This window comes from Myxococcus sp. AB036A, from assembly GCF_006547355.1.
GTDB classification, from domain to species: domain Bacteria; phylum Myxococcota; class Myxococcia; order Myxococcales; family Myxococcaceae; genus Myxococcus; species Myxococcus virescens.
In genome coordinates this window covers 1-43,381 of sequence record NZ_VHLC01000077.1, presented here as the reverse complement: position 1 = coordinate 43,381, position 43,381 = coordinate 1, and the positions used below count along the sequence as shown (strand labels likewise).

Sequence of the window (43,381 nt, the reverse complement as noted above, 5' to 3'; positions counted from 1 at the left end):
GCGTCCGCCACCACCTGTGGAGCCGGGAACCGCACCCCCGGCTCCGCCATGGCCTTGGCCATTGCGCGCCCGGCGAGGAGGCCCCGGTGGTGGCGGAGGCCTCCGACGCGTCGCGCAGGGGTGAAGATGCGAGCCACGCCCCCACCGCGCCACTGCGGGAATGCGACACCCCGGGTGTCCCCCGGTCGAACCCAGCGGAGCCATGAGGCGCACGTCCTCCCGTCCGGTCTATGCTCCGTGCGCCGAAAAGAGGGTGGATGAGCAACGGGTCGTTGTTTGCGACGGACCAGGTGACCACGCAGGCGCGGTACCAGTGGCACCTGTGGGTGGCGGATGTGCTGGACCTGGGGACGTCCGTCCTCGTGGGCTGGGGCGCGTTACGCGCGCTGGAGCAGGACCGCACCCCACTATCGATGCCCCTGGCCATGGCCCTGGCGTGGCTCACCGCGTCCGCCGTGGGCGGGTTGACGGGCCGGACCTTCTGGCGACAGGTGGCCGGGGTGAAGCTGGTGCACGCGGAGCACACGCCCGGGTTGCTCCGCGGCCTGGCCCGCGCCTTCACCACGCCGCTGGACCTGCTGCTGAACGGGGTGCTGTTGCGCCGTCCCCTGGACACGCTGCTCGGGCTCCACGCGGAGCCCGTCGTTCCCGGCGCGGGCCCTCGCCTCAAGGGCGTGGCGCTCCAGCTGCCCTGGCTGGCGGTGCTGGCGGGCGCGGTGTGGCTGCTCGTCACCCCCACCAAGGCGGAGATGCTCCAGTACCTGGGCCGCACGCTGACGGGCTGGCACTGCTGCCACGGCACGCGCGAGGTGACGTGGCAGTGCCGCACGTCCCTGGACCGCGCGGTGCGCAACGCCCGGAGTGGGGACGCCGAGGTGAAGGCGCTCGTCGCCGACTGCCCCGTCGCCGGCGCGCGGCTGGGGCCGTGAGCCTTCCGCGTCCGTCACGGCGCGGAGCGACTCAGCGCGCCTTCACCCGCAGCTCGCCTTCCTTGCAGATGACGCCCAGGTAGCCGGAGCCCACGTCGAAGTTCGGGTTGTGGCGGAAACGGCTGGCCGTCTTCCGCTCCCCGGCCTTCACGACGCCCAGCCACGCCGCTTTGCGGATGTCCTTCACCACGTAGCAGTCCGTCCAGTCGATGGACTCGTGGTTCTGGACCTCCACACCCGGGTCCAGGAAGCCGCCCACCCCGCCCTGCTCGCTCGCGTGGCCGCGCAGCGTGCGCTTCGCGGGGGCCGCGGCCACGACGGCCTCCACCTCGCCCGTGTCGGGCTCGGCGGCCTGCGCCTGGGACTCCTCGGTCGCCGACGCGTCGGCGGGGGCGTCATCCCGTCCAGGCGCCGCCACGAAGAGGTCCTCCGAAGCCGCCAGGGCACGGTCATCCAGTTCGATGAACGCACGCGTGGCTCGCATCACGACGCCGCGTCCCGGCCGCACCACCCGGGCCCGCCCCAGCACCTCGCGCTTGCCGTTCTTCAACGGCCCCAGCACGTCCATCTCCACACCCGGGAGGAAGCCCCGCCCGATGATGCTCCGGTCGACATAGTAGCGCCCGTTCGCGCTCTGAATCGGGAGCACCTTCGCCGGCGTGGCATAGACGACGGCGGGCTCGGCGGGGACCGCAGGCTTCTTCGCGGACGTCTTCACCGACGCGGGGCGGGGCGTCCGAGCCCGCTCGGGCTCCGCCTTGTCCTCCTCGGCGCGCACCGAGGACGGCGCGGACGCCACCTCTGCGGCACCCGGCCCGCTCGCGACCACCACCACCGCACCGGCGTCAGCGCCCGTGCCCGCGTCGGACGAGGGCGCGGCTTCCGTGCTCGCCCCCTGCCGCGCGGCGGCGACGGGCGGCTCCCCCCCCTCGTCCGAAGCCGGGGGCGACGCGACCTGCCCTGCAGCACCGGCCACGGTCCCGGGGGCCACCGGTGCCACGCCCGACGACTGGACGACGAGCGCGGTGACGGCGGAGGTGGCAATCACCAGCAACACGGCGATGGCGGCATAGAGCCCCACCGGCCGCTTCCGGCCCGCCCGTTCCTCCAGCGCCGGCGCGGACACGACGGTGGGCGCGACGACGGACTGGGACGCGGCGGGCTCGCCACCCGGAGCCACCACGACGTCGGAAGGCGGCCGCACCGTGGTGCTCCCGGTGCCCAGGTCATCGCCGTCCGCATAGATGGCGCCGGGACGGGCCACGCCTCCCGAGCCGAACCCGGGCTGCGCCGCCGGGCCGCGCATCAGCGTGGGCTCGAAGCCCACGGCCGGCTGCGGCCCGGTGCCATAATCCGGCGCGGGCGTGCGGCGGTGGTTGGAGGACGAAGACACCTTGGAGATGAGCTTGCGCTGGGCGTCGAACGCCTCCGGGCACAGCGCGCGCACGAAGTGGCCCACCTCCTCGGCGCCCATCGCGGTCCCCGAGCGCACCAACTCCGTGTTGAGCGCGCGCGCCAGCTCGTCCGAACGCATGTAGCGGTCGTCCGGGCGGGTCGCCAGCGCGCGGCGCACGACGGCGTCCAGCGCGGCGTCCACGTCCGGCCGCAGCTCGCTCAGCGACGGCACCACCGGCTGCGACATGGCCGCCATCATCTCGCCCACCGTCCCGTGGGGGATGAGCGAGCGGCCGGCCAGCATCTCCCACACCACGACGCCACACGAATAGATGTCGCTGCGGTGGTCCAGGGGCTCGGCGCGCACCTGCTCGGGGGACATGTACCCCAGCTTCCCCATCACCGTGGACGGCAGCGTGTACTTGCTGCGCGCCGCGGACTTGGCGAGGCCGAAGTCGATGACCTTCACCTCGCCCTCGTAGGACACCATGACGTTGTGCGGGGACACGTCGCGGTGGACGATGCCCAGCGGCGAGCCGTCCGGCCCCGTCTTGCGGTGCGCGTAGCCCAGGCCCTCCGCGATGCGCTGGCCGAGGAACAACGCCACCGGCACCGGCACCGCCACGCCCTGCGAGCGCGCCTGCTCCAACAGGTAGGCCAGGTCCACGCCGGCCACGTACTCCAACGCCATGAAGTACGTGCCGTCCGCCTCCCCCATGTCGTAGACCTGGGCAATGGACGAGTGCACCAGGTGCACCAGCACCTTGGCCTCGTGGTGGAACCGGTCCAGGAACTGACGGTCCTTCAGCAGCGCCGGCAGAATCGTCTTCACGATGCACGGCTTCTCGAAGCCAGCCGCGCCGCTGATTTTCGCCAGGTACACCTCCCCCATGCCCCCCTGGCCCAGGGGGTGGACGAGCTCATAGCGCCCGAGGAAGCGGGAGGACTCTGTAGGGACGGTACTCATGGCGTCTGGCGGCAGCGAAGCACCCGAAAGCGGACGGAATCAAGAAGCGGGCAACTTCCTTCCCTCTGACACCGCCAGGGCCTTGGACGGAAACTCGCCCTCCGACAGTGCGCCCGCCGCGTACCCGTCGGGCGGGGTGGGTGTTCAGGAGCGCGGCGAATGCCGGGTGCGCGCGTGAAGGCAACCCTGATGTGGGGTCCCCATCCGCCGCTCAACACATGCGGTGTGAACCGCCGCACCTCAGGCAGGGGGGCGCCCCCCAGTCCGTTGCCACGCTTTCGCGAAATGCGCTCCCTGGGGAATGCGCGCCCGGTGTCTCCGCCGGGTGCCGTTCGAGAAGGAGCGGCTCATGAAGCGGTGGGGACTCATGGGGCTGTTGGCACTCGCGGCATGTGGGCCGGACGACTCCTCAGACAAGGGAGCCCAGAGCCAGGTCTGCCCGAACATCATCGCGGGCTCCCTGTCCGAACCCGTGGAGACACGGCACGTCCGGGCCCCCCTGACGGATGACGACGGCCGGCAGCGGGTCATCATCCGTTATCGGAATCAGGGGGTGATGGCCACCGCCCGCGTGCATCAAGTGGGTGGACAGGTGACAGCCACCTTCCGCTCCACGCCCGCGGTGGCGGCGCGCATGTCGCTCCAGGAGCAGCGCGCGCTCCTGGCCGAAGACCCGACAGTGGAGAGCATCGAGCAGGACCAGGAGTGGCGCGCCCTGGCCCCCGCCACCGCGCCGATTCATCCCGTCCTGGCCTCGGTGGCGCGGGGCGCCACGTCGCGCGAGTTCACCCCCGGGCTGCGCAAGGTCCAGGCGCACGAGGTGTGGGACGTGGATGGGGACGGACTGCCGGACCCGGACCGGCCCACGGGCGCGGGCGTGCGGCTGTGTGTCATCGACAGCGGCTTGGATTTGGAGCACCCGGAGCTGCGCGACGCGGTGGTCGCCGGCCGCGACCTGCTGGAGGACGATGACGACCCGTCCGACTTCAGCAGCGGCCACGGCTGGGGCACCGGCCACGGCACGCACGTGGCGGGCATCATCGCGGCGCGGCCAGGCAACGGCGGGCGCGGCTCGCCCCAGCTTTCGGACACCGGGGTGATGGGCGTGGCACCGGGCGTGGAGCTGATCATCACCCGGGTGCTGGACATCCACGGCCGCACGCACATGAGCTTCGTCCTGGCGGCGGTGGAGTACTGCGCGGAGCAGGGCGCCAAGGTCATCTCCCTGTCGCTGGGCGGCGGCGTGCCCACCAAGACGACGTTCGAGGTCTTCGCGGCGGCCCACGCGCAGGGCATCCTGGTGGTGGCCGCGTCGGGTAACAGCAACGCCCAGCGGGTGGACTACCCCGCGTCGGACCCGCACGTGCTGGCGGTGGGCGCGGTGGACTCCCTGGACCAGCGGGCCGCCTTCTCCTCCGGCGGAAGCCAGCTGGCGCTGGTGGCCCCGGGCGTGGACGTGCTGTCCACCTTCCCGCGCGGACAGGGCGCGTTCTCCACGGTGGACGTGCGGGATACCCGGCCGCTGTCGCGCTCACTGCTGTATGCCCCCATCGAGAACAAGTGGGGCAAGCTGGTGGATTGCGGGGGCGGCGCGACGCTGGATTCGTGCAAGGGCAGCACGTGCAGCGGCTTCGTCGCGTACGTGCGGCACGGCGAGGTGCCCACCGACATGGCCATGGTCAACGTGATGAAGCAGGGCGCGCGCGCCGTCATCTTCGGCAACTCGAGCTGGGAGGGCGGCGTGGACATCCTCGCCATGCCTCGGCGAGGGCAGTGGGTGCCCGCCGTCACCATCACCCAGGCGGGTGGCACCGTGCTGCACCGGATGCTGGGAGAGCTGGCCCGCATCAGCATGAGCCCGGCGGACTACGCCTATATGTCCGGCACCTCCATGGCCGCGCCCTACGTGAGCGGCGTGGCCGCGCTGCTCTTCAGCGCCCGTCCCTCCGCCACGCCGGACCAGGTCAAACACGCCCTGTTGTCCTCGGCGAAGGACCTGGGGCCTTCCGGCCATGACGAGGACTTTGGCCATGGGCTGGTGCAGGCCCGCGGCGCGCTGGAGGTCCTCACCCAGCTGCCCTGAGGGGTAGGAAGGACAGCCGCACCAGGTGCCCCACGGCCCGCGTGGGCCTGATTGCCAGGCCCTTCCGCGCGGACCACGTTGCCTTTCGGACGCGAACCAAGGAGTCCGTCATGAAGGCATTCGTACGTGGCGCGCTGTGCGCGGCGGCGCTCTGGAGCGGCGCCGCGCTGGCCCAGGCGGAGGACCGCCCCATCGCGGAGCCGCGCATGCGGTCCGCGGAGGCGGTGGAGTTCAACGACAGGGGGCGGAAGCGGGCCGACACCGGCATCTATGCCCAGTTGGGCGGCGGCCTGGAGGGCTACACCGGTCAGCTCGCCCCGGAGGTCACGCCGGGCTTCTCCTATGGCGCCGCGCTGGGCTACCGGCCGCACGCCTTCTTTGCCGTCGAGCTGGGCTACAGCGGCGGCCTGAGCGACATCGACAGCCGCATGGGGCTGCTCGACGACGGCGAGGGCGGACCGGACATCGTCCGCAACGCCGGCCAGGCCGTCATCGTGGGCAGCTTCACCGACACCCGGCTCCAGCCCTACGTCCTGACGGGCATCGGCCTGGACCGCTACAACGTCCGCAACGACGCCCGGGGCGCCATCCGCGGCTTCTCCGATGACACCAGCGGCTACGTGCCCGCCGGCGCGGGCCTGCGCTACCAGATGGGCAACCTCATCACCGCCGACGCCCGGGTGAACTACAACTTCCTGTTCGACCAGGACTTCGCCCCGGGCGGCCGGGCTCCCGGCGCGCTGGACGGCCGCTACTCGGCGATGCTCTCGCTGGGCGGAACCTACTGACGGCGGCGGCGGAAGCGTCCGGGGCCTTCTCCCCCGGGTGCCCCGCCCCTTGCACGGCCTCAGTAAGGCCGGTCGACATGCATCCGCGCGGCGGCCCACGTCCCCTGGAGCCAGGCGGGGAGCTGCTGCTCCAACTTCTTCGCCTCCCCTTCGGTGATTTGGGCGTGGAGCGCGGAGAACACGCCGTGGAGCACCAGCCGCACATTCTCCGGTTCCGCGTTCAGGTGGTTCGCTACCATCAAGTAGAAGTCGTCACGGTCCAGCTTCGCGGGCGCCTCGCCGCGGTGCCTGTGACACCCGTGCAACAGCTCGCGCACGTCCGACGAGAGCTGCTCGCGCAGGTGCGCCACCCACGAACCGGACAGGCGCTCCGACAACGCACAGAACACCGCCTCGGCGGCCTTGTCCGCCTCGTAGTCCGGAATCTGGGAGGATATTGCGTCCAGAAACGATTTGCGGTCCGTCCCCACGCCCAGTCCCGTCCACGAAGGCGTGCGCTCCTGCTTTTGTATCGACATGGTGTCGTCTCCTCTCCCTGCCCTTCACCGTGGGGGTGCGAAGGAGCGCTGACAGCAGACCGCGCGGCGAAGGCTGGGCCGCCCGTCACGTGGGAAGAACCTCCGCGCGCCAAGACCAGACATGCCCGGATTCGGGACTTGCGTGTCCGTCTTTGGGACCGAGGTGACAGCCAAACGCGTCAAGCGTTTGTGTTTGATTCGACCGATGATTCCATCTGATGGAGCGTCACGCGGCGTGCTCCGCCGGAAACACCTGGCGTTCAAAACCACCCGGAAGTCCTGGGGAATTGTTCAAATCCCGGCCCCGGGAAGAATGCGAGGGGTGGCTGGAATGAATTCCCATCGCAATTGTCTTGAGCGCGCATCGTAGACCGCTTGCACGGCGACCTTGCCGCCATCTCAACCATCAAGAATTGAGGATTTCATGTATCGCATTGCCGTAGCCGCCCTGGTCCTTGCCGCATCCGGTTGCGCCACCACGGGCGGTGGCGGTGGCCGTGAGGGCAACGCCACCATCGCCGGCGTCATCCGCCTGCCGGAGAGCGGGCTGCGTGCCGATGACGCTTGCGGGCAGCTCCAGGTCATCGTGGCCTCGCCGGACGCGCCCACCAACGGGCTGGGCCGGACGATGGTGAAGCCGAGCCGCGGCAACCGCTGCTCCTTCACGGTGTCGGGCGTGCCCAGCAACACCGACCTCCAGGTCGGGCTCGCGGCGGGCGGCGGCCTGAAGTGCGAGACGGGCGCCACGCCGACCATCACCCCGGAGCCTTCCACGGTGAAGGTGGGCGACTACGGCACCGCCACGCGCGACTTCGCCCTGAGCTGCGGCGCCTGAAGTTCTGAAGCACGCCTGTGACGCCGCCCGTCCCGCCCTCCCCAGGGGGCAGGCGTAGCGGCGTCACGCCATCAGCACGAACTCGTCCGGCGGGCAAGGGGCCCTTGTGGATTGATTCGCGTCGAAGGGGACGCGAAGCTTCCCGGGTCCTTCGCAGAAAGACGAGTTGGGTGATGAATCCGTTCCGCTTGCGCGCCGTGACGCTCGCCCTGGCCCTGGGCGGGTCGGGCATGGCGTGTGAATCCGAAGAGCCGTTCCCCAACCTCGACGAGCTGGACCAGCTCCGCAGCCTCCACAGCCTGGGGCGGCAGCCGCCGAAGGACAGCACCAACCGGATGGACGGGGTCGCGCGCGCCGAGGCGCTGGGCGACGTGCTGTTCCACGACGGCGGCCTGTCACGCTGCGGCACGGTGTCCTGCGCGAGCTGCCATGGCGGCGAGGGCCTGACGGTGCCCACCGCCAAGGCGAAGGGCTGCGACGGGCACCTGTCCGAGCGCAACCCGCCCACCCTGCTGAATGTGGCCTACAGCCGCTGGTTCATGTGGGACGGACGGGCGGACCGGCTGTGGAGCCAGGCCATCCTGCCGCTGCTCAACCCGGTGGAGATGAACGCGGACGCCCAGGTGGTGCGCGCCCGGCTCACCGCGGTGGAGTCGTACACCACGGAGTACCAGGCCCTCTTCGGCAAGGCGCCCGCGGACGAGACGGACTCGGCGCTGCTGGCCAACGTGGGCAAGGTGATGGCGGCCTACCAGCGGACGCTCGTGCGCATCGACGCGCCCTTCGACACGGACGTGCGGCGCTTCATCACGGCGGCCGAGGCCGGCCAGGCGGAGGCGGACCCGGCGTACCTGGGGCTGAAGACGTTCCTGCGCAAGGGCCAGTGCATCGTCTGCCACAAGGGGCCGGCGCTCACCGACGACCTGTTCCACAACATCGGCGTGCAGGACAGCAGCCCGGGCGCGAGCGGGCAGTGGAGCGCGCTGACGCCGCTGCTGGACTGGGAGTTCAACGCCGCCAGCCGCTACAGCGACGCACCCACCGGCACCATCGCGGCGCGGCTCCAGACGCTGCGTACCCAGGCGGACCCGGCGACGCTGGAAGGCGCGTTCCGCACGCCTTCGCTGCGCAACGTGGCCCTGACAGCGCCGTACATGCACACCGGCGCCCAGGCCACGCTGGAGGAGGTCGTCGACTTCTACAACGAGGGCGGCGATGCGGCCGGCAGCTTCGTGGGTCAGAAGACGGTGACCATCGTTCCGCTGGAGCTGACGAACGAGGAGAAGCGCGCGCTGGTGACGCTGCTCCAGTCCATGACGGGGGCGACGCCCCCCTGATGCAGGCGGGGTGGCCCCTGAGGCCCCGGCACCTTTTCGCACGGGGAATGTCCCAGTTGTCCCGGCCCCCGTGTCCAAGGTGGCGAAGATGCCGCCAGGGTTGAGCGCTCAGGAACTCCAGGACCTGTACGACCGGTATGCCCCTGGCATGTACCGGAGGGCCTTCGCCTTGCTTCAACGCGAGGCAGACGCCTGGGACGCGGTGCAGGAGTCCTGCATCCGCGTCCTCCAATCCGCCGCTGACTTCCGGCGGGAGGCCCGGCCGATGACGTTCATCTACCGGGTGACGACCAACGTCAGCCTCAACATGCTCCGCGCCCGGGCCCTGCGGGACGTCGCTCCGGAGGGTGCCGGCCACGAGGGCGCCGTCGATGCGCTCGCCGCCACCGAGTGCCGGGACTTCCTGATGAAGCTGGCGCGCGAGCTGGACGAGCGCGCCCTCACGGTGGCGACGCTGCACTACCTGGACGGGATGTCCCAGGAGGAGATTGCCCAGGTCCTGGGGCTCTCGAGGAAGACCATTGTCCGCGACGTCCAGCGCATCAGCGCTCTGGCCCGCGCGCTGGGGGAGCCCGAGGGGATTCGAAGAGGTGCCGGATGAGTGAACACCTGTCGGACCTCGTCTTGGACGAGGTGGTCGCTGGCGGGATGAGACCGCCACACCTGGAGTCCTGTGCCGCCTGCCGTGAGCGGCTGGCGCTGCTGGAATCGCACGCAGAGAAGGTCCGTGCCGGGCCCCACTTCGCCCGCGTCCGGGCTCGCGTCCTGTCGGAGCGGGCGGCCCCGCCACGGAAGCCCGGCCTCCCCTGGCTCACCCGGTGGCTGCTCGTCCCCGCCCTGGCCACGTTGGCCACCGTGGTGCTGGTCCGCGGAGCACGGGCGGTGGACCCGGGGACCGCTACCGAGGCCCCCTTCGTCCGTCCGGGGACGCTGGAGCCGCTCCTGGGCATGCGGGTCAAGGGGCCTCCCCAGGTGGAGCTGCTCCGGCTGAAAGACGGCGAAATCAATCCCCTGCTCCAGGAAGGAGACGAGGTGGCGCTCCGGCTGAGGAGTGGCGGGCACCGCTACGCGCTGGTCGTCGCCATGGACAGCGGGAAACAGGTGGAGGCACTGTGGCCCCCCGAAGGACGCCAGAGCGGCGAGCTGGCCGCCGCGCAGCCCGCCCCACTGTTCCAGGTCACCCAAGGAGACTTCGTGGTGCACGCGCTCTACTCGGAGACGCCGCTGCGGCTCGACACCGTCCGGGATTGGTTGAGCACGCTGAAGCCGGAGTGCCGCGCCGCGCCGATGTCGGCCGCGTGTCTGTCGCTCGCCGGCGTCCCACCGGGCGTGGCGCACGCGGCCGTGGCGCTCCAGGTCGAGGCCCGTCCATGACGCTCGCCCTGCTCCTGGCGACGATGGTGGCCGCGCAGCCGGCGGCAGCGGTCGCGGACGGCAGCCCGCGCCGGTTCGCCCTGGCGGTGGGCAACAACCGGGGCTCCAGCGCGGACGCGGTGCTGCGTTACGCGGAGCGTGACGCGCGCACCCTGATGGACGTGCTGTACGAAGTGGGCGGCGTGCAGCGCGAGGATGCCGTGCTCGTCCTGGGAAATGACGCGGACACGGTGCGACAGGCGGTGTCCCGCTTCGAGCGCCACCTCCAGGCGCAGGCGCGGAAGGGAGACCAGCTCTTCGTCTACGTCTCCAGCCATGCGGACGCGGGCGAGCTGCACCTGTCCGGCACAAACCTGCCCCTGCATGAGCTGGTGCGGTTCATCGAGCGCGCGCCAGTGAGCGTCGCGCTGCTGGTGGTGGACTCGTGCCAGTCAGGCGAGGCGGTGCGGCTCAAGGGGCTGAAGCCCATTCCCGGCGTCCTGGTGAGCGTGGAGCGGCCGGAGTTGGCGGGACGGGTCATCATCACCGCCTCCGCCGCGGATGAAGCCGCGCAGGAGTCGGACGCGCTCGGGGGCTCCGTCTTCACGCACCACCTGGTCGCCGCGCTGCGCGGGGCGGCGGACGTGTCCGGGGATGGCCGCGTCACGCTCGCGGAGGCCTACACCTATTCCTACGCGCGAACGGTGGAGTCCTCGCTGATGTCCCGCGCGGGCGCGCAGCATCCCAGCTTCCACTTCGACCTCGAGGGGAAGGGGGACCTCGTCCTCTCCTCTCCCGCACAGGCCACGTCGCTGCTGACGCTCGCCATCGACGAGCCCGGGGACTGGACCGTGTTCACGCTGGCGGGAGAACCCTTCCTGGGCAACCTGCGCAAGGGCGCGGGCACGGCCACGCTCGCCCTTCCCGCGGGTGGATACATCGTCACCACTCGCGGCGAGCACACCGCGATGACGGCACGCGTGCAGGTGCCCGACGCCGGGCGCGCGCAGCTCACGCGGGCCCAGCTCCGCCCCCAGCGGCTGGAGGTCAACTCGCTCAAGGGCGAGCAGGCGTCAACGTTGCGGATACACGTGGGGCCCAGCGTCGGCAGGCCGCTCGTGCCGTCCTTCGGAGCGATGATGGGTGGCACCGCCGCGCTCCAGTACACGTGGGCGGCGGCCTGGGCGAACGTCATGACCGCAGGCGTGGACGTGCGGCATGGACGGCATCCTTCCGGGAACCTCCGACAGAATGACCACACGCTGCGGCTGGGCGTGGGCCATGACGCACGCGTCTGGCGGAGCCTGAGGCTCCACGGCGCGGTGGAGGTGGGCGCCACCCTGTCCCAGCAATGGCAGCCCAGCAATGGAGAGAAGGCGCTCGCCCTGCAACCCATGGTGGGCGCGGTGGGCGGCGCATGGCTGCCCGTGCACGGGCCCTTCGGAGTGTCGCTGCTCGTGAACGCGGGACATACCTGGGTCCGTGAGGAGGCGGGCACCGCGTCCGCGCTGTCGCTCGGGGGCAGTCTGGGAATCAGCTTCGCGCGCTGAGTCCCAACTTCGCGGGTTCGCGTGTCCAAGGCACGACACGCGAAACGCCATCCGAGAGGCTCCTCATGACTCCCCGCCGCACCCGTGCCCGCTGGGCGCTCCCGTTGCTCTATGTGGCACTGGGAACCACCGCTTGTGACAACCTGAAATCAGAGCCTGTCCCGCCGCCTCCTCCCGGCAAAGAGGAACCCCCTCCCGAGCTGCACGTCACCGTGCGGACCGAAGGTCCCGAGTACTGCCGGGAAGGACAGTGGACGCTCTTCGTCTCCGTGGAAGGTGGCACGCCGGAGCGCGTGGAGCTCCTCACGAACGCGCAGGAGCCCATGACGCTGGAGGCGCCGTACCAACACGTCATCGACTGCGCCACGCATGCCGAGGGCCGCTTCTCGTTCGTGGCCCGAGCCGTGGGTGAAGACCGGAACTTCGAGGCGGAGAGCGCCTCCGTAGAGGTGGACCGCACGCCTCCCACCATCACCTCCCGGCGCCCGAGCCTCAGCCACCCGGCGATGACGTCGCCGCTGGCGTTCGTCTTCTCCGAGCCGCTGCTGCCGGGCTCACTCCAGTCCACGCCCACCCAACTGCGCGACCCGGACGGGTTCTCCGTCGCCCATCGAGCGGTCCTCAGTGAGGACGGAACGGTCCTCGAGTTGATGCCGACATCGCCGATCCGCCCTCCCACCACGCTCCATGCGGTGTTGCTCCAGCGAACGCTGACCGACCGGGCCGGCAACCTGCTCGACCCGCGCCTGACGGCCTTTTCCCTCACCCACAACGCCACCTACTGGCCTTTCGCCCGCGCCACGGAGCCCCTGGACCCGACGAACTCCTCCGTCCTCCCCATGTCGCTCGTGCTGGGAAGCGGCGTTAGCGGAACAATGCCCGTCGTCGGCTTCACCGACAGCGCATTGGAGACGGAGGAACCGGCCGTCGCGCAGTGGGATGGTCATGCATGGCAGCAGCTCCCTCCACTCCGGGCGGAGGATGCACGCTCCCGGCGCGCCCTGGACCTCCAGATTGCCGCGACGAGGGAGACCCTCGTCGCCACTTGGCGCGAAGAGGTTGAAGAAACCGGGTTCGACCAGATTCACGTGGTGAGCTACGACGGAACAGCCTGGCGACGCCTAGGGGCGCCCTACGACACACAATCCGAGTACACCCAGGTCAAGCTGGCATTGAACTGGAGGGGACGTCCCGTCATCGCGTTGGAACAGATGCCTGAGCTGAACGAAACCGAAGTGCGCGTCATCGAGTGGAACGGCACGAAATGGATCGCCCTGGGAGAGCCGCTCAGTGCCAACCCTGCGCCTCGCACCCCTTCGTGGCGGGCAGCCATCGCCGCCGACAGCGTGGTCTTCGTGAGCTGGCTGGAGACCTCCGCTGATACCGGCTCCCTCCACCTTCACGTCAGCATGTTCGAGAACGGAAGATGGTTTCCCGTGGGCTCGTCCATCCCCATCCCGGCGGACACATCCGTGGATCGAGTGGAGCTTGCGTTTCAGCCCAACAACCGCGCCGCCCTCGCATGGAGCGAGATCAACCCCACGACCAATGTCAGCACCATCCGATTCTCATCCGCGGCGCTGCGCTCCTGGTCATCCAACTGGTCCACGCCCGAATCAATCGAAGTCCTGAACCAGACCAGCACGCATGCATCGCTCAGGCTCGTCGTGGACCGCGACAACGAGCCTTGGTTGGCCTGGACCGAGTATCCGTTTTCCCCGGACAACAAGACTTATTACCGCAGGCGCCGCGCCGGAGCTTGGGAGCCCAAGCAACTCATTTCCGGGGAGACGTTGTCGACGTTCCTCCTCGACGGAAACGCGTTCCCCTGGGTCTTGTCGGGCTTCACCGTCGTGCGGCCCCAGTAGGGTTTTCCGCGAGCGACCTCGGAGTGAGGCCGCTCACCCTGCATCCCTGCGCCGTGCTCAGCGCACCAGGTGGAAGTCCGTCTGGCGCTTCCAGCCCCAGTGCACGCGGCCCTCGGCGTCGATGGTGATGTCCTCTTCCTGCGCCGAGCGCACCCGCTGGCCGTTCCACTCCGGCACCGCGGACGTGGCCTGCAGCTCGATGGAGTACCACTGGTTCGCAATCACCTTGTGGTCTCCATTGCCGGGCACGCCCTCCTGGCGGTCCCACAGGCCCACCATGGGGCCGGCGCCGTGACCGTGGAGACCAATGGGATGCGAGTACACGGTGCCGTCGATGCCCTCGGCGCGCATCCGCTCGCGGGAGGCGCGGAGGATTTCGTTGCCCGTGCGGCCGGGACGCAGCTCCTCGAAGACGATGTCCTGCAACCGGTTGGACGTCTTCAGCGCGGCCTTCAGCCCTGCGGGGACGTCCGTCTCGCCCTCGCGCAGCACGTAGCCCATGTGCTGGGTGTCCGTGTTGAGGCCCAGTGCGGTGACGCCGTAGTCGCAGTGCAGCACGTCTCCGCGCTGGATGATGGGGTTGTCGCCCAGCTCCTGCTCGGTGACGCCTTGCCGCTGGATGTCCACCGAGGGCTGGAACCACGTCTCCAGGCCCAGGTCCGCCAGGCGCTGGCGCATCCACCACTCCACGTCACGGGTGGTGGTGACGCCCGGGGTGATGACCTGGTTGGAGAAGGCCGTCTCGATGATGTTCCACGCGAGCTTCGTCTGCTCCTCGTAGAAGCGGGCCTCATCCGCGCTGCGCCAGGCGAGGAGGTCCACCGCCAGCCCATCCACGGAGGTGAAGCGCTTCACCCAGTCCGGGCCGAGCGCCTCCGCCATGCCCTCGTATTCGCCATGGGTGAGGCCGTCCGCGAAGGCGAAGGTGCGCGACACGTTGAGGGCGATGCGCTTCGGCTGGCGCTCCTCCACCACCTGCTTGAGCACCTGCCACTGCTCGGGGCCCCACAGCTCCGCCTGCCGACTCACACCGCCGCCATCCACCTGGTGCTGCGCGCGGCGGGGCGTGTAGATGCCTCCCTGCGAGCCACCTCCCAGCGCGAGCCGCTCCACGCCTTGCTCCGGACCTCGGTCGAAGAAGACGTAGATGGTCCGGCGGCGCGCGGCGAACGTCGTTGGCGAGACGAGCGCCTTGAAGACAGGGTCCTCGTTGTACTCGCGCATGGGGATGACCCACATGTCCACGCCGTACTGGCGCATGAGCTGGGGCAGGGCCTTCTCCATGCGCTCGGCCAGCCATGCCTGCTGGCGCTTCGCCTGCTCACGCAGGGTGCCAAAGGGACGCTCGGGGGCCGGGGACTTCGCCTCGGCGGTGGTGGCGTCCGGTGCCTGTGCCTTCGGAGAGACGGTGGCGCAGGAAGTGGAGAGCAGCAACGGGGCAAGCAACAGGGTCCGAGTGCGCATGGCCGCGCAGTCTGTCACGCACCAGCGCGCGGCGCGCGCGGAGTCCGCACGCCGTCAGCGGTTCACGCCCCGAGAGGCCCGCGACTCCGGAACGCAGGGAGCAGCCGTGAAATCGCCGGAGTCAGGGCACGCCCGCACAGGCCGCGCCATCCACGCCGCACACAGCGAGCAGGCGAGCTTCGTCGATGGATTGCTGGCAGCCGCTCCCAGTGACCGCGTCGAGTTCATCGATGCGCGCACGCATGCACTGCACGCAGCCAGCCTTCGCGCCACTTTCGGTTCGCGACAGGTCCGGCTCTACCGCCGCGTAGGCCGCGACGCGGTCCGCCTCGCACTGCTCGCGTGACACCGTCAGGGTTCCGCACTGTTCCTCATACGCGCACGCGGATGCCGCCACGCGCTCCGACCAGCCAGCGTAGGAGAGTTGCGGTGCCTCCGAGCCACCACACGCCACGAGCCACACGCACACCACCAGCGACGCCTTCCACGGGTTCATGCCCCCATCTCACCCGGAGCTAGCGCTGGAGTCACCCTCAACGCCGGTCTGCCCGCTTGCCCCCGGCGACCTCGAGCCTCGCCGTGCTCACCCACACACAGCGAGACGCGCGTCACTCGACCTGCCCGGCCACGGAGAGTTCCATCACGGCCTCGGCGCCCCCCAGCTCTCGCGCAGCACACGGCGCCACGGCACAGACATCCGGGACATAGCGCTCGCTCTCGGACAGCATGCCCGCCGCCTCGTTGCCACCGCCCATCACCAGCACCGCGCCATCTCCCAGCGCCAGGGCGCCCAGCTTCTCGCGCGGCTCGTCCAGCGCGGGCGCGGAAGACCACGTCTCCGTCTTCAAATCGAAGCGCTCCACCGACGCGAGCGCCCCCGTCGTGTAGTGCTCGCCGCCCATCATCAGCACCGCGCCATCCGGCAGCACCACCGTCGCATGATGCTCACGAGGCACCTTGGGCGCGCCCACCAGCGTCCACACACCCGTCTCCGGCGAGTACACCTCCGCCGTGGCCGCCGCGCGTGCCGTGGTTCCACCCACCACCAACACGCGCCCATCCGGCAGCAACGTCACCGAGTGCGCCAGCCGGTGCGTGCCCGCCGCCCCACCGGTGAGTCCCGCCTTCTCCCAGAGTCCCGTCACCGGGTCATACAGCTCCGCCTGCAGGCCACTCACGAACAGGGCCTTGCCGTTGGCCAGCACCACCGCCGTCTGGGCCCCACCCCGTGAGAAGCCCGGAGGCGACGCGGTGCTCCACATCCCCGTCGCAGGGTCGAACAACTCCGCCGAGCGCAACGGCCGCTGGTCCACATCCGTCCCACCCGCCACCAGCACGCGCCCATCCGCCAGCAGCACCGCGGCCGGGTCATTGCGTGCCACGCCCATGGGGCGAACCTCCGTCCACGTCCCGGTGTCCGGCGCATACACCTCCGCGTCCGCAAGCGCGCCCATCGCCATGCCGTTGGAGCCGCCCATCACCAGCACCCGGCCGTCCGTCAGTCGCACCGCGGCGTGGTTGCGCCGGCGCGTGTGCATCGCCCCCGTCTCACGCCACCGGCCCGTCTCCGGCTCGAACACCTCGCAGCTGCCCAGCGTCCGGCTCCCGTCATGCCCACCCGAGGCCAGCACACGCCCGCTCTCCATCACCACGAAGGGCAGGAGCTTGCGGGGTGTGGACAAGAACAGGCCCTGCTCCGCCGCCCCGTTCCCCCCGTCCTCCGCGCGCGGACCCGCGCTGCAAGCGAACGAGACAGCGAAGAGGATGACCGTGACACATGATGCCGAAAACCGTTGCATGAGCCCACCTGGAATGCCCGTCGAAGCAGTCATGTCTAGACTGACCGTCTGACATTCCAGGGCGGTCCAACCTGAGTGATTCCCGACGCTTACCCGGCACTCGGGGCCTGTCCGGCCACCTGTCCAGAGCGGGCCGGAGCGAACGTGCAACGCCTTGCGTCACTCGTTTTCTCGCGGCTCAAGACTCCACGTCGACATTCACGGGCTCGCGCTCCAGTCCCTCGGAATGGCGAGGCGGGAGCGCGCCGCCGTCGTCATCCACCTCCAGCGCGAGGAGCGGATGGTCCGCGTTGACCAGGTAGACGTCGTGGCCACGGATGAAGTCCACGTCGGAGAACTCCACCAGGTAGTCGCGCCGGGGAATGGGCACCAGCCCCTGCTCCAGTTCGAAGTGCGTGTCCCCGATGCCCGTCACGCGCCCGATGACACGGCCTGTCGCCGTCCGCACGGTCATGCCTTCGTGTACGTCGTCTGTCCGAATCATTCCGGCCTCCTCGCGCTCGGGTGCCCGGCCCGTCCGGGACTCCCAGACAACAGTGCGAGCGGGCACGACGGGACGCACCTGCAACGGCGCACACGGTGGAGCGCTCGCGACGACGGCCCGCCGCTCCACCACCGCGCGAACGCAGGGGCCGCCGGGCCGCATGTCCTGCCAGGAGAACGCGAGGCGCCAGGCCGCCAGCCCTGGCGTACGCCGGGCAGGCATCGAGGCCACAGGGGCAGGTGCGTGCCTAACGTTCCAGACAGGAGGTGCACCATGTTGCTGGAACTGTCCGCCGTGGAGGCGCGCGACGTGAAGCAAGCGCTGGACACAGCGCTGCGCGCGCTCTTGGAAGAGATGGCCCATGCGGACCCGCGCGCCCATCGCGACCTGCTGCGCGAGCGATATGAGCGGCTGGACCAACTCAACCGCCGGCTCGACATGAGCCTGGAGGGAGAACAGGTCTACGCCTGAGGCCCGCTACAGGGCCCGGCCCGACTTCGCGTCGAAGCGCCGCAGCTTCGCCGCGTCATACCGCAGCCACACCGGAGCGCCCGTGGGCACACGGAAGTCCCCGGCGGCGCGCGCCACCATGCGCTCCCCGGCCACGTCCACCGTCACCCAGCTCTCCGCGCCCATGGACTCCACCAGGTACACGTGGCCCTCCAGCGCCTCCGGTGGCGGCGTGCCCTGCCCCACTTCCAGGTGCTCGGGACGAAGCCCCAACACCACGTCCGCGTCCGGCAACCCCAGCGTCCGGGGCCTCACCAGGTTGATGCGTGGCGCGCCGAAGAAGCCCGCCACGAACAGGTTCGCCGGCGCGTCGTACAGCTCGCGCGGCGGGGCCACCTGCTGCACCTCGCCCTGGTTCATCACCACCACGCGGTCCGACAGCGTCATCGCCTCCGCCTGGTCGTGGGTGACGTAGACGAAGGTGGCCTTGAGCTGCTCGTGCAGCTTCTTGATTTCCCCCCGCATCTGCGTGCGCAACGCCGCGTCCAGGTTGGACAGCGGCTCATCGAAGAGAAACACCTTGGGACGGCGGACCAGGGCGCGCCCCAATGCCACGCGCTGCCGCTGGCCTCCCGACAGCTCCTTCGGCTTGCGCGACAGCAGGCCCTCCAGCCCCAGCAGCGATGCCACCTCGCGCACACGCGCGTCGATGTCCGCCTTCGCCACCCCCGCCACCTTCAGCGGGAAGGCGAGGTTCCGCGCCACGTCCAGGTGCGGGTAGAGCGCGTAGCTCTGGAACACCATGGCGATGTCCCGCTCCCGCGGTGACATGTCATTCACCACCGCGCCGTCGATGCGCAGCGTGCCGCCCGACATCTCCTCCAGCCCGGCGATGAGGTTCAGCGTCGTGGACTTGCCGCAGCCCGACGGGCCCACCAGCGAGATGAACTCGCCGTCCGCGATGTCCAGGCTCACGCCCTTCACCGCGGCCACGCCGCCCCGGTACACCTTGCGCACGTCCTCCAGGGACACCGTCGCCAAACGCCTTGCCTCCCGGGCGCCCAGCCTCTGGACGCCTCATGTGTCATTCCGTCTCACCCACGAACCTCGAAGCATCGCGCCCTCCGCTCCCAGGGCAAGCCCCGTGGCGAGGGGCCGCCCCGCCTCTGACCGCCATTCCACACCGGGATGGAAGCCGGGCGGCCGGGCGCCCCTTCCTCACGCCAGGCAGCCGCTTCTTGGAGGCGGAAGGCAGCGGACGCGCACTATGTTCGCGCGGCCATGAGTCCCTCGAGCCCACCGTCCTCCCGCCAGTTGGCCATCGAAGTGCGGGACCTCCACAAGTCCTTCGGAGACCAGCACGCGCTGCGGGGGGTGAACCTGGAAGTGCCAGAGGGAACCACCTGCGTGCTGATGGGCGTGTCCGGGTCGGGCAAGACGGTGCTGATGAAGCACATCATGGGCCTCTTGCGGCCGGACCGGGGCACCGTCCTGGTGGATGGCGAGGACATCGCGCGGATGAACGAGGCCGCGCTCGACCAGATGCGCCGCAAGCAGGGCATCCTCTTCCAGGCGAACGCCCTCTTCGACTCGCTCACCGTGTTCGACAACGTGGCCTTCCCCCTGCGTGAGCGCACCCGCATGCCCGAGGCGGAAATCGCCGAGACGGTGAACAAGACGCTGGAGCGCGTGGGCCTGTCGCACGCGACGCAGCGCTTCCCCGGCGAGCTGTCCGGCGGCATGCAGAAGCGCGTGGGCTTCGCGCGCGCCACCATCCTCCAGCCGAAGATTCTCCTCTACGACGACCCCACCGCCGGACTGGATCCGCTCACCACCGCGGCGGTGAATGAAATCATCACCACCGGCAAGCAGCAGCTCGGCGCCACCTCGCTGGTGATTACGCCGGACGTGGCCTCCGCCTTTGGCATGGCGGACCACCTGGCCCTGATGCACGAAGGCCGCATCGTGGAGTACGGCCCGCCAGACGCCTTCCGTGAGTCAAAGCACCCCGCGGTGATGGCCTTCCTCCGCAACTGGCTCCGGCGCCGCGCCCAGAACAAGCGCGCGGCCCAGGCCTGAGGCGGCGCGCACCCGGAACGCGCGTTGCAAACAGTCCGGTCCACCGCGCGAGTGCGGCCCGACGACCACGATGCTTCCCCCATCCCCTTCGCCCCTCGTGGCACCCCGGACACGGCGCGGCCTGCTGGCCACCCTCGCCGTGCTCCTGTCGTGCAGCACGCCCACGCCGCCGCCGGAGCCTCCACGGGTGGTGCTCTGGGCCTGGGAGCGGCCGGAAGACCTCCGCTTCCTCGCGCGGACGGAGCGCCCGGTCAGCGTGGCCTTCCTGCGCGCCACGCTCGCGCTCACGGAGACGGAGGTGCGCGAACACCCGCGCCGGCAGCCGCTCCACGTTCCGCCCGGGACACCCTTGAGGGCCACGGTGCGGATGGAAGCCCATCCAGGCGCGTCGCTCGCGCGGTACCCGCCCGAGCGACTGCACGCGCTGGCGGACCGGCTCGCCACGCTGGCGCGCCTTCCGGAGCTGACGGCGCTCCAGATTGACTTCGATGCCCGCGCGTCCGAATACGACGCCTACGTCGCGCTGCTCCAGGTGCTCCGCCAGAAGCTGCCCCCATCGATGGCGCTGTCCATCACCGGCCTCGCCTCATGGTGCACGCCCGGAAGCTGGCTGACGCACGCGCCCGTGGACGAGGTGGTGCCCCAGCTCTTCCGCATGGGCCCGGAGGCTCCCACGTGGCGAGCCCGCTTCGCGCGCGGACTGCCCGCCCCTTGCCGGGGCAGCGTGGGGCTGGCGCTCGATGAGTGGCAGGCCGTGCCCCCTGGCGTCTCCACCCTCTATGTCTTCAACCCCCGCCCCTGGACGCCCGAGGCGTTCACGCGCGCGGTCGCGGAGCTCCATCCATGAAGAAGCTGCTCATCACCGTCACCGGCGGCCTCGCGTTCCTGCTCGCCCCCACCGAAGCGCGGGCGTGTGCCTACGACTCCGCCGGGCCCGTGTTCGTCACCAGCAGCCATCCCGACTGGCCGCTCTCCACCTTCGCGGCCGGGCGGCTGGGCGTGGTGCATGGCTCGATGCGCACCGCCTACCTCGCGTTCGCCTACCGGACGATGATGGGCATTCCCACCACGCCCGAGGAGCAGCAGCCCCTGGTGACGCGCTGGGAGCTCATGCACCAGGCGTTGCCGGAGCACCTCTCCCTGACACCAGGATTCCAGCGCTGGCTGGCGGTACGGAAGCAGGTGGCGCCTCAGCTCCCGGAAGCCTCGCCCGAGCATTCCCGGCAGGTGCAATACGCACAGGTCCCCCGCATCCAGGGTGACGCGTTCCAGCGCGCAGCGAACACCGCCACCGACCTGGCCCAGGCGTGGAAGAAGCACCCCGCGCTGGTGGAGGAGTGGGTGCGCAACCAGGACACCGTCTTCGGCCCGTGCGCCATCCTGCCGGAGCCCGACCCACGACTGGATGAAGGCGTGAGCGCGCAGCAGCAGGCCCGCCGGCGGGACGAGCGCGCCTACCAGGAGGCGGCCTCGCGCTTCTACTGCGACGACTATCCCGGCGCCCTGTCTTCGTTCCAGAAGCTCGCTGCGTCGCAGGAATCGCCCTACCGGGCGCTCGCCGCCTACCTCGTGGCGCGCACCCATGTCCGGCAGGCCCTGATGGAGAAGAAGGGGGAGTATCACTTCGAGTCGCGGGAAGACGCCGTCTTCCTCTCGCGGCTGAGCGAGGCGGACCGGGTGCTCGATGGCGTGCTCGCCTCCCCGGAGCTGCGGAGCGTCCATGCGCCCGCGCGCGGCTTGCGGAGCCTGGTGCGCTACCGGCTGCGGCCCAAGACCTGGCACTGTGAGCTGCTGTCGCACGTGCTCGAACCCGGGACGGGCACCGCCCTCGCCTCGGAGCTGGGCGACCTCGACCTGATGCTGCGGGAAGCGAGCACCTGCGAGGGCCTCCCCGCGCCCGCCGAGGCGCTCCAGGCGTGGCTCCACGCCATGAAGGACACGCCCTACAGCGCGGCGCCCGATGCGGAGCGCCGCGCGCAATACGACGGAGCCCTGGCCCGCTGGAAGAAGACGGCGCACTTGCCGTGGCTCGTCGCCTCGCTGAGCAAGGCGACGCCGGACGCTCCGGGCGTGCCGGAGCTGCTCGCCGCCTCCGCGAAGGTCGCGCCCTCGTCTCCCGCCGGCCTGACGGTGGCGTACCATGCCGCGCGGCTCTTGCATGGCCGAGGCGAGGTGGAGGCAGCGCGGGCGCGGCTCGCGACGGTGCCCGCCGAGCTGACCCGGGACCTTCCCTCCACGGACAACCTGCTGCGCGAGGAGCGGCTCGCGGTGGCCAGAGACCTGGACGAGGCCATGCGGGAAGCCGTCAACATCATCGCCGACTATGAAATGAGCAGCAGCTACTCCGAGCCCTACACCACGCCGCTGGCCGAACGGCCCCGTCTCTTCAGCCCGCGCGCCGTGGCCATGCTGGAGCCCCGGCTGACGGCGAAGCGCATGGGTGAGCTGGCGGCGGGGAACATCCTGCCTCCCGCCCTTCGACGGCAGCTCATGTGGACCGCCTTCGCGCGCGCCACCGTCGCGGGTGACGACGCGACGATTCAGGCTGTGGCGAAGCGCCTGGCGGAGACGGAGCCCAAGGCGAAGGCGGAGCTGCTGGCGCTCGCCGGCAAGCCCACGCCCGAGGAGCGTCAGTTCGAGGCCCAGCTGCTCCTCATGGGACTGCCCGCCGTCTCCGCGCGGCTCCACGCGGGCGAGGACCGGCTGGCGAACACCCATCCCAACCTCAGCCTCACCATGGACATGTCCTACCACCGCAACTGGTGGTGCGGCCCGAAGCCGGACGCGAGCGTGCCCTCCGTGCACTTCGAGGACACGTCCGACGCACCGGACGCGGCGCGGGAGTGGAAGGCCCTCCAGGACGCGGGCAACTCGGTGCCCTACTTCGCCCGCGTCGCCATCGCCTGGGCCCAGGCCCACCCGGATGACCCGCGCTCGCCCATCGCCCTGTTCCGCGCGGTCCGCGCCAGCAAGCGCGGCTGCGGACAGGCCACGCGCGAGGCACGGGAGGCGTTCCGCTATCTCCACAAGCACTACGGCAAGACGAGCTGGGCGAAGCGCACGCCCTACGTGTATTGACGTCCCGCCGACAGCACGCGCTGGGTGGCCTGCCGGATGCGGTCGGGATGTGTTCTCAGCCGCTGAGATGTCGTGCGTTTGCGTTCGAATGGCACGCATGGTGTAGCCTCCCGGACAACGGGAGTACGCGTGTCCATGCAATCAAAAGGCAGCAAGGTTCTTCGTACGGTGACGGTGGTCCTCGCGGTCGTCCTGCTGGTTTTCGTGGTGCTGACGGCGGCTGGAACCTTCTTCGGTGGGACCAAGATCCGCCCGCTGTTCGGCATGCCGGAGGGCGGCCTGCACGCCCGCGATGACGGTGACGCTGCGCCCCCGGCCACGCCGTGATGAGCCTGGAAGTCCTAGGCGGGGGGGCCGCGATTTCCTTCGGGGTGCTCGCGTGTGTCTTCTGGCCGTTGGAGAAGGCCTGGGCCGCGCGGCCGGGACAGCCGCTGCTGCGCCCTGCCTTCCGCACCGACCTCGCCTACTTCGTGGCGCAGTACCTGGTGCTCGCGCCGTTGGCGCTGCTGATGCTGAGCCACGTGCAGGCGCTCTTGCACCTGGACCTACTGTCGGGGCTCCAGGCCGCCGTGGCACGCCAGCCCTGGTGGCTTCAGGCACTCGAAGCGGTGGTGCTCTGCGACCTGCTCGTCTACGGCTTCCACCGACTGTCACACCAGGTGGACTTCCTCTGGCGCTTCCACGCCGTCCATCACTCCGCCGAGCACCTCGACTGGCTCGCCGCACACCGCGAGCACCCCGTGGACGGACTGCTCACGCAGTTGGTGGTGAACCTCCCCGCGATGATGATGGGCTTTCCGCTCGGGACGCTGACGATGCTCATCGCCTTCCGCGGGATGTGGGCCATCTTCATCCACTCCAACGTCCGGCTGCCGCTGGGCCCCCTGGGCTTCCTCTTCGGCGCGCCCGAACTACACCACTGGCACCACGCGCGCGAACGGCACACACGGCACAACTTCGGCAACCTCGCGCCGTGGACGGATTGGCTCTTCGGCACCTACCACCGGCCCACCGGGCCCGAGCAGTATCCGCTCGGGCTCGTGGAGCCGTTTCCCCGGCGCTTCTGGGCCCAGCTCCTCTCGCCCGTGATGCGAGCGACTGACAGCAGGAAGACGCCACGCTGAGCTGGGATTCGCGTTCCCGCTGGCAGCAATCCGTCACACCGCCCTGGAGGTCCGCGTCTCTGATTGCGCGTCCAGGAACGTTCCCAAGGTGGCATTGACGAGCGCGGGCTCCTCCACGGTGGAGGAGTGCCCTCCGCGCGGCAGGGTCACCAGGCGTGAGCCGGGGATGAGCCGGTGCAGTCGCTGCGCCTTGGCGGGGACGGTGGCTGTGTCCTCGGCGCCGACGACGACGAGCGTGGGCACGCGGATGTGTGGGATTTCGTGGGCCACGCCGCGCCGTTCGATGACGCCGTTGACGGCGCGCCAGATGTCGCGGCGGTTCTCCATGAGGCGCGTGCGCCAGCGGCTGCGCTCCTCGGCCCGGTTGGGGTCTGTCATGAAGCTGCGGCCGAACATGATGCGCATCACCGGGTCCGCCACCGGGCGCAGGCCCGCCAGGCGCGCGGTAAGGTTGAGCAGCGTGTAGCGAGGCACGTTGTGGAGGGGCTCCGGGTCGGCGGATGTCTCCATCAGCACCAGCGAGCGCAGCAGGTCCGGCCGCCGCGCGGCGATGCGCATGCCAACGAAGCCGCCCATGGACAGGCCCACGAAGTGACAGGGCCCCACGCCCAGCCGCTCGATGAGCGCCACCGCGTCCAGGTACACCGTCTCCATGTCGATGACGCGCGCCGGAGGCACGACGCTCTGGCCCTGGCCCCGGTGGTCATAGGCGATGCAGCGGTAACGTCCGCACAGCGCTTCCACCTGCGGATCGAAGAGGCGACAGCTCCACAGCAAGCCGTGGCTGAAGACGATGGGCACGCCCGTGCCACCCGAGTCCTCGTAGTACAGCTCCGTTCTGTTGACGGTCAGCATCGGCATGCGCGGCACCCTCCCCGGCTGGTGAGGATAGGCGAGCGGCACGCACGGACGGGTACACCTCTTCGCGGAGCCGTTGGCCGGCCGACGTCCCGCTGCCCTCGGGGCCCACGCGACTGGCTACCAGAGACCCTTGGCTTGAAGCAGCTCGCCCACGCGGCGGGGCTCGGCGCGCCAGGCGGTGAAGAAGTCCTCAGCGGCGTCAGGGGACAGGTTCTCCCAGACGAGGCGGCCGGTGTCCTCCTCGCGGCGGCAGCGCACGAAGGTGGAGCGCACCTGCTCGGGCGAGTCGAAGGTGAGGCAGTCGAGCAGCTCCGGGCTCTGGCTCGTCAGCAGGGCCTGCCGGGGTTCGAGTTGCTCGAGGATGGCGCGGACCTGCCGCGGGTGGAAGGCGTGCGCGACCTCATCCGCGATGACGACGGCGCGGGCGTGGGCCAGGTAGTGGAGGAAGGCCACCAGGCGCTTCTGTCCGTAGCCGAGCTGACGGGCGGAGAGGCGCTGGCCGGCGGCGGTGACGAAGCAGAGGTCCAGGTTTCCCAGGGACAGCGTTTCGTATTTGCCCTGGGGTTGGGTCTCCAGAGGGGACAGGAGCGCCTCCGCGGACGCGAAGCCGAGGAGCCGGGCGGCGTCACGGAGGAAGGGGACGTTCTCCGAGGACAACACGTAGCGGGCGGCGCCCCACTGCGTGGCGGCGACCTTGCGCAGGCCATCGAGCAGGTCCTCCGAGGCCACGCCCGTGCCCGTGGCGAGCACGCCCTCCGTTCGACGGGAGAGCCGCAGCTCGGCGCGCCAGAGCTGGTCGAAGTGGGCGAGCCCCTCGTCGAAGCGGCGGAGGTCGGCCTGCGCGGAGACCTCGCGCGCCATGGCGAGCATCGGCTCGACGGCGGCGGTGCCCTCGCCCGTCTTCTCCACCCAGGCGATGCCGCCCGACATCAAGACGAGCCAGAGCCGGCCACCGACTTCGGGGGCAATGCGCTCATGCACGACGTCGGCGGTGTCGTCCTCGCGGGAGACGCGGAGCTGCTGGCCCTCGCGGTGGATGACCAGCGGCCAGGCCATGTCGCGCGGGGCCACGGTGATGTCCATGGACAGGCCGCTCGTGCCTTCCGCGCCCGAGGGCACGTTGCGCACGCGCACGGTGATGCGGCCGGTGTCCGCGGCCAGTGCATATTCGAGGTCGAAGGCCTCATGCCGCAGCGGCGTGAAGTCCGAGCTGACCACGGCGGCGGCGAGGTCCAGCAGCGTGGACTTTCCGGTGCCGTTCTCTCCGAGCAGCACGTTGAGGGACGGGCTGAAGAGCAACCGCGTCCCGGGCTTCACGGAGCGAAACTGGTGGACCTGGAGCCACTGGAGCTTGAGCATCAACCGGAAGACTGGCTCCCTGGACGCTTCAGCGTCAACTCGCGCCGCACGGCGGCATGCCCCCCTGGGACTCCCAGATGGGCCGGCGCTTGTCCACCCACGCGAACACCTTGTTGGACCAGAAGCTGGCCATCGTCAGCGTCACGCAGTCTCCGGTATCGACATGGACGATGTCCCACTGGTCCGCGGCATTCCGGCTCCGGGTGTCGAAGCCCAGCCGATGCTGGCCGTCGAACGTGGCGAAATGCACGAAGCCACCCACCGGAACCCACTGCGCACAGGGCAGGACGCTCAGCGCGGGCTCCCGCACGACGAGTCCATCATGCGCGCGCAAGAAGAGCTCGACCTGGAATGGAAGCGGTCCGCCAAGCCGCTCCGAGAGCGCCTGGAGTGCCTCGGTTGAAGCGGCTGGGTGGAAGACCACCTCCAGCCCACGAGAGGCGCTCCGCTTGTCGAAGGCACGGCGAAACTCTTCCACTCTCATTCCGACTCCATGGCGGCGGTGGGAGGGCGCAAGGATGCGCCATCATCCATGAGGGTTCCGTGATGCAGCGACACGGAGCGCCCTGTCTAGCACCTTGGCATCTGCACCAGCCCCGGTGAGGACTGCATCTTCCCGCCCTGCGACTGGAGATGACGGCGGAGGGCGGGCCGGACACCGACCTGTACGACCACGCGGGCGAACGGCTGGCCTATCCTGGGCCTCTCGTTCGACATGATCGCCAACCTCGACTGCGAGTCCGTCAACGCGCGAGGCTTCGTGGGCGTGCTGACGGATGCACGCCCCCTCACGGGGATGCTGCGCTTCGACTACTACTGGGACGCGGAGCTCTGAGCTGTTGTCCAAGCTTGCGCAGTCGCATCGCCCCCGGAGGCTGTGCATGACAGCAGCCCTGCCCCACGGGCTGCCTGTCCTGCCCTTCTTCATGCACTGACACGCAGCCCCGTCCCTTTTTCTGTCCACCAGACGCAGGGCAGCCCCACCGGCCGTGGTGGCTGGGCAACGCGCTTCCTACCTGTGCGCGCGCTCCCATGAATGCCCTGCTGCTCGCAGCCCTGCTGTCGCACACCTCCAGCCTCCTGCTGGCCCAGGGGGGCCCCGGCACCGACGCGGGCGTGGAGCCACCCGCGGCCCGCGCTCCCGCCCTCTCCCCGGAGATACCCGAGCCGCCGAAGTTCCCGGTATCCGACCCGCTGCTGACGCCCATTCCCCCGGCCGACATGCAGGTGACGACCTGGGACGAGGCGATGCACCTGCTGCGTCAGCGCTCCACCCGCCTGTACACCGCACTGGCCCAGGTGGAATCCGCGGCGGGCGTGCAGCGAATCGCCCTGGCCGCGTTGCTGCCCACGCTCACCGGCACCGTCTCCGTCCAGTACAACGTGCTCAATCCCGACGCGACGCCGCTCCTGGGTGGTGGCGGCGGTGGCGGCGGAGTGGGAGGCGGTATTGGCGGCGACGTCGGAGGCGCCCAGTCCCCGGGCCTCACCCGCCCGCCTTTCCTGGGACTGCTGAACGCCACCCAGCCCCTGTTCAGCCTCTCGTCCATCATCGCGCTGGGCACCGCGCGCGAGGCCCGGCGCACCGCCAACCTGTCGCTGGCGGAGACGCGGCGCCAGCTCACCAGCGCGCTGGCCCAGTCATTGGTGCTCGTCGCCGCGCAGGAGCGGATGGCCGAGGTCAACCGCGTCAACCTCCGCACCGCGCTGGAGCGGCTGGCCCTCACGGAGCGTCGCTTCGAGCTGGGCGCGGGCACGCGGCTGGACGTGGTGCGCGTGCAGCAGGACACGGAGACAGCGCGCAACCTCGTCGTCCTGGGTGACGAGTCCCTGCGCAAGGCCCGCGAAACGCTGGGACTGGTGCTGGGCATTCCTCGAGGCGTGGGCCTGGCCCGGGGCGTCCAGTTGGAGACCCTGCTCCAGCACTCGCGGCGGGACTGCCAGCAACTGGAGTCGCTCGACCGGCGCGCGGACATCGCGGTGGCGCGCTCGCGGCGCACGCTGGCCGAGCGGCAGGTGTCAGAAGTGAAGGCGCGTTATGCCCCGACGCTCGCGCTGACCAGCACCACCCTGGCCCTCACCGTGGAAGAGGGCTTCGTGACGGTGCCGGTGTGGAACATCGGTGCCAGCCTGGTGCTGCCCTTCTGGGATGGCGGCGCGCGTGAGGGCCAACTGCGGCAGACGCGCGCGGGCGTGGAGGTGGCGAAGCAGGGACTGGTGGAGCTGGAGCGCACGGCCTCGGTGGAGGTGCTGCAGGCACGGCGCGCCGTACAGGTGGCGGAGGCGGCCACGCGCATCGCGAGCCGGGGACGCGCCCTGGCCGAGGAGAATGACCGGCTCACCCGGCGCAGCTTCGAGGTGGGAACGGGAACCAGCCTGGAGCTCATCCAGACAGCGTCGGACCTCCGCCAGGCGGAGCTGCTGCTGGTGGTGCGCGAGTTCGAGCTGGAGCAGGCACGGGTCGCGGCGTTTCTCACGGAGGCGGCATGCGATTGGTGAGGACGTGGAGCACGGGGCTCGCCGTTCTGCTCCTCGCGGGCTGCCGCTCGCAGAGCGACCCGGGGCCGCAGGGAGGCCAGGCGGCCACGAACCAGCCCATGCCGGTGGAGGTGGAGCGCCTGGCCCCCGCCGAGGTGCGCGAGTCCAACGAGTACCTGGGCGCGCTCATCTCCCGCAGCAGCATCACCGTCTATCCGCAGGTCGCTGGCTACGTGAAGTCGATTCCGCTCAAGCCGGGAGCACGCGTCGAACAGGGTGAAGTGCTGCTCGTGGTGGACCCCCGGCGAGAAAGCGCGGGCCTGCGCGCCACCCAGGCGCAGCAAGCCGCCGCCAAGGCGCAGCGCGAGTACGCCCAACAGACGCGCAAGCGCAGTGAGCAACTGCTGAAGGAGGGACTCCAGAGCCGCCAGGACTATGACCAGGCGGTGGCGCAGGCACTGCAAGCCGAAGCCAGCGCGCGTGCCATCGAAGCCCAGGTGCAGGCCCAGGAGGTCCAGCTCGGCTTCTACGAAGTGAGCGCGCCCTTCGCCGGCATCGTGGGTGACTACCCGGTGAACGTGGGCGACTTCGTGACGCAGCAGACGGCCCTCACCACACTGGACCAGAGCAACACGCTGGAGCTGTCCGTCCAGATTCCCGTCGAGCGGGCAGGCACCGTCCGGGTGGGCACCACGCCAGTGGAGGTGTTGGACCCGGAGGGCCGGCTCGTGGTGTCCGCGCCGGTGTTCTTCGTGGCGCCCACGCCCAACGCCACCACGCAACTGGTGGAGATTCGCGGCGTCTTCGAGAACACCGTGGGCCTGCGCGCGGGACAGTTCGTGCGCGCCCGGGTCGTCTATGCCACGCGAAAGGCCTTGCGCGTCCCCACCGCCGCCGTCACCCGCATCAGCAGCCAGTCCTTCGTCTTCGTGGTGCGGGACTCGGACGCGGGCACCGTGGCGCAGCGGGCGCCGGTGAGCCTGGGGCTCGTCTCTGGCAATGACTACGAGGTGACGGGCGGACTGGACGCCGGCACGCCCGTGGTGCTCAGCGGCATCCAGATGCTCCGCGATGGCCAGCCCATCCAACCCAAGGCTCCTTCGCGCAAGCCACCTCAGGGCGTGGGCGGCAGCGGGACCGACGGCGGCACCCCGCCGGAACAGTGAGGGGCCGCCATGTTCACCGACTTCTTCATCCGCCGTCCCGTCTTCGCCAGCGTGGTGTCCATCATCATCACCCTGGTGGGGGCCATCTCCATCCCCAACCTGCCCATCGAGCAGTACCCTGACTTGTCGTTGCCCGTGGTGCAGGTGACGGCGACGTACATCGGCGCCTCCGCGGAGACGGTGGAGAGCGCCGTCACCACCGTGCTGGAGCGGCAGCTCAACGGCGTGGAGGGCATGCGTTACATCTCCTCCACCAGCAGCAACACGGGCGTGAGCACCATCACCGTCACCTTCGACCCGGGACGGGATTTGGACATCGCCGCGGTGGACGTCCAGAACCGCGTGGCCACCGCGTCCGCGCAGCTTCCGGCCGCCGTCAACGCGCTGGGCGTCACCATCACCAAGGCCCAGACGCAGTTGCTCATGGCCTTCGGCCTGTTCGACGAGGAGAACCGTTACGAGACGGGCTTCCTCAGCAACTACGCGGACGTCTTCATCCGGGACGCGCTGCTGCGCGTGACGGGCGTGGGCGACGTGCGGATTTTCGGCGAGCGGCGCTTCGCCATGCGGCTGTGGCTGGACCCCTCGGAGCTGGCGCGGCGTGGGCTCGCCGCCACGGACGTGGTGAACGCCCTGCGCGCGCAGAACGTCCAAATCGGCGCGGGACAGGTGGGACAGCCGCCCGCGCCGCCGGGACAGACGTACCAGTTCACGGTGCGCGTGCTGGGGCAGCTCACGTCCGCGGAGGAGTTCGGCAACATCGTGGTGCAGCAGGGGCCGGACGGCTCGCTGGTGCGGCTGAAGGACGTGGGCCGCGCGGAGCTGGGCGCGGAGAACTACGGACAGCTCTTGCGCTTCAACGGCCGCGAGGCCGTGGGCCTGGGCATCTTCCAGCTCCCCGGCTCCAACGCGCTGGAGGTGCGCGACGGCGTCATCGCCGAGTTGGAGCGGCTGAAGGGCAACTTCCCGCCGGGCATGCGCTACCAGCGCGCCTTCGACACCACGGCGGCGGTGCAGGCCTCCATCGAGGAGGTGCTGGTGACGCTGGGCGAGGCCATCTTCCTGGTGGTGCTGGTCATCTTCATCTTCCTGCACGGCTGGCGCAGCGTGCTGGTGGTGGCCACCACGCTGCCTGTGTCGCTGGTGGGCACCTTCCTCTTCGTCAACGCGTTCGGCTTCTCCATCAACACGCTGACGCTCTTTGGCCTCACGCTGGCCACGGGCCTGGTGGTGGATGACGCCATCATCGTCATCGAGAACGTCGAGCGCACCATGGAGCAGGACAACGTGGGCCCTCGCGAGGCCACCCACCGAAGCATGAAGCAGGTGGCCGGCGCGCTGGTGGCCATTGCCCTGGTGCTGTCCGCGGTGTTCGTGCCGGTGTCCTTCTTCCCCGGCACCACCGGCATCATCTACCGGCAGTTCGCCCTCACCCTGGCCTTCTCCATCAGCCTGTCCGCGCTGGTGGCGCTCACCCTGTCTCCCGCGCTGTGCGCCATCCTGCTGCGGCCTCACGAAGGCCAGAAGTGGAAGGTCTTCCGCATGTTCGACCGGGGGCTCGACGCGTTCCGCGACGCCTACGGCCGGATGTTGGCGAAGCTCATCGGACCGCTGCGCTGGCCGGTGGTCATCGCCTTCGTGCTGTGCCTGGCCGGCACCATCCTGGTGTACCGACTCACGCCCACGGGCTTCATCCCGGGCGAGGACCAGGGCTACCTCATCATCGCCGTGCAGGGGCCGGAGGGCACGTCGCTGGACTACACGCGCAATGTGCTGCTCCAGGCGGAGGACGTGATGCGCCAGCAGCCGGAGGTCGCGGACATCTTCACCGTGGGCGGCTTCTCGCTGCTGGGCACGGGCGTCAACTACGGCACCCTCTTCGTCAACCTGCACCTGTGGGACGAGCGCAAGCGGCCGGAGCAGAGCGTGGCGGGACTGGTGGAGCGCCTGCGACGCCCGCTGATGGCCATTGGCGGCGCGCGCGTGTTGCCCTTCGAGCCCCCCGCCATCCGCGGCGTGGGCAGCGTGGGCGGCTTCGAGTTCGTGCTGGAGGACCAGCAAGGCGGCCGAACGCTCGCTCAGCTCGCGCAGACGACGGACATGCTGGTGGGCGCGGCCAGCCAGGCCCCGGGCCTGCGCGGCGTCTTCTCTTCCTACACCGCCAACACGCCACTCCTGGACGTGCAGGTGGACCGGGAGAAGGCCCTGGCGATGGGCGTCCCGCTGGATGGCGTCTTCTCCACGCTGCAAGTCTACCTGGGCAGCCAGTACGTGAATGACTTCACCTTCGCCAGCCGCGTGTACCGCGTGTACGTGCAGGCCGCCGTCCCGTTCCGCAACGAGCCGCGCGACATCGACGCGCTCTACGTCCGCTCCGCGAAGGGAGAGATGGTGCCGCTGGAGTCGCTGGTGCAGGTGCGCCCCATCACCAGCGCGCAGAACATCCAGCACTACAACCTGTACCGCTCGGCGACCATCAACGGGCAGGCCGCGCCGGGCTCCAGCTCCGGGCAGGCCCTGGACACGATGGAAGCGGTGGCGCGCAAGACGTTGCCCGTGGGCTACACCTTCGAATGGACGGGCCTGTCCCAGGAGCAGAAGGAGGCGGGCCGCAGCGTGCTGGTCATCTTCGGGCTGGGCGTCGTCTTCGTCTTCCTGGTGCTGTCCGCGCAGTACGAGAGCTTCGCCCTGCCCCTCATCATCCTCCTGGGCGTCCCCGTGGCCATGCTGGGCGCGCTGGGGCTGCAGAACTTGCGCGGCCTCCAGAACGACGTGTTCTGCCAGGTCGGACTCGTCATGCTGGTGGGTCTGGCCAGCAAGAACGCCATCCTCATCGTCGAGTTCGCCGAGCAGCTCCGCCACGAAGGCCGGAGCGTCGTGGACGCCGCCATTCACTCCGCCCAGACGCGCCTGCGGCCCATCCTGATGACGTCCTTCGCGTTCCTCATGGGCGTGGTGCCGCTGATGCTGGCCTCGGGGGCGGGGGCCTCCGCGCGCAAGTCCCTGGGCACCACCGTGTTCGGCGGCATGTTGCTGTCCACCTTCGTGAACCTCATCTTCATCCCCGTGCTGTACGTGGTGATGGAGGCCGCCAGGCTCCGCGTCCGCCGGCAGGGTGATGTCAACACGCCGCCACCCACCATGCGCCCACCGGAGCCCCACGCACCCTGAGTGCTGACCTGGGGCCTGGGGGCCCCCCGGATGCCCCGCCGGAGGGGCTTCGTTATCCTGCGGGGTGCCATGTCTCACTTCCCGTCACGCGATGACCGGCGGCGCCAGCGGCTCTATGCGCTCAAACGTGCGCCCGGGCTCCGGCACCATGGCAACACCGCGCTGCTCCAACTGCTGGGCAAGGGCCAGGACGTGTCCTGGGCTCGCGGCGAGGTGCTGTGCCGGGAAGGCGAGCCTCCTGAGGGCTTCGCCCTCCTCCTGGAGGGCGAGTTGGAGGTCCTGCGCGGTGACGCACTCCTGATGACGCTCCAGCCCGGCACGCCCCTGGGACTGGAGGCGCTGTCGAGCGGCAGCAACGCCTTCACCATCCGCGCGACGACGGACTCCGAGGGCCTCTTCTTTCCGAAGGACGCTGTCGCGAGCCTGCTGCACGCGCCCACCGGCGTGCAGGAGCGGCCCCGTCCGCCAGCGGAGGTCATCGCCTTCGAGAGCGACGTGCGCGGCGCGCCCCTGTCCTCCCTCATCGAGCTGGTGGCGAAGGTCATCCACCGTGACTTCGGCGACCGCGTGCTGCTGCTCCGGAGCGCACCGGGCGGGCATGACGCGCCCGTCACGAAGGGGGCGGATGGCGTCCTGCGCGCCACGCTGCCTCCAGCTCAAGCTGGCGGCCCCGGCCTGCTGACCCCATCGGTGCTTCAACGGCTCACGGCCGAGCACGACCTCCATTACGTCCTGCTCGACGGCTGCGGCGTGGCGGACGTTGGGATGCCGGGGAAGACGGCGCGGCTGGTGACGACCTTGGACGCGCGGAAGGCGTCGGCCCCTCGCGTGCTTCCCACCGTGGTGGTAGAGCCTCGCCGCGCGTCACGCGCGTCGGAGCTGAGTGGCCAATCCCTGCATCCTCAGTGGCTGCCGCCCTGCCCCTTGCGGCTGAGCCTGGACAGGATGGCGCGGGTGCTCGTGGATGACCGTCCGCTGGACGCCACGGTGCTGAGCCCCGCCGAGCGGGACGCGCTCTCCCGCTGGGCCCGAGCCCTCACCCACCGGCGCGTGGGCCTGGCGCTCAGTGGCGGTGGCGTGTGGGGCTTCTACCATGTCCACATCCTGCGCTGGCTGGTGAGCCAGGGCGTGCCCATCGACATCGTCAGCGGCGCCAGCATGGGCTCACTGGTGGGCGCGTACTTCTGCGGCAGCGCGCTGGATGGGCACGACGGACTGGAAGGACTGCGACGGCTGGAGGAGCGGGCCATGAGCTGGCAGCTCTCCCTGGCCGCCACGGCCGCCATCGTGACCACGTATTCGCTGGAGCGCTTCGTGGAGCAGGACCTGGGCCAGCTCTGCCTGGAGGAGCTGGCCATCCGCTTCCTGCCTGTCACGACGGACCTGACCAGCGGAGACTGCGTGGCGCTGGAGCAAGGGCCGGTGGCGCTGGGGGTGCGCGCCAGCGGCTCGGCGCCGGGTATCTGGGGCCCCACGGTGGTGCCTCCCGCACGGTACGTGGACGGCGCCTTCACCAGCATGGTGCCCGCGCACGTGCTGTTGAACGCGGGCGCGGACGTCATCTTCTCCAGCAACATCTTCCCCTTCGGCGTCCGGCACGCGTCCCCGCGGCGGCAGTCCGGCCTGGGGCGCTTCCTGGCGGGGCTCAATCCAGTGGCTCGTGCGCTGGACCTGGCGGCCAGCGGCGTGCTGCTATTGCACCGCAGTGGGGACGTGGAGAGCCTGCTCGCGGACGTCCGCTACGACATCCAATCCGCGGAGGCACCGCTGCTGACCGCCATGGAGTTCACCAAGGCCCGGGACATCCTCGGACGGGCGGCGGCGGATGCGTCGCTCGCGAAGCGGCTGGAGGAGATGAAGCAGCACTGGCTCCAGGTCAAAGCCCGGGGTTCCCGTGCCCACGCGCATCCAGGAGGACAGCAAGCCGCATGATTCCCGTTCGCATCCTGGGCACAGCCAGTGTCCTTCCCGGCCCCGCCGTGACGACCGCGGAGCTGTGCGCGCGCGTGGGACGTGACGCCGCGGAGGTGACACGGAAGACAGGCATCCTCACCCGCCACTTCGCGCCACCGGGGACGAAGGCCGCGGACGTGGCGGCGCAGGCGCTGCGGGGCGCGCTGGACGCAGCGGGACTGGAGGCCCGGGCCCTGCGCCGAATCCTCTGCGTCAGCTCCATGGGCGGCGACGTCACCACGCCCGCCACCGCCAACCGCGTGGCAGCGGCGCTGGGCCTGTCGGGAAGCTGCGACGCGATGGACCTGAGCAACGCCTGCATGGGCTTCCTGAGCGCCTTCGACCTGGCGGCGCGCTCGGTGGCCACGGGGCTGGGGCCGGTGGGCATCGTGTCCGTGGAGCTGCTGTCGCGCACCACCACGCCCGAGGAGCCCCGGCCCTACCTGGTGCTGGGCGACGCCGCCGCCGCCGCCGTGCTGGGCGCGGGCCGTTCGGGAGAAGGTGTCCTGGGCGTGGCCCTGGGCAATGACGGCACGCTGCCCACGGACGTGGTGCTGGAGAACCCGACGGCCACCGGCAAGCTGGAGCGGATGCGCTTCCTGACGCCCAGCCAGGAGATGACCCGCGTCGCGCTGGACGCGCTGGTGCGGGCGGCGCGCGCGGCGTTGGACGAGGCGGGCGTGGCCCTCCGCGACGTCGAGTGGGTGCTCACGCACCAGCCGAACGGCAGCATGCTGGAGGCCATCCTCCAGGCGCTGGAGGTGTCACCGGAACGGAGCGTGCGCGTAGTGGACACGGTGGGCAGCGTGGGCTCGGCCTCGCTGGGTACCAGTCTGGACCGGCTGCTGCGCACGCGTCCGGTGAAGCCAGGGCACCGCATCCTCCTGGTGGGCGTGGGCGCGGGCGTCGCCCACGGCGCGGTGCTGTACCAGGTGGGCGGATGACACAGGCAGGCGGCTGGCCCCTGAGGGCCTGGCTGACGGCGTTCCGGCTGCTGCGCCGGTATCACCGCTACGAGGTGGTGAACCTGGAACCGCTGCTCCGTCCCGGCGCGAAGCTCATCGTCGGTTACCACGGGCGCCCCCTGGCCTTTGACTTGTGCATGCTGACGGTGACGCTCCACGAACGCCTGGGCTATCTGCCGCACGGCGTGGCGCACGGCGCGTTCGATTCGATTCCGGGCATGCGCACGGTGGCGGACGGGCTGGGCTTCGTCACGGGGGATGACCCGCGGCTGGCGGAAGCGGTGGCGCGCGGCGAGCATGTGTTGTTGCAGCCAGGAGGCACGCGCGAGGGCTGCCGTGACTTCCGCCACCGCTACCGCGTCGACTGGGGCGAGCGCATGGGCTACCTGCGCCTGGCGGTGCGCTACCGGCTGCCGATTGTCCCCGTGGGCGGCAGCGGCATGGACGACGCGTACGTGGGACTCAACGACGGGTACGCGCTGGGCCGGCGGGTGGGCATGCCCGCGCGGCTGCCGCTGTGGCTGGGCGTGGGTGCCACGGGCCTGTGGCCCTTGTCGCTTCCCTTCCCCGTGAAGATGACGCAGTGGGTGGGCGAGCCGCTGACGCGCCACCTGGAGCCAGGCTTCGACGCGGGCAACCGGGACGCGATGCGAGCGGTGCATCAGGAAGTGGCGGACGCGGTGCAGCGGCTGCTCGACAGGGCTCGCGACGTGGACAAGGGCAGCACACGGAAGGCAGTGCAATGAAGGAAGGTGAGGGTTCCGAGGCGCGACAGTGGGCGCTCATCCTGGGAGCTTCGTCTGGCACGGGCGCGGCCATCGCGGAGGCGGTGACTCGGAAGCCCGGGTTGGATGTCTTCGGTGTCCACCGGGGCCGGTACCCGGATGGCGCCGTGCAGTTGGAGCAGCGGATTCGGGACGCCGGTGGACGCGGTGTGCTGTGGCAGGCGGATGCGTCTTCACCGGAGGCCGCGGAGGCGGGCGTGGCGGCGCTGCGGGAGGTCGCCGGGACTCGGAGCGTGAAGCTCTTCGTGCATTCGATTGCGGGGGCCTCGGTGGGACGATTCCTGTCCGAGGGCGAGGACCGGCTGCACGCGCGGCGCATCCGCCGGACCTTCGACACGATGGCGCACTCGTTCGTCTTCTGGGTGCAGGCCCTGGTGAATGAAGACATGTTGGCGCCAGAGGCCCGGCTTCTCGGTCTGCAGAACCCGCTGGATGAAACGCACCTGGGGAACACAGGGCTCATCAGCGCGTCGAAGGCGGCGCTGGAGATGTACGTGCGCTACCTGGCCATGGAGCTGGGCCCGCGAGGACACCGCGTCAACCTGCTGAAGTTCGGCACGGTGATGACGCCCGCGCTGAAGCACGTGTACTCGCCCGGGGCCCTGGCCCGCCTGGAGGCGGCCCACGCGAAGATGAATCCCGCGGGACGCATGGGCACCGTGGAGGACGTGGCCCGCTTCGTCACGGTGCTCGCCGGTGAGGAGGCAGGCTGGTTCAACGGAGCCACCATCGACTTCACCGGTGGAATGACGCTGCGGCTGTTGGACCTGGTGCTGAATCAGTGAGGTCAGCCATGTCCCATGGAGTCGCGGAGCAGCACCGCCGCTCGCTCCGCCCTGTCCGAAGAGCTCCAGACCAGAATCGGGCCCTCGCGATACTGCTTGTGCAGGCCACGCGCCGCGAGGCCCACCATGAGAGGGCCCTGTGCGGCGCCGACGTCGCCCATGTTCTCCGCGGGATGCACCATCCGAACCTCCTCCGCGAAGTATTGCCGGGTTCGCAGGGACGCAATCCCCCACTCCATGGCGAAGTACCGCTCGCCCGTGAATCCCGCGTACACACACCGCACAGGTGGCGCGTCACGAGGCAGACCATCGAAGAGCGTGCGGAACGCCTGGGTGAGCCCTTCGCCTCGGTGTGGCTCCCGACTGGAGAGGTGCCCAGGCTCATGCCCCATGCCCATGCTGGCAACGCACGCCAATGCCGGAGCGCTGCGCCGAGCGGCATGCCGCCGAACCGCAAGGGTCACGAATGCAGCTGCTTCTCCCGGATGAAGCGCATCTGAGGGCCCATGGCGCCGAGGCAAGCGCCGCTCGTCCTCCAGCCGCAGGAGCGTGACTGGGTCGGTCAAGCAATCGACCCCTCCCACCACCAACTCCGCGCAGTCGCCGGAGGACAACATCTGCGCGCCGTGCCGCATCGCAAGGAGTCCAGCGGCACGGCCTCCCGCGAAACACTGGCTCTTGCTCAAGTCCAGAGGGACCTCGGATGCCTGCGCAAGCGCCGAGAAGAATGATGCCCTGAAGCGCGGATCAGCATCATCGGGCAGCCCCAACAGCAGCGTCACGGGACGGCCACACCCTCCGGCGGCTTCCCTCAATGCAGGGACAGACAAGCGCAGGAGCCTGAGGAGTCGTCCGGGCAACCCCGTGCCGTCGGGGGCGGGCGGCAGCGCCTCCTCCGGCACGGCGGCCCCGCGATAGGGTCTGAAGTGCGTGTCTCGAATTGGAAGGTCCCGAATCCGGGAGATGCCTGCACGCACCGCGGCAGCGGTCGCACCAGCAGACGCGCCTATGGGCGTCATCATTCCCAACCGCACAACTTCAATGACTATCCCCATGGCCCGAACCACATTAGCATGCCATTCCCACCATCCCCGAGCGCACAGACAAACACCCCACACACGCCTCAAGAAGGCAACCAGCCATGACCGAAGGAAACGAGCAGTTCATTTCGGCGGACGCGCGTCAGCTTGCGGAATACAAAGAGCCCATAGGTGGCGGAAAACGCGACCGAAAGGCCTGCCGTGACGGCCTGCACGACTGGGAATGCAATACGACGGGCTGTGCGGATTGCTGGGTGCCTCCTTGCGAGCCCAATCGCAAGAAGGAGCAAGACGCTTACGATTTCCAACACCAGACAACCAGCTGCTCTCCAGAGGAACGCAAGCGCGCGTACCAGGAGGGTATTCAGCAACGACTCGACCGGGGCGAGGATCCCGTCGGGCTGCAATTCGAACGTGATGTACTCAACAGCCTCGATGCCAACGACGTGCTGTTCTACAGCTACAGCGCACATTGCAAGAAGTGCCACGTCCAGGCGGAGCTCGACTTCGTCACCCGGACTCACATCCTGGAGTGCAAGAACTCCCCCAGTGGCTTCAAGCTGGACCAGATGAATGACCGCATCCTCCAGATTGCCGCCAAGTGCTTTCCCGGAAAGACCGTTGTCTGTGCCACCCGAGCTTCAAACCTGGAGAAATTGAACAACAAGATGAAGCAGTGGCGGAAGCAAACGAACTACGACTTCGGCAGACTTGGTGTCTGACCTGGATGCCCCATGAAACGCCCAGAAATGGTGGCCACCTTCGGGCCCGTCGACCTTGGCATCGAAGCGCTCGCTCATCGATGGCTCGACATCCTGCTCCAACAGGAAGGCTGCACCCTGACGGCATATTTCGCGCGCCTGGAGCGCGATGAGGACGCTGGAGAGTACGACTTCGTCGACGAAACCCTGGACCTCTCAGGACGGGAAGATCTCGAAAGGAGAATCTCCAGACATGACGGTGGACTCTGGTCCTGCCGCGTTCCCCTGGGGTTCGCCAACGCGGATGTTTACTCCGCCATCTTCAGCCCTCCTGAACAGCCTCGACAGACGACGCTCCACCTGCAAATCGAGTCGAGCATCACCCGCTTCACCGAGGAACAACCAGAGACCCGAGAGCCATTCACCGCGTTTCTCGTGAGAGTGGCGCACCAAATCGGCGCACCATGGTTCATTGCAGGGCTACACCTCCCCATGCGCCCGGTGACACGAGAGACCTTCCTCCAAGGAGGAGGGCCGCACACGCAGCCCTATGTCGTGGGCTGGAAGCCAGACCTCCTGGACGCCCGCCCACTCCTGCAACAATGGGGAGTTCGCCCAGAGGAGGTCCAACACTCTGTTCTGGGCTACTCCGTCGTGACCCGCTTTCCTTCTCGATAGGAGCAACGCCCATGACCCACGTCATGATGGACGTCATCGAGGAACATCTCGGCGAGGCGGGCTGGCTGTGGGGCATGAGGGAACAGGCCGTCGTGGCTCCAGACCATGACCTGTCGGACACCTCGGAACTCGAGGAACGGCTCCTGGCCCATGTGGACGGACTCGTCGAAGGAGGCCCCTGCATCGCCGACGGGACGCTACGCCCCGCCCTGGGGGAAGAAGACCTGGAGTTGGTGTGCGTCGCGGCCCTCGCGCTGCTCCAGACCGATATCGCTCCCGAAAACGTGCGTTCGCTTCTATGCGAAGTGGGCCCGGCACAGCGCCCCTCGGTGCTGCGAGCGCTGGAGTTGTCGACTCGCACCGGGCTGGACGACATCCTCCTTCCCCTGCTTCACCACGGAGCGGCAGACATCCAGCCCCTGGTGCTGGAAGCCTTGGTCTTCCGAGAGGAAGCCCCCTTCGAGGACCTGACTCGATACCTCACACACGAGAGCGCTCAGCTGCGGCGAATCGCGCTGCGTGGGCTTTCTCACCCCACCTCCCCCACGAAGCACCACATGGGGCGCCAGATGCTCACGGCGGCCTTGCCTGCAGACCCGCATGAAGCAGACATCGATGTGGGTCTGACGATCGGCGACCGTCGTGCGTGGGCGACCTGCCAGAAGCGTCTACACGACAAGCTGGCGCCGCCCGGACGCGAAACGATGGTCCTTGCCGCGATAGGGGGAGGCGATGTGGAGACAGCGGCCATCGTGGACCTCCTTCATCCCCCGAAGACGCGCGCGGGCGCCCTCTGGGCCCTGGGCTTCAGTGGCAGGCCCTTGGCCGCGGATGCCTGCCTCCCTTGGCTGGGCGACAGCGCGGTGGCGAAGCTTGCGGGTGAGGCCTTCAGCAACATCACGGGCTTGAAGTTGGAGGGCCCCTACGTACTCCCTTCCACACAGCCTCGGCAGGAGCCCCTGCCACTGGAAGAGGAGGACCTGGATGCGGATATCGCGCCCAGGCCCGAAGACGACCTCCCCTTGCCTCATCCAGAGGCCATCGCATCCTGGTGGCACTCGGAGCGCCATCGGTTCGCGGATGGGGCTCGTTACCTTCTGGGCCACCCATTCCAGGGAGAGGTGCTTTGGACTGCACTGGCGAGAGGGCCCATGCGCCGACGACACGAGTGGGCGCGAGAACTCGTCATCCGAAGCGGTGGAACCCTGAACATACCGACTCGCGCACTGGCTCACCGGCAGCGAGCCGCACTACAGCAGACCCGAAGCCGAGTGGCGAACCTCCCAACCGGCCCCTTCTCCCGGCTCAACTTCGATTGAAAGCAAGGAGGAGCCTTGTTCGAAACGTGCAACGAGACGCCCTTCGCCTCCGCCATGTTCCTCTTCCCGGACGAGCAAGGCATCGAGACCGTCTATGCCGTATTGAAGGCCACCTTCGAAATTCACTCCCACGCGCTCTCCGTGGCCGAACTGCAGCGTCCCGTCACCTTGATGGACGAATACTGGACCGAGCCTGGAACGTCGAGCCTGCGGTATCCCGGCGAAGCACATGTGTCGAAACCAGGCACTGACGTGCTGCTCGTCGGGGATGCCCATGCCCCCCGAGGACGCCCGACTGGCGCCTGCCTTGTCCGAATGAAGGTCGGTCCCATTCACAAAGACATCCACGTTTTCGGCAACCGGACGTGGAGAGGGGGTCTTTTGTCGCCGGGCCCCACACCTCCCGAACCCTTCACCCTCATGCCGTTGACCTGGGAAAGAGCATTCGGAGGAACGCATGACCTGGGAAATGGTCGAATCCTGGCCGAGCCGCGCAATCCCGTGGGCCAGAGCTTTCGAGGCAAGCGCAGCGGCCGGGAAATGCTCGGACGAGCGCTGCCCAATATCGAAGACCCACGAGCGCCAATCGGGTCCATCTCCGACACTCCAGCTCCCATGGGCGTTGCGCCCATCGCTCCCGCCTGGGAGCCGCGTAGGAACCGTGCTGGCACCTACGACGAGGCCTGGCAGACGCAGAGGGCCCCTCACCTTCCACAGGACTTCAACCCTGAGTTTCTTTGCACGGCCCCTTCGGGCCAATGGGTCCAACCCGGACTGCAGGGAGGTGAGCCCGTGGAGCTTCACAATCTATCCCCCCGGGGCCCGCAGCGCTTCGCACTGCCAACGTGCGAGGTCGAGGTCGAAGTACGCATTGATGGACATCCCAGGCGGCCACGCATGCACCTGGAAACAGTCCTCTTGTCCCCCGGGGAGCAGATGCTCTGTCTCACCTGGCGTGGCGCAGTGAACTGCGACAAGCAAGCATTGAGGGTGGAGCGTATCCGCTTCTCTCTCCAGTCGATGACGAACGTCCAGGGATGAACCCGGCGGGGCTACACACCTTGCGACAGGAAAGAGGCTCCGTCAGAGTCACGGATGAAGGAGCCGCTGAACATGGGAACAATCCCTTTTGCCAATGGACGAGGCATTGCCACCGAAGATAGCGGGGGGCAGAGCATCGTCTTCCCCGATGTCTGCAAGACGCCCAGTCCTGGTGGGCCTGTCCCCATCCCCTATCCCAACATCGGCAAGTCCTCGGACGCCTCGAAAGGTCCCAAGAAGGTCACGGTGAATGGGAAGATGCCCATGGTGAAAGGGGCGCAGTACAAGCAAACCGCTGGAGATGAAGCCGGGACAGCGGGCGGTGGAGTCATGAGCGGCTCCACCCGAGGTGTCGCTGAATTCATGCTCTATTCATTCGACGTGAAGTTCGAGGGCAGGAACGTGTGCCGCCTGGGCGACCCCCTCTTCCACAACAAGAAGAACACCATGGGCTGAAGCGGACGCGCGTCGCCTGTCAGACCTGCGCTTCCGCCTCCGGCATCCGGAACGACAGACAGTAAAAAAACGGGGCCACCTGCTCCTCGGTGACGTCGAACGCGCCGGGAGGCAGCAGCTCCCGGGGGCAGTGTGGATCCCACGAGTAGAACGTCATCGCGCGGAACGCGGCGCGCTGGAACAGCGAGGGCCGGAAGGCCGGGTCCATCTGCTCGTCCACGACCACCAGCGGCGTGCCCGGCTTCGCCACGCGCGCCATCTCCGCCAGGGCCCGCTCGGGTGCCCGGTAGCCGCCAATGCCTCCCACGTGAAACACCCGGTCGAACGACGCATCCGGGAACGGCAGCGCGTGCGCATCCGCCATCATCAGTCGCACGCCCGCATGACCTCCGGACCGCAACCGCCGCTTGCAGTGCTTGAGCATGCCCTCGCTCAGGTCCACGCCCCACACGTCCACTTCGAGCCCCGGCGGCAGGCCGTCACGCCTGGCTCTTATACACATCTGACGCTGCCGACGAAGCC

General features: G+C 69.4%; 38 protein-coding genes. 27 read left to right on the top strand and 11 right to left on the bottom strand.

Going from position 1 to position 43,381, the window contains the following annotated elements; genetic code table 11:
- Positions 1-257 precede the first annotated feature (257 nt).
- Positions 258-929 (top strand): hypothetical protein, encoded by a 672-nt coding sequence (locus FL344_RS26960; RefSeq protein WP_228565402.1) that lies wholly within the window; start codon positions 258-260, stop codon positions 927-929.
- Between the two features lie 31 nt (positions 930-960).
- On the opposite strand, the gene FL344_RS26955 is transcribed toward FL344_RS26960, so the two are convergent.
- Positions 961-3,291 (bottom strand): serine/threonine-protein kinase, encoded by a 2,331-nt coding sequence (locus tag FL344_RS26955; RefSeq protein WP_141620544.1) that lies wholly within the window; start codon positions 3,289-3,291, stop codon positions 961-963.
- Between the two features lie 349 nt (positions 3,292-3,640).
- Here FL344_RS26955 and FL344_RS26950 point away from each other — a divergent pair, with 349 nt between their 5' ends.
- Together FL344_RS26950 and FL344_RS26945 are read left to right on the top strand one after the other, a co-directional pair.
- Positions 3,641-5,374 carry a S8 family serine peptidase gene (locus FL344_RS26950; protein ID WP_228565401.1) on the top strand — a complete coding sequence of 578 codons (1,734 nt, stop codon included), beginning with the start codon at positions 3,641-3,643 and terminating at the stop codon, positions 5,372-5,374.
- A gap of 110 nt (positions 5,375-5,484) precedes the next feature.
- Positions 5,485-6,162, top strand: coding sequence for a hypothetical protein (locus FL344_RS26945; RefSeq protein WP_228565400.1), 678 nt, complete (start codon positions 5,485-5,487; stop codon positions 6,160-6,162).
- A gap of 59 nt (positions 6,163-6,221) precedes the next feature.
- Here FL344_RS26945 and FL344_RS26940 read toward each other — a convergent pair whose 3' ends face one another.
- Entirely contained in the window at positions 6,222-6,680 is a 459-nt protein-coding gene (locus tag FL344_RS26940; RefSeq protein ID WP_141620542.1) for a DUF2267 domain-containing protein, read from the bottom strand.
- Between the two features lie 424 nt (positions 6,681-7,104).
- Between FL344_RS26940 and FL344_RS26935 the strand changes: the two genes are divergently transcribed.
- From FL344_RS26935 to FL344_RS26910, 6 genes are all read left to right on the top strand, one after another.
- Complete coding sequence (locus FL344_RS26935) at positions 7,105-7,515, top strand: hypothetical protein (RefSeq protein WP_186817750.1); 411 nt, start codon at positions 7,105-7,107, stop codon at positions 7,513-7,515.
- A 173-nt stretch (positions 7,516-7,688) separates the two neighbouring features.
- Positions 7,689-8,852, top strand: coding sequence for a cytochrome-c peroxidase (locus FL344_RS26930; protein WP_141620541.1), 1,164 nt, complete (start codon positions 7,689-7,691; stop codon positions 8,850-8,852).
- 70 nt (positions 8,853-8,922) lie between these two features.
- Positions 8,923-9,453, top strand: coding sequence for an RNA polymerase sigma factor (locus FL344_RS26925; RefSeq protein ID WP_141592409.1), 531 nt, complete (start codon positions 8,923-8,925; stop codon positions 9,451-9,453).
- On the top strand, positions 9,450-10,226 hold the full coding sequence (locus FL344_RS26920) for a hypothetical protein (RefSeq protein ID WP_141620540.1): 777 nt from the start codon (positions 9,450-9,452) through the stop codon (positions 10,224-10,226). The genes FL344_RS26925 and FL344_RS26920 overlap by 4 nt, the downstream gene beginning before the upstream one ends.
- Positions 10,223-11,755, top strand: a complete 1,533-nt coding sequence (locus tag FL344_RS26915; protein ID WP_141620539.1) for a caspase family protein — start codon at positions 10,223-10,225, stop codon at positions 11,753-11,755. The genes FL344_RS26920 and FL344_RS26915 overlap by 4 nt, the downstream gene beginning before the upstream one ends.
- 65 nt (positions 11,756-11,820) lie before the next feature.
- On the top strand, positions 11,821-13,623 hold the full coding sequence (locus FL344_RS26910; RefSeq protein ID WP_228565399.1) for an Ig-like domain-containing protein: 1,803 nt from the start codon (positions 11,821-11,823) through the stop codon (positions 13,621-13,623).
- 57 nt (positions 13,624-13,680) lie between these two features.
- Here FL344_RS26910 and FL344_RS26905 read toward each other — a convergent pair whose 3' ends face one another.
- From FL344_RS26905 to FL344_RS26890, 4 genes are all read right to left on the bottom strand, one after another.
- Complete coding sequence (locus tag FL344_RS26905; protein ID WP_141620538.1) at positions 13,681-15,087, bottom strand: M24 family metallopeptidase; 1,407 nt, start codon at positions 15,085-15,087, stop codon at positions 13,681-13,683.
- Positions 15,088-15,208: 121 nt separating this feature from the next.
- Positions 15,209-15,583: a hypothetical protein gene (locus FL344_RS26900; protein WP_141620537.1), complete on the bottom strand. Its 375-nt coding sequence runs from the start codon at positions 15,581-15,583 to the stop codon at positions 15,209-15,211.
- Positions 15,584-15,695: 112 nt separating this feature from the next.
- A complete protein-coding gene (locus FL344_RS26895) occupies positions 15,696-16,886 on the bottom strand; it encodes a kelch repeat-containing protein (protein ID WP_141620536.1) in 1,191 nt (396 codons plus the stop codon).
- Positions 16,887-17,064: 178 nt separating this feature from the next.
- Positions 17,065-17,370 carry a DUF2171 domain-containing protein gene (locus FL344_RS26890; RefSeq protein ID WP_141592403.1) on the bottom strand — a complete coding sequence of 102 codons (306 nt, stop codon included), beginning with the start codon at positions 17,368-17,370 and terminating at the stop codon, positions 17,065-17,067.
- Between the two features lie 273 nt (positions 17,371-17,643).
- Here FL344_RS26890 and FL344_RS26885 point away from each other — a divergent pair, with 273 nt between their 5' ends.
- Complete coding sequence (locus tag FL344_RS26885; RefSeq protein WP_090493897.1) at positions 17,644-17,841, top strand: hypothetical protein; 198 nt, start codon at positions 17,644-17,646, stop codon at positions 17,839-17,841.
- A gap of 6 nt (positions 17,842-17,847) precedes the next feature.
- Here the strand turns inward: FL344_RS26885 and FL344_RS26880 are convergent, their stop codons facing one another.
- Positions 17,848-18,861: an ABC transporter ATP-binding protein gene (locus FL344_RS26880; RefSeq protein ID WP_141620535.1), complete on the bottom strand. Its 1,014-nt coding sequence runs from the start codon at positions 18,859-18,861 to the stop codon at positions 17,848-17,850.
- 240 nt (positions 18,862-19,101) lie between these two features.
- On the opposite strand from FL344_RS26880, the gene FL344_RS26875 reads away from it, so the two are divergent.
- The 5 genes from FL344_RS26875 (at position 19,102) to FL344_RS26855 (ending at position 24,101) form a co-directional block, all read left to right on the top strand.
- Positions 19,102-19,899 carry an ABC transporter ATP-binding protein gene (locus FL344_RS26875; protein ID WP_141592401.1) on the top strand — a complete coding sequence of 266 codons (798 nt, stop codon included), beginning with the start codon at positions 19,102-19,104 and terminating at the stop codon, positions 19,897-19,899.
- 70 nt (positions 19,900-19,969) lie between these two features.
- Positions 19,970-20,746 carry a DUF3142 domain-containing protein gene (locus FL344_RS26870; RefSeq protein ID WP_141620534.1) on the top strand — a complete coding sequence of 259 codons (777 nt, stop codon included), beginning with the start codon at positions 19,970-19,972 and terminating at the stop codon, positions 20,744-20,746.
- On the top strand, positions 20,743-22,977 hold the full coding sequence (locus FL344_RS26865) for a hypothetical protein (protein ID WP_141620533.1): 2,235 nt from the start codon (positions 20,743-20,745) through the stop codon (positions 22,975-22,977). Before FL344_RS26870 ends, FL344_RS26865 begins: the two co-directional genes overlap by 4 nt.
- A gap of 135 nt (positions 22,978-23,112) precedes the next feature.
- On the top strand, positions 23,113-23,304 hold the full coding sequence (locus tag FL344_RS26860) for a hypothetical protein (RefSeq protein WP_141620532.1): 192 nt from the start codon (positions 23,113-23,115) through the stop codon (positions 23,302-23,304).
- Positions 23,304-24,101, top strand: a complete 798-nt coding sequence (locus FL344_RS26855) for a sterol desaturase family protein (protein ID WP_228565398.1) — start codon at positions 23,304-23,306, stop codon at positions 24,099-24,101. The genes FL344_RS26860 and FL344_RS26855 overlap by 1 nt, the downstream gene beginning before the upstream one ends.
- A gap of 33 nt (positions 24,102-24,134) precedes the next feature.
- Here FL344_RS26855 and FL344_RS26850 read toward each other — a convergent pair whose 3' ends face one another.
- From FL344_RS26850 to FL344_RS39370, 3 genes are all read right to left on the bottom strand, one after another.
- Positions 24,135-24,962 (bottom strand): alpha/beta fold hydrolase, encoded by an 828-nt coding sequence (locus tag FL344_RS26850; protein ID WP_141592397.1) that lies wholly within the window; start codon positions 24,960-24,962, stop codon positions 24,135-24,137.
- 117 nt (positions 24,963-25,079) lie between these two features.
- Positions 25,080-26,321, bottom strand: coding sequence for an AAA family ATPase (locus tag FL344_RS26845; RefSeq protein WP_141620530.1), 1,242 nt, complete (start codon positions 26,319-26,321; stop codon positions 25,080-25,082).
- A gap of 34 nt (positions 26,322-26,355) precedes the next feature.
- A complete protein-coding gene (locus FL344_RS39370; RefSeq protein WP_228565397.1) occupies positions 26,356-26,805 on the bottom strand; it encodes a hypothetical protein in 450 nt (149 codons plus the stop codon).
- A 548-nt stretch (positions 26,806-27,353) separates the two neighbouring features.
- Here FL344_RS39370 and FL344_RS26835 point away from each other — a divergent pair.
- The 7 genes from FL344_RS26835 (at position 27,354) to FL344_RS26805 (ending at position 37,624) form a co-directional block, all read left to right on the top strand.
- Positions 27,354-28,820, top strand: coding sequence for a TolC family protein (locus tag FL344_RS26835; RefSeq protein WP_141620529.1), 1,467 nt, complete (start codon positions 27,354-27,356; stop codon positions 28,818-28,820).
- Positions 28,808-29,965 carry an efflux RND transporter periplasmic adaptor subunit gene (locus FL344_RS26830; RefSeq protein ID WP_141620528.1) on the top strand — a complete coding sequence of 386 codons (1,158 nt, stop codon included), beginning with the start codon at positions 28,808-28,810 and terminating at the stop codon, positions 29,963-29,965. Before FL344_RS26835 ends, FL344_RS26830 begins: the two co-directional genes overlap by 13 nt.
- 9 nt (positions 29,966-29,974) lie before the next feature.
- The gene (locus FL344_RS26825; RefSeq protein WP_141620527.1) at positions 29,975-33,136 is read left to right on the top strand and encodes an efflux RND transporter permease subunit; all 3,162 of its coding nucleotides are present in this window, start codon (positions 29,975-29,977) and stop codon (positions 33,134-33,136) included.
- A 69-nt stretch (positions 33,137-33,205) separates the two neighbouring features.
- Positions 33,206-35,068: a patatin-like phospholipase family protein gene (locus tag FL344_RS26820; RefSeq protein WP_228565396.1), complete on the top strand. Its 1,863-nt coding sequence runs from the start codon at positions 33,206-33,208 to the stop codon at positions 35,066-35,068.
- Complete coding sequence (locus tag FL344_RS26815) at positions 35,065-36,033, top strand: 3-oxoacyl-ACP synthase III family protein (RefSeq protein ID WP_141620525.1); 969 nt, start codon at positions 35,065-35,067, stop codon at positions 36,031-36,033. Before FL344_RS26820 ends, FL344_RS26815 begins: the two co-directional genes overlap by 4 nt.
- Positions 36,030-36,800, top strand: coding sequence for a lysophospholipid acyltransferase family protein (locus FL344_RS26810; RefSeq protein ID WP_141620524.1), 771 nt, complete (start codon positions 36,030-36,032; stop codon positions 36,798-36,800). The genes FL344_RS26815 and FL344_RS26810 overlap by 4 nt, the downstream gene beginning before the upstream one ends.
- On the top strand, positions 36,797-37,624 hold the full coding sequence (locus FL344_RS26805; protein ID WP_141620523.1) for an SDR family NAD(P)-dependent oxidoreductase: 828 nt from the start codon (positions 36,797-36,799) through the stop codon (positions 37,622-37,624). Before FL344_RS26810 ends, FL344_RS26805 begins: the two co-directional genes overlap by 4 nt.
- A 2-nt stretch (positions 37,625-37,626) precedes the next feature.
- On the opposite strand, the gene FL344_RS39365 is transcribed toward FL344_RS26805, so the two are convergent.
- Positions 37,627-38,016, bottom strand: a complete 390-nt coding sequence (locus FL344_RS39365) for a hypothetical protein (RefSeq protein WP_228565395.1) — start codon at positions 38,014-38,016, stop codon at positions 37,627-37,629.
- 749 nt (positions 38,017-38,765) lie between these two features.
- Between FL344_RS39365 and FL344_RS26795 the strand changes: the two genes are divergently transcribed.
- Genes FL344_RS26795 through FL344_RS26780 form a run of 5 tightly spaced genes read left to right on the top strand, consistent with a single transcriptional unit; the run spans position 38,766 to position 42,859 of the window.
- Positions 38,766-39,386 carry a hypothetical protein gene (locus FL344_RS26795; RefSeq protein WP_141620521.1) on the top strand — a complete coding sequence of 207 codons (621 nt, stop codon included), beginning with the start codon at positions 38,766-38,768 and terminating at the stop codon, positions 39,384-39,386.
- Between the two features lie 12 nt (positions 39,387-39,398).
- The gene (locus FL344_RS38665; RefSeq protein ID WP_194863267.1) at positions 39,399-40,043 is read left to right on the top strand and encodes a hypothetical protein; all 645 of its coding nucleotides are present in this window, start codon (positions 39,399-39,401) and stop codon (positions 40,041-40,043) included.
- Positions 40,044-40,054: 11 nt separating this feature from the next.
- Positions 40,055-41,362, top strand: coding sequence for a TIGR02270 family protein (locus tag FL344_RS26790; RefSeq protein ID WP_194863266.1), 1,308 nt, complete (start codon positions 40,055-40,057; stop codon positions 41,360-41,362).
- 15 nt (positions 41,363-41,377) lie between these two features.
- Complete coding sequence (locus tag FL344_RS26785; protein WP_141620519.1) at positions 41,378-42,403, top strand: DUF2169 domain-containing protein; 1,026 nt, start codon at positions 41,378-41,380, stop codon at positions 42,401-42,403.
- Between the two features lie 54 nt (positions 42,404-42,457).
- Positions 42,458-42,859, top strand: coding sequence for a DUF4150 domain-containing protein (locus FL344_RS26780; protein ID WP_305021773.1), 402 nt, complete (start codon positions 42,458-42,460; stop codon positions 42,857-42,859).
- Positions 42,860-43,381: the final 522 nt, after the last annotated feature.

Coding starts and splice junctions, on each gene's coding strand:
- FL344_RS26960 (WP_228565402.1), top strand. CDS start 258: ATGAGCAACGGGTCGTTGTTTGCGACGGACCAGGTGACCACGCAGGCG.
- FL344_RS26955 (WP_141620544.1), bottom strand. CDS start 3,291: ATGAGTACCGTCCCTACAGAGTCCTCCCGCTTCCTCGGGCGCTATGAG.
- FL344_RS26895 (WP_141620536.1), bottom strand. CDS start 16,886: ATGCAACGGTTTTCGGCATCATGTGTCACGGTCATCCTCTTCGCTGTC.
- FL344_RS26865 (WP_141620533.1), top strand. CDS start 20,743: ATGAAGAAGCTGCTCATCACCGTCACCGGCGGCCTCGCGTTCCTGCTC.
- FL344_RS26910 (WP_228565399.1), top strand. CDS start 11,821: ATGACTCCCCGCCGCACCCGTGCCCGCTGGGCGCTCCCGTTGCTCTAT.
- FL344_RS26820 (WP_228565396.1), top strand. CDS start 33,206: ATGTCTCACTTCCCGTCACGCGATGACCGGCGGCGCCAGCGGCTCTAT.
- FL344_RS26870 (WP_141620534.1), top strand. CDS start 19,970: ATGCTTCCCCCATCCCCTTCGCCCCTCGTGGCACCCCGGACACGGCGC.
- FL344_RS26915 (WP_141620539.1), top strand. CDS start 10,223: ATGACGCTCGCCCTGCTCCTGGCGACGATGGTGGCCGCGCAGCCGGCG.
- FL344_RS39365 (WP_228565395.1), bottom strand. CDS start 38,016: ATGGGGCATGAGCCTGGGCACCTCTCCAGTCGGGAGCCACACCGAGGC.
- FL344_RS26950 (WP_228565401.1), top strand. CDS start 3,641: ATGAAGCGGTGGGGACTCATGGGGCTGTTGGCACTCGCGGCATGTGGG.
- FL344_RS26890 (WP_141592403.1), bottom strand. CDS start 17,370: ATGATTCGGACAGACGACGTACACGAAGGCATGACCGTGCGGACGGCG.
- FL344_RS26900 (WP_141620537.1), bottom strand. CDS start 15,583: ATGAACCCGTGGAAGGCGTCGCTGGTGGTGTGCGTGTGGCTCGTGGCG.
- FL344_RS26935 (WP_186817750.1), top strand. CDS start 7,105: ATGTATCGCATTGCCGTAGCCGCCCTGGTCCTTGCCGCATCCGGTTGC.
- FL344_RS26920 (WP_141620540.1), top strand. CDS start 9,450: ATGAGTGAACACCTGTCGGACCTCGTCTTGGACGAGGTGGTCGCTGGC.
- FL344_RS26795 (WP_141620521.1), top strand. CDS start 38,766: ATGACCGAAGGAAACGAGCAGTTCATTTCGGCGGACGCGCGTCAGCTT.
- FL344_RS26945 (WP_228565400.1), top strand. CDS start 5,485: ATGAAGGCATTCGTACGTGGCGCGCTGTGCGCGGCGGCGCTCTGGAGC.
- FL344_RS26850 (WP_141592397.1), bottom strand. CDS start 24,962: ATGCCGATGCTGACCGTCAACAGAACGGAGCTGTACTACGAGGACTCG.
- FL344_RS26855 (WP_228565398.1), top strand. CDS start 23,304: ATGAGCCTGGAAGTCCTAGGCGGGGGGGCCGCGATTTCCTTCGGGGTG.
- FL344_RS26845 (WP_141620530.1), bottom strand. CDS start 26,321: ATGCTCAAGCTCCAGTGGCTCCAGGTCCACCAGTTTCGCTCCGTGAAG.
- FL344_RS26780 (WP_305021773.1), top strand. CDS start 42,458: ATGAAGGAGCCGCTGAACATGGGAACAATCCCTTTTGCCAATGGACGA.
- FL344_RS26875 (WP_141592401.1), top strand. CDS start 19,102: ATGAGTCCCTCGAGCCCACCGTCCTCCCGCCAGTTGGCCATCGAAGTG.
- FL344_RS26905 (WP_141620538.1), bottom strand. CDS start 15,087: ATGCGCACTCGGACCCTGTTGCTTGCCCCGTTGCTGCTCTCCACTTCC.
- FL344_RS26815 (WP_141620525.1), top strand. CDS start 35,065: ATGATTCCCGTTCGCATCCTGGGCACAGCCAGTGTCCTTCCCGGCCCC.
- FL344_RS26930 (WP_141620541.1), top strand. CDS start 7,689: ATGAATCCGTTCCGCTTGCGCGCCGTGACGCTCGCCCTGGCCCTGGGC.
- FL344_RS26860 (WP_141620532.1), top strand. CDS start 23,113: ATGCAATCAAAAGGCAGCAAGGTTCTTCGTACGGTGACGGTGGTCCTC.
- FL344_RS26805 (WP_141620523.1), top strand. CDS start 36,797: ATGAAGGAAGGTGAGGGTTCCGAGGCGCGACAGTGGGCGCTCATCCTG.
- FL344_RS26790 (WP_194863266.1), top strand. CDS start 40,055: ATGACCCACGTCATGATGGACGTCATCGAGGAACATCTCGGCGAGGCG.
- FL344_RS26885 (WP_090493897.1), top strand. CDS start 17,644: ATGTTGCTGGAACTGTCCGCCGTGGAGGCGCGCGACGTGAAGCAAGCG.
- FL344_RS39370 (WP_228565397.1), bottom strand. CDS start 26,805: ATGAGAGTGGAAGAGTTTCGCCGTGCCTTCGACAAGCGGAGCGCCTCT.
- FL344_RS26835 (WP_141620529.1), top strand. CDS start 27,354: ATGAATGCCCTGCTGCTCGCAGCCCTGCTGTCGCACACCTCCAGCCTC.
- FL344_RS26810 (WP_141620524.1), top strand. CDS start 36,030: ATGACACAGGCAGGCGGCTGGCCCCTGAGGGCCTGGCTGACGGCGTTC.
- FL344_RS26830 (WP_141620528.1), top strand. CDS start 28,808: ATGCGATTGGTGAGGACGTGGAGCACGGGGCTCGCCGTTCTGCTCCTC.
- FL344_RS26825 (WP_141620527.1), top strand. CDS start 29,975: ATGTTCACCGACTTCTTCATCCGCCGTCCCGTCTTCGCCAGCGTGGTG.
- FL344_RS38665 (WP_194863267.1), top strand. CDS start 39,399: ATGAAACGCCCAGAAATGGTGGCCACCTTCGGGCCCGTCGACCTTGGC.
- FL344_RS26940 (WP_141620542.1), bottom strand. CDS start 6,680: ATGTCGATACAAAAGCAGGAGCGCACGCCTTCGTGGACGGGACTGGGC.